The 55,716-nt window shown below is 67.6% G+C and carries 52 protein-coding genes, 1 tRNA gene and 2 pseudogenes (1 of these 55 running past the window's edge); 24 read left to right on the top strand and 31 right to left on the bottom strand.

The annotated features are described in order from the left end of the window. Positions 1-172: 172 nt before the first annotated feature. Positions 173-853, top strand: coding sequence for a sensor histidine kinase (locus K2L43_RS09855; RefSeq protein WP_231403384.1), 681 nt, complete (start codon positions 173-175; stop codon positions 851-853). Between the two features lie 90 nt (positions 854-943). Here K2L43_RS09855 and K2L43_RS09850 read toward each other — a convergent pair whose 3' ends face one another. Beyond that, positions 944-3,229 carry an AsmA family protein gene (locus tag K2L43_RS09850; protein ID WP_220637437.1) on the bottom strand — a complete coding sequence of 762 codons (2,286 nt, stop codon included), beginning with the start codon at positions 3,227-3,229 and terminating at the stop codon, positions 944-946. 241 nt (positions 3,230-3,470) lie between these two features. Between K2L43_RS09850 and K2L43_RS09845 the strand changes: the two genes are divergently transcribed. The 3 genes from K2L43_RS09845 to K2L43_RS09835 all read left to right on the top strand — a co-directional run bounded on the left by K2L43_RS09845 (position 3,471) and on the right by K2L43_RS09835 (position 5,019). Then, positions 3,471-3,701, top strand: coding sequence for a hypothetical protein (locus K2L43_RS09845; protein WP_041839010.1), 231 nt, complete (start codon positions 3,471-3,473; stop codon positions 3,699-3,701). A gap of 17 nt (positions 3,702-3,718) precedes the next feature. Then, positions 3,719-3,982: a hypothetical protein gene (locus K2L43_RS09840; RefSeq protein ID WP_015913306.1), complete on the top strand. Its 264-nt coding sequence runs from the start codon at positions 3,719-3,721 to the stop codon at positions 3,980-3,982. Between the two features lie 122 nt (positions 3,983-4,104). Further along, positions 4,105-5,019, top strand: a complete 915-nt coding sequence (locus K2L43_RS09835; protein ID WP_220637436.1) for a pseudouridine synthase — start codon at positions 4,105-4,107, stop codon at positions 5,017-5,019. Positions 5,020-5,087: 68 nt separating this feature from the next. Here the strand turns inward: K2L43_RS09835 and K2L43_RS09830 are convergent. Further along, positions 5,088-5,161: transfer RNA gene (locus K2L43_RS09830), tRNA-Gly, on the bottom strand. Positions 5,162-5,329: 168 nt separating this feature from the next. After that, positions 5,330-6,820: an NAD-dependent succinate-semialdehyde dehydrogenase gene (locus K2L43_RS09825; protein ID WP_220637435.1), complete on the bottom strand. Its 1,491-nt coding sequence runs from the start codon at positions 6,818-6,820 to the stop codon at positions 5,330-5,332. Between the two features lie 144 nt (positions 6,821-6,964). Here K2L43_RS09825 and alaS point away from each other — a divergent pair, with 144 nt between their 5' ends. Next, the gene (gene alaS, locus K2L43_RS09820) at positions 6,965-9,589 is read left to right on the top strand and encodes an alanine--tRNA ligase (protein WP_011805223.1); all 2,625 of its coding nucleotides are present in this window, start codon (positions 6,965-6,967) and stop codon (positions 9,587-9,589) included. A gap of 148 nt (positions 9,590-9,737) precedes the next feature. Here alaS and K2L43_RS09815 read toward each other — a convergent pair whose 3' ends face one another. The 5 genes from K2L43_RS09815 to K2L43_RS09795 form a co-directional block, all read right to left on the bottom strand. Next, complete coding sequence (locus K2L43_RS09815; protein WP_103738226.1) at positions 9,738-10,742, bottom strand: GGDEF domain-containing protein; 1,005 nt, start codon at positions 10,740-10,742, stop codon at positions 9,738-9,740. A gap of 20 nt (positions 10,743-10,762) precedes the next feature. Beyond that, complete coding sequence (gene trmB / locus K2L43_RS09810; RefSeq protein ID WP_220637434.1) at positions 10,763-11,545, bottom strand: tRNA (guanosine(46)-N7)-methyltransferase TrmB; 783 nt, start codon at positions 11,543-11,545, stop codon at positions 10,763-10,765. After that, positions 11,515-12,486: a tRNA glutamyl-Q(34) synthetase GluQRS gene (gluQRS, locus tag K2L43_RS09805; RefSeq protein ID WP_220637433.1), complete on the bottom strand. Its 972-nt coding sequence runs from the start codon at positions 12,484-12,486 to the stop codon at positions 11,515-11,517. The genes trmB and gluQRS overlap by 31 nt, the downstream gene beginning before the upstream one ends. Next, the gene (locus K2L43_RS09800; RefSeq protein WP_011805227.1) at positions 12,483-13,586 is read right to left on the bottom strand and encodes an NAD(P)/FAD-dependent oxidoreductase; all 1,104 of its coding nucleotides are present in this window, start codon (positions 13,584-13,586) and stop codon (positions 12,483-12,485) included. Before K2L43_RS09800 ends, gluQRS begins: the two co-directional genes overlap by 4 nt. 96 nt (positions 13,587-13,682) lie before the next feature. Further along, entirely contained in the window at positions 13,683-14,621 is a 939-nt protein-coding gene (locus tag K2L43_RS09795; RefSeq protein WP_220637432.1) for a LysR family transcriptional regulator, read from the bottom strand. Between the two features lie 117 nt (positions 14,622-14,738). On the opposite strand from K2L43_RS09795, the gene K2L43_RS09790 reads away from it, so the two are divergent. Next, positions 14,739-15,440, top strand: coding sequence for a pirin family protein (locus K2L43_RS09790; RefSeq protein WP_088886791.1), 702 nt, complete (start codon positions 14,739-14,741; stop codon positions 15,438-15,440). A gap of 36 nt (positions 15,441-15,476) precedes the next feature. After that, entirely contained in the window at positions 15,477-15,890 is a 414-nt protein-coding gene (locus K2L43_RS09785; RefSeq protein ID WP_220637431.1) for a DoxX family protein, read from the top strand. A 71-nt stretch (positions 15,891-15,961) separates the two neighbouring features. Here the strand turns inward: K2L43_RS09785 and K2L43_RS09780 are convergent, their stop codons facing one another. The 3 genes and pseudogenes from K2L43_RS09780 to K2L43_RS09770 all read right to left on the bottom strand — a co-directional run. Continuing rightward, positions 15,962-16,702, bottom strand: a complete 741-nt coding sequence (locus K2L43_RS09780) for an arginyltransferase (protein WP_220637430.1) — start codon at positions 16,700-16,702, stop codon at positions 15,962-15,964. Beyond that, positions 16,699-17,451 carry a leucyl/phenylalanyl-tRNA--protein transferase gene (aat, locus tag K2L43_RS09775; protein WP_041835987.1) on the bottom strand — a complete coding sequence of 251 codons (753 nt, stop codon included), beginning with the start codon at positions 17,449-17,451 and terminating at the stop codon, positions 16,699-16,701. The genes K2L43_RS09780 and aat overlap by 4 nt, the downstream gene beginning before the upstream one ends. Before the next feature lie 50 nt (positions 17,452-17,501). Beyond that, positions 17,502-17,858: pseudogene (locus K2L43_RS09770) on the bottom strand (VOC family protein); the annotation flags it as partial. Here K2L43_RS09770 and K2L43_RS09765 point away from each other — a divergent pair. Beyond that, positions 17,739-18,773 carry a UxaA family hydrolase gene (locus K2L43_RS09765; RefSeq protein WP_370633110.1) on the top strand — a complete coding sequence of 345 codons (1,035 nt, stop codon included), beginning with the start codon at positions 17,739-17,741 and terminating at the stop codon, positions 18,771-18,773. The pseudogene K2L43_RS09770 and the gene K2L43_RS09765 sit on opposite strands and share 120 nt — an antisense overlap. Before the next feature lie 49 nt (positions 18,774-18,822). Then, on the top strand, positions 18,823-19,881 hold the full coding sequence (locus K2L43_RS09760; RefSeq protein ID WP_220637429.1) for an SMP-30/gluconolactonase/LRE family protein: 1,059 nt from the start codon (positions 18,823-18,825) through the stop codon (positions 19,879-19,881). Positions 19,882-20,165: 284 nt separating this feature from the next. On the opposite strand, the gene K2L43_RS09755 is transcribed toward K2L43_RS09760, so the two are convergent. Together K2L43_RS09755 and trpB are read right to left on the bottom strand one after the other, a co-directional pair. After that, positions 20,166-20,504 (bottom strand): YggL family protein, encoded by a 339-nt coding sequence (locus K2L43_RS09755; protein WP_220637428.1) that lies wholly within the window; start codon positions 20,502-20,504, stop codon positions 20,166-20,168. 67 nt (positions 20,505-20,571) lie between these two features. Further along, a complete protein-coding gene (gene trpB / locus K2L43_RS09750; RefSeq protein WP_220637427.1) occupies positions 20,572-21,780 on the bottom strand; it encodes a tryptophan synthase subunit beta in 1,209 nt (402 codons plus the stop codon). 215 nt (positions 21,781-21,995) lie between these two features. Here trpB and K2L43_RS09745 point away from each other — a divergent pair, with 215 nt between their 5' ends. Beyond that, on the top strand, positions 21,996-22,403 hold the full coding sequence (locus K2L43_RS09745; RefSeq protein ID WP_220637426.1) for a hypothetical protein: 408 nt from the start codon (positions 21,996-21,998) through the stop codon (positions 22,401-22,403). Positions 22,404-22,584: 181 nt separating this feature from the next. On the opposite strand, the gene K2L43_RS09740 is transcribed toward K2L43_RS09745, so the two are convergent. The 7 genes from K2L43_RS09740 to K2L43_RS09710 all read right to left on the bottom strand — a co-directional run bounded on the left by K2L43_RS09740 (position 22,585) and on the right by K2L43_RS09710 (position 29,736). Then, a complete protein-coding gene (locus K2L43_RS09740; protein WP_005794635.1) occupies positions 22,585-23,319 on the bottom strand; it encodes a hypothetical protein in 735 nt (244 codons plus the stop codon). Continuing rightward, positions 23,316-24,683, bottom strand: coding sequence for an ATP-binding protein (locus tag K2L43_RS09735; RefSeq protein ID WP_005794633.1), 1,368 nt, complete (start codon positions 24,681-24,683; stop codon positions 23,316-23,318). The genes K2L43_RS09740 and K2L43_RS09735 overlap by 4 nt, the downstream gene beginning before the upstream one ends. A gap of 414 nt (positions 24,684-25,097) precedes the next feature. Continuing rightward, the gene (gene mmsB, locus K2L43_RS09730; protein ID WP_011805248.1) at positions 25,098-25,985 is read right to left on the bottom strand and encodes a 3-hydroxyisobutyrate dehydrogenase; all 888 of its coding nucleotides are present in this window, start codon (positions 25,983-25,985) and stop codon (positions 25,098-25,100) included. Between the two features lie 92 nt (positions 25,986-26,077). Next, positions 26,078-26,482 carry a TfoX/Sxy family protein gene (locus tag K2L43_RS09725; protein ID WP_011805249.1) on the bottom strand — a complete coding sequence of 135 codons (405 nt, stop codon included), beginning with the start codon at positions 26,480-26,482 and terminating at the stop codon, positions 26,078-26,080. Positions 26,483-26,551: 69 nt separating this feature from the next. Continuing rightward, positions 26,552-27,718: an acyl-CoA dehydrogenase family protein gene (locus K2L43_RS09720; protein WP_088886776.1), complete on the bottom strand. Its 1,167-nt coding sequence runs from the start codon at positions 27,716-27,718 to the stop codon at positions 26,552-26,554. A gap of 27 nt (positions 27,719-27,745) precedes the next feature. Then, complete coding sequence (locus K2L43_RS09715) at positions 27,746-28,174, bottom strand: lysozyme inhibitor LprI family protein (RefSeq protein ID WP_220637425.1); 429 nt, start codon at positions 28,172-28,174, stop codon at positions 27,746-27,748. 38 nt (positions 28,175-28,212) lie between these two features. Then, a complete protein-coding gene (locus K2L43_RS09710) occupies positions 28,213-29,736 on the bottom strand; it encodes a CoA-acylating methylmalonate-semialdehyde dehydrogenase (protein WP_220637424.1) in 1,524 nt (507 codons plus the stop codon). A gap of 156 nt (positions 29,737-29,892) precedes the next feature. On the opposite strand from K2L43_RS09710, the gene K2L43_RS09705 reads away from it, so the two are divergent. Then, positions 29,893-30,804: a LysR family transcriptional regulator gene (locus K2L43_RS09705; RefSeq protein WP_088886773.1), complete on the top strand. Its 912-nt coding sequence runs from the start codon at positions 29,893-29,895 to the stop codon at positions 30,802-30,804. A gap of 69 nt (positions 30,805-30,873) precedes the next feature. On the opposite strand, the gene K2L43_RS09700 is transcribed toward K2L43_RS09705, so the two are convergent. Continuing rightward, complete coding sequence (locus K2L43_RS09700; RefSeq protein ID WP_103737657.1) at positions 30,874-31,266, bottom strand: hypothetical protein; 393 nt, start codon at positions 31,264-31,266, stop codon at positions 30,874-30,876. Between the two features lie 14 nt (positions 31,267-31,280). Here K2L43_RS09700 and K2L43_RS09695 point away from each other — a divergent pair, with 14 nt between their 5' ends. After that, entirely contained in the window at positions 31,281-31,754 is a 474-nt protein-coding gene (locus K2L43_RS09695; protein ID WP_220637423.1) for a CBS domain-containing protein, read from the top strand. A gap of 59 nt (positions 31,755-31,813) precedes the next feature. Here the strand turns inward: K2L43_RS09695 and K2L43_RS09690 are convergent, their stop codons facing one another. Continuing rightward, entirely contained in the window at positions 31,814-31,972 is a 159-nt protein-coding gene (locus K2L43_RS09690) for a DUF3309 family protein (protein ID WP_011805256.1), read from the bottom strand. A gap of 349 nt (positions 31,973-32,321) precedes the next feature. Between K2L43_RS09690 and K2L43_RS09685 the strand changes: the two genes are divergently transcribed. From K2L43_RS09685 to K2L43_RS09675, 3 genes are all read left to right on the top strand, one after another. After that, on the top strand, positions 32,322-33,512 hold the full coding sequence (locus tag K2L43_RS09685; protein ID WP_370632946.1) for a PQQ-dependent sugar dehydrogenase: 1,191 nt from the start codon (positions 32,322-32,324) through the stop codon (positions 33,510-33,512). A 163-nt stretch (positions 33,513-33,675) separates the two neighbouring features. Beyond that, positions 33,676-34,281, top strand: coding sequence for an isochorismatase family protein (locus tag K2L43_RS09680; protein WP_041836284.1), 606 nt, complete (start codon positions 33,676-33,678; stop codon positions 34,279-34,281). A gap of 233 nt (positions 34,282-34,514) precedes the next feature. Continuing rightward, entirely contained in the window at positions 34,515-36,410 is a 1,896-nt protein-coding gene (locus tag K2L43_RS09675) for a propionate--CoA ligase (RefSeq protein ID WP_011805259.1), read from the top strand. Between the two features lie 88 nt (positions 36,411-36,498). Here the strand turns inward: K2L43_RS09675 and K2L43_RS09670 are convergent, their stop codons facing one another. From K2L43_RS09670 to K2L43_RS09650, 5 genes are all read right to left on the bottom strand, one after another. After that, entirely contained in the window at positions 36,499-40,008 is a 3,510-nt protein-coding gene (locus tag K2L43_RS09670) for an EAL domain-containing protein (protein ID WP_255580423.1), read from the bottom strand. A 248-nt stretch (positions 40,009-40,256) separates the two neighbouring features. Continuing rightward, positions 40,257-40,547, bottom strand: coding sequence for a hypothetical protein (locus K2L43_RS09665; RefSeq protein ID WP_196995560.1), 291 nt, complete (start codon positions 40,545-40,547; stop codon positions 40,257-40,259). Positions 40,548-40,780: 233 nt separating this feature from the next. Continuing rightward, positions 40,781-41,719, bottom strand: coding sequence for a DMT family transporter (locus tag K2L43_RS09660; RefSeq protein WP_220637422.1), 939 nt, complete (start codon positions 41,717-41,719; stop codon positions 40,781-40,783). Next, positions 41,716-42,264, bottom strand: coding sequence for a methylated-DNA--[protein]-cysteine S-methyltransferase (locus K2L43_RS09655; protein ID WP_220637421.1), 549 nt, complete (start codon positions 42,262-42,264; stop codon positions 41,716-41,718). The genes K2L43_RS09660 and K2L43_RS09655 overlap by 4 nt, the downstream gene beginning before the upstream one ends. Before the next feature lie 60 nt (positions 42,265-42,324). Next, entirely contained in the window at positions 42,325-43,875 is a 1,551-nt protein-coding gene (locus K2L43_RS09650; RefSeq protein ID WP_220637420.1) for a DNA-3-methyladenine glycosylase 2 family protein, read from the bottom strand. Between the two features lie 195 nt (positions 43,876-44,070). Between K2L43_RS09650 and K2L43_RS09645 the strand changes: the two genes are divergently transcribed. The 5 genes from K2L43_RS09645 (at position 44,071) to K2L43_RS09625 (ending at position 50,658) form a co-directional block, all read left to right on the top strand. Next, positions 44,071-45,459, top strand: coding sequence for a phosphomannomutase/phosphoglucomutase (locus K2L43_RS09645; RefSeq protein WP_220637419.1), 1,389 nt, complete (start codon positions 44,071-44,073; stop codon positions 45,457-45,459). A gap of 20 nt (positions 45,460-45,479) precedes the next feature. Continuing rightward, positions 45,480-46,841 carry a 3-deoxy-D-manno-octulosonic acid transferase gene (locus tag K2L43_RS09640; protein ID WP_220637418.1) on the top strand — a complete coding sequence of 454 codons (1,362 nt, stop codon included), beginning with the start codon at positions 45,480-45,482 and terminating at the stop codon, positions 46,839-46,841. Between the two features lie 125 nt (positions 46,842-46,966). Next, a complete protein-coding gene (locus K2L43_RS09635) occupies positions 46,967-49,672 on the top strand; it encodes a bifunctional acetate--CoA ligase family protein/GNAT family N-acetyltransferase (RefSeq protein WP_220638986.1) in 2,706 nt (901 codons plus the stop codon). 6 nt (positions 49,673-49,678) lie between these two features. Beyond that, positions 49,679-50,032: a DUF3147 family protein gene (locus tag K2L43_RS09630; protein WP_011805267.1), complete on the top strand. Its 354-nt coding sequence runs from the start codon at positions 49,679-49,681 to the stop codon at positions 50,030-50,032. A gap of 44 nt (positions 50,033-50,076) precedes the next feature. Continuing rightward, positions 50,077-50,658, top strand: coding sequence for a dihydrofolate reductase family protein (locus K2L43_RS09625; RefSeq protein ID WP_220637417.1), 582 nt, complete (start codon positions 50,077-50,079; stop codon positions 50,656-50,658). An 83-nt stretch (positions 50,659-50,741) separates the two neighbouring features. Here K2L43_RS09625 and K2L43_RS09620 read toward each other — a convergent pair. The 4 genes and pseudogenes from K2L43_RS09620 to K2L43_RS09605 form a co-directional block, all read right to left on the bottom strand. Then, a pseudogene (locus K2L43_RS09620) lies at positions 50,742-52,074 on the bottom strand (TolC family outer membrane protein). A gap of 70 nt (positions 52,075-52,144) precedes the next feature. Next, complete coding sequence (locus tag K2L43_RS09615) at positions 52,145-52,483, bottom strand: rhodanese-like domain-containing protein (protein ID WP_011805270.1); 339 nt, start codon at positions 52,481-52,483, stop codon at positions 52,145-52,147. 31 nt (positions 52,484-52,514) lie between these two features. Then, positions 52,515-53,225: a protein-L-isoaspartate O-methyltransferase gene (locus K2L43_RS09610; RefSeq protein WP_172206831.1), complete on the bottom strand. Its 711-nt coding sequence runs from the start codon at positions 53,223-53,225 to the stop codon at positions 52,515-52,517. 47 nt (positions 53,226-53,272) lie between these two features. Further along, positions 53,273-53,935 carry a TetR/AcrR family transcriptional regulator gene (locus tag K2L43_RS09605; RefSeq protein ID WP_220637415.1) on the bottom strand — a complete coding sequence of 221 codons (663 nt, stop codon included), beginning with the start codon at positions 53,933-53,935 and terminating at the stop codon, positions 53,273-53,275. A gap of 130 nt (positions 53,936-54,065) precedes the next feature. On the opposite strand from K2L43_RS09605, the gene msrA reads away from it, so the two are divergent. The 4 genes from msrA to K2L43_RS09585 all read left to right on the top strand — a co-directional run. Then, a complete protein-coding gene (msrA, locus tag K2L43_RS09600; protein ID WP_135147688.1) occupies positions 54,066-54,611 on the top strand; it encodes a peptide-methionine (S)-S-oxide reductase MsrA in 546 nt (181 codons plus the stop codon). 153 nt (positions 54,612-54,764) lie between these two features. Continuing rightward, the gene (locus tag K2L43_RS09595; RefSeq protein ID WP_135147687.1) at positions 54,765-55,004 is read left to right on the top strand and encodes a hypothetical protein; all 240 of its coding nucleotides are present in this window, start codon (positions 54,765-54,767) and stop codon (positions 55,002-55,004) included. A gap of 25 nt (positions 55,005-55,029) precedes the next feature. After that, a complete protein-coding gene (locus K2L43_RS09590; RefSeq protein ID WP_011805275.1) occupies positions 55,030-55,434 on the top strand; it encodes a hypothetical protein in 405 nt (134 codons plus the stop codon). Positions 55,435-55,610: 176 nt separating this feature from the next. Next, positions 55,611-55,716: the 5' end (the start) of a TonB-dependent receptor domain-containing protein gene (locus K2L43_RS09585; RefSeq protein WP_220637414.1), read on the top strand. It continues 1,976 nt past the right edge of the window; only the first 106 of its 2,082 coding nucleotides appear in the window; its start codon is at positions 55,611-55,613; its stop codon lies off the right edge, out of view.

Here is a 55,716-nt window from a genome sequence, read left to right as displayed (position 1 = left end):
CAGGGATGAGGGAGATTTCCATGTTTCGCACCCGTCCGCCGGCCTTTGCAATCGCCTGCGTTGCTGTCTGGTTGCTTGCCATGTCCGTCGATACCCTGCTGCTGGTCTCTGCGGAGCAACTGAGTCTGCAGGCGCAGTTGCGCTGGAAGCTGCTGGGCCTGGGGCCCTGGTAGTGCTGGGCATCTTGCTGATCGTGCAGTTGCCGCGCGCACTGCAGTGGCGCCCACGGCGCAGCATCCGGCCCAGCCCTGATGTGAAGCGCGAGCGCGAACGCATTGCACGCAACCTGCACGACCAGGTGGGGTCCCAGCTCGTCAACGCCATCGCCCTGGTGGACGAGCGGGACCCCGAACACGGGACGCTGATGCAGTCGCTGGAGTTGTGCCTGCTGGACCTGCGCCTATTGGTGGATTCGATGGACGGCGAGGACGATTCCCTGGCGGACCGGCTCGCGCGGCTGCGCCACCGCATCCAGCCTGCGCTGGACCGGCGCGGCATCGCGCTGCACTGGGAGATTGCGCCACACGATGAACTGGCCCTGCCAGAAGGCAAGGTGGCGCGGGAGATAGCCGCCATCGTCCAGGAAGCCGTGAGCAATGTGCTGCAGCATGCGGACGCCACGGCGCTCGTGATCCGCCTGCACTCCGTGCAAACGCTGCAGGGCAGGGCATGGCAGTTGCAGGTGGCAGACAACGGCGCAGGGCTGCCGAGCGGCGAGCCCGCGTGCCACAGTCTGGGACGCGGCATTGACAGCATGCGCTCGCGTGCGGCGGCGGTGGCGGGCTGGCTGGAGCTGTTGCCGCAGGAAGGCCGCGGTCTGTGTGTGCAACTCACGGTTCCGGCCGTGCAGTGAGCACGACCAGTGCGTGCCCCAGGCCGCACACCCAGAAAACTATTAAAACAATAGCTGTTGACGCTGTATTGGCGAGCCTTGTGGGCTGCTTTAACGTTGAGCGCGCGAGGCGGGCTTGGCCGGCGCAGATGCCGGTGACGCGCCGGCCTTGGCCAAAAGTGCAGCGCAGTGCGCGTCGTCCTCCGCGGCGGGCACGGTAATCGGCAGCAGTGCCAGCGCCGCGGGCGCCGTGAGGGCGGCAGCCACCGCCGCCCCCGCGCGCAGCAGCAGCGGCCCGGGTTCTACCCCCACCTGCGGATCTGCGAAGGTGCCGCGCACATACAACGGCGTGCGCAGTGAGAAGAATTTCCACTTCAGCGAATCGGGCGTGATGCGCAGGTTGAGCAGTTCGTCGCCGAGGTCCACCGTGCCCTTGGCTTCGACGATGGCCTCCTCGGTGTTGAGCTTAACGGTGCGCGTGCTGGCCACCCCACCTTGTACGTCCAGGTTGGCCACGGCGCAGCGCAGCTTGACCTCCTTGTCGTCGCCGAACAGTTTGGAGACGATGACGCTGCCCAGGTTGAGCGCCGCCAGATCCAGTAATTCCTTGCTCAGCGTGCCGTCGCGGATGTACAGCCGCATTTCGCCCCCGCTGGTGCTCAGCATGCGCGCCACCGACTGCCCCTGGCCGGTCAGCGCCAGAGCGCCGTCCAGCCGCCCCAGGCTCTTTTGCATGCGCTCCACCTTGGGAAAGAGAGCCGACAGCTGCAGGCCCTGGACCGAGCCCTGCAACTGCACCTGCAGCGGATCGGTGCGGCTGTCCAGCAGCACATTGGAGTCGATGCGGCCGTGGGCCACGCCAAAGCGCAGCGGTGTCAGGCGCAGCTGGCGGTCTTCCAGCACCGCGCGCACGCTCAGGTTGTCCAGCGGCAGGCTGTCGGGGCGCACCACCTTCTGCCCGGCAAATGCCAGGTCCAGATCCATGGCGCCCCAGCGGTCGGTGGCGAAGCGGGCATCGGGCAGCACCTTGCCGGGGCGGCGCGAGGTGCCTTTCTCCTGCGCGCGCACGCCGCTGGGCGCGCCCAGGACCGGGCCCAGGTCGGCCAGGCGCAGTTGCTTGGACGTCATATGGCCCTGCAGCTTGGGACGGGGCTCGCCGCCTGTGTAGGTCAGGCTGCCGTGCAGGTCGCTGCTGCCCACGGTGCCGTTGAAGTCGCGGTATTCCCACACCGCTTTGGCCGGTGCCAGGTTGCCGAGCAGGCGCCCCTCGACCTGGAACGGCGGCGTGTTGGGCAGCACCAGGCCGGTCAGTTCATACAGGTCCGCCATGCTGGGCGCCTTCACAAACACCTGCAGATCCATGCCCGAAAGCGCGGCGGGATTGTTGAGCACGCCTTCCACCCGCGTCTGCACGCTGCCCGAGCGCGCGGAAAAGCGCAGCGGATACCGCGCGGCCTGCTGGCGCAGCGACAGCACCGGTCCTGCCAGTCCTTCTCCGGTGATGCGCGCCTTGCGGTAGGTGCCCTGCAGCGCGATCTTCATGCCGTACTTGCCTTCGGCCTGCGGTGCACCAGTGGGCAGGGTGTCGATGCGGGCACGCAGCGCCAAATCCTTCACGCCGTCGGCATAGCCCAACCAGCCGCCGCGCACGACGAGCTGGTTCAAGCGCAGATCCCAAGGGTTGTCCTCAGCCGTACTCTGTGGGGCACGGGAGCGCGTGAAGGTCCAGTTGTTGCGCCCGTCCTGCCGGCGCGCCAGCACGATGTCGGGCGCCGTCAGCACGACCGTGTCCAGCAGCAGCGTGCGGGACAGCAGCGGCAGCAGGCGCAATGTGGCGCTGGCGCTGGCGATGGTGCCCATGCCCGTGAGTGGGCGTGCCGGAGCATTCGCTTGGGTATCCCCCACCTCCAGCGCGACGGCGCGCGCGGCGTCGGACGCCGCCGAACCCGCAGACGCAGGCGCTGCTGCCGCCGTGCGCGCGTCGGCATCACCTGCGGGCGCGGCTGGCTCGGGGTGCGGGGGAAGGGCGGGCAGTTGGTCCGTGCCTTTGCCCGGCGCTTCCGGCACCTCAAAGCCCTCCGGGTTGCTCAGGGAGAGCTGCTGGGCACGCACGGTCACACCAGGTACCCAACGGCGCCAGCCTTCTTCCAGCGGTTGGGGCCAGTGCCACTCCGCGGACAGATCGCCATCGATGGAGAAGGTGCGCCCCGTGGCCTCGCTCACCTTGTCGTTCACCCAGGGTTTGGCGCGGTTCCAGTCCCAATTCACCAGTACCACGATGAACAGCGCCAGGGCCGCCACCACTGCGCCTATCGTGCCCAGCGTCCAGCGCAGCACGCGCTGGCGCGTGGAACGGTGGGGGAGGGAGGCGGCGGTGGGCGTGTTCTCAGGGGGCATGGCAAAGGCGCCGCAAGCTGGCCAAACGGGTGTGCCTTGCCGCAGGGCGCGGAGTGGTGTTTGAAGCCATGCTAGTGCGAACATCCTCGCGCTGGGCCGTGCGTACGGCGATTGCCGCGCTTGTCCTACAGCCCACCCATAGGACGCCGCCGGGGCGTGCATGCGCCTTTGGCCTACGTTGAACCACAGCTGTTGCTTCAAGAATGGCGCCATTGCATTCACTTACACCGAGGCGCTCCTCATGCAAACGACCGACGCACTCACCCAGGAAACGATCTTCGGCGTGGCCGACAGCGTGACCTATTCCGGCATGCTGTGCCTGGCGCCGGATGGCCGCCGCTACTTTTACGCCCATGCCCAGGTGGATGGACGCACGCTGCCCCTGCCGCATGACCACTGGACCTCGCGCGATGCCGCGGTGCGCGGCCTGGCGGCCATCGCATCGGGCGAGAGCAAGCCCGCGGTCGCATGACACCGGAGCCCACCGCGATGGATGCAACGCCTGCGCTGCCCCAGGTCCTGGAAGAGGGTTATCGCGGCTTCCTGATCCGCATTCCTATTCCTGAGGCCACGCCTGCCGCTGCGGGCACGCCGGTCCAGGTCAGCGTGGCGGCTATCTCGCAACACGCGATAGCCCATATGGACGCCATACGGTGGGCGCCCGTGGAAGGATCGGAGGGCGATCTGCACACACTCGCACGGATCAAGCAAGCCATCGACGAGGCGTTGGACGGCGTGGATCGCGCGTCGTGAGCGTCGGTTTGCAACCCAAGACAAAATAGCCTCTAGCGCTTTACCATCAAGCGCTGATAGCTATCAAAAAAATAGTATTGTTGCATGGAGCGGGAGCCTGGGGCCCCTACAATCGCGGCCCCATGCACAACAGCCACGATCCCCGGGTCCTGCCCATGCGCGACGGCGTCAACCCCAGTTGCGTGGTTCTGCCCTCGGCGGGGCAGGGGCTTCTGGTGGACTTCCTCGCGCAGCGCTTGCCCGCCGTGTCGCGCGAGGACTGGCTGCGCCGCCTGCGCGCGAACGAAGTGGTGGACGAGTTCGGCGCGGCCGCCACGGAGCGCAGCGCGTTCACGCCGGGCGTACGCTACTACTACTATCGCGAACTGCCGCCCGAGCCCGAGCTGCCGTTCCACGAAACCGTGCTCTACCAGGATGCGCACATCCTTGTGGCCGACAAACCCCACTTTCTGCCCGTGGTGCCCGCGGGCCGCTACCTGCAGCAAACCCTGCTGGTGCGCTTGAAGCGCCGGCTGGGCCTGAGCGAGTTGTCCCCCGTGCACCGCATCGACCGCGACACGGCAGGCCTGGTGCTGTTTTCCGTGCAGCGGGCAACGCGCGGCACCTACCAGGCCCTCTTTCGCGACAGACGGGTGCACAAGGTCTATGAGGCCGTTGCACCGTGGCGTGCCGACCTGCCGCTGCCGTGCATCCATGAAAGCCGGCTGGAGGAAAGCGGCCATTTTTTTCGCATGCACGAGGTGCCCGGCACGCCCAACGCGCGCACGCACATCGACGTGTTGGAGGTTGCGGCACCCTGGGCGCGCTACCGGCTGCAGCCCATCACCGGAAAGCGCCACCAATTGCGCGTACACATGGCCGCGCTGGGCCTGCCGCTGCGCGGCGATGCGTTCTACCCGGAGGTGAACGACCCGCCGGAAGGGGACTATTCCAACCCGCTGCAACTGCTGGCGCGCACGCTTGCCTTTACCGATCCCCTCAGCGGAGAGGCGCGGCGGTTTGACAGCCGGCTGAAACTGCGTCCGCTGACGGATTAGCGTGTGGGAAAGTGGGGGGAGGGGAGAGCAGCCGGAAGGCCGCGTTGCAGCACGCCTTGCCGGAATGCTGGAGCGGGCGATGGGAATCGAACCCACGTCTTGAGCTTGGGAAGCTCAGGTCCTACCATTGAACGACGCCCGCAAAGTCGGTGGATTCTAGCGCACTGCCGCGTGCTTTCCGGGCAACCGTGCGATCTGCGCCGGCCGACGACCAGCCTGTCCTGCCGGTACATAGGTTCGTGGGCATTTCTGGCCATCGGACAATAGGAGCAAGCGCTGGCAGCTACGAAAAAAGAAGCAAAGGTGCTCTCTACTTCTGGATATCGCCCACGCAGAGGTATTTGATCTCCACATAGTCGTCCATGCCGTAGTGGGAGCCCTCGCGCCCCAAGCCCGACTGCTTGACGCCGCCGAAGGGCACATGCTCGGTCGCGAGAATGCCGACGTTCACACCCACCATGCCATATTCCAGCGCCTCGCCCACTCGGAAGATGCGGCCCACGTCGCGGCTGTAGAAGTAGCTGGCCAGGCCGAACTCGGTGGCGTTGGCGGCAGCGATGGCTTCCTGCTCGGTCTCAAACCTGAAGACCGGCGCCAGCGGGCCGAAGGTTTCCTCGCGCGCGCACAGCATTCCAGCGGTGGCGTTGGCCAGCACCGTGGGTTCAAAGAACTGGCCCGCGCCCAGTTCCGCCAGGTGCTTTCCGCCCGTCACGACGCTGGCGCCCTTGGCGACGGCGTCGTCCAGGTGGCGCTGTACCTTGTCCACCGCGGCGGGTTCGATCAACGGGCCCTGGTTCACGCCGTCCTCGAAGCCATTGCCGACCTTCGCGGTTTTTACGCGGGCGGCAAACTTGGCGACGAAGGCGTCGTACACCCCCGCCTGCACGTAGAAGCGGTTGGTGCACACGCAGGTCTGCCCGGCATTGCGGTATTTGCTGGCAAAGGCGCCTTCCACGGCGGAGTCGAGGTCGGCATCGTCGAACACGATGAACGGCGCATTGCCGCCCAGCTCCAGGCTCAGCTTCTTCACCGTGGGCGCGCACTGGGCCATGAGGATGCGCCCGACCTCCGTCGAGCCGGTGAACGACAGGTGGCGCACGACGTCGCTTGCGCACAGCACCTTGCCGATGGCGATGGAGTTCTCCGCATCGGCCGTCAGCACGCTCAGCACGCCTGCGGGAATGCCCGCGCGCAACGCCAGCTCGGCCGCGGCGAGGGCGGTGAGGGGGGTGAGCTCGGCCGGCTTGATGACCACCGGACAGCCCGCCGCGAGCGCCGGCGCCACCTTGCGCGTGATCATCGCCAAGGGGAAGTTCCACGGCGTGATGGCCGCGCACACGCCGATGGGCTGCTTGAGCACCAACAGGCGGCGGTTGTTGTCGAACTGCGGCAGGGTTTCGCCGTTCACGCGCTTGGCCTCCTCGGCAAACCACTCGACGAAGCTGGCGCCATAGGCCACCTCGCCCTTGGCCTCGGGCAGTGGCTTGCCTTGTTCTGCCGTCATGAGCCGGCCCAGGTCGTCCTGGTGCTGCATGAGCAGGTCAAACCACTGGCGCAGGATGGTGCTGCGCTCCTTGGCGGTCTTGGCCTTCCATGCGGGCCATGCTTCGTTGGCGGCGGCGATGGCCAGCTCGGCTTCCTTGGCCCCCAGGTTGGCCACATCGGCCAACTTCAGGCCCGTGGCCGGGTCGTGCACGGCAAAGCGTGCGCCGCCTGCGAACCACTGGCCTCCCAGCAGGGCGTCGGTCTTGAGCAGGCTCGGATCCTTGAGCAGGGAAAGGGGTGATGTCTTCATGTCCATGGGGTGGCTCCTGGAAGGCCGCGGCGGGCAAGGCAAAGGGGCAGGATAGCGCCGTGCGTGCGCAAGGGTGAAATCTATAATGGCAGGTTGGTCACGACGGGATGCCTTGCGCTGCCATACCCGCCCACGAACCCCATACACACCATGAGCACACCCACTTTCTCCGTTGCAGACATTCGCAAGACCTTCCTGGACTTCTTCGCCGCCAAGGGGCATACCGTGGTGGCGTCCAGTCCGCTGGTGCCGGGCAACGACCCCACGCTGATGTTCACCAACTCGGGCATGGTGCAGTTCAAGGATGTGTTCCTGGGTACGGACAAGCGCCCCTATGTGCGCGCCACATCGGTGCAGACCTGCCTGCGCGCCGGCGGCAAGCACAACGACCTGGAGAACGTGGGCTACACCGCGCGCCACCACACGTTCTTCGAGATGCTGGGCAACTGGAGCTTTGGCGACTACTTCAAGCGCGAGTCGCTCAAGTGGGCCTGGGAGCTGCTGACCGAGGTCTACAAGCTGCCTCCCGAGCGCTTGCTGGCCACGGTCTACGCCGAGGACGACGAGGCCTACGACATCTGGACCAAGGAAATCGGCCTGCCGCCCGAGCGGGTGATCCGCATCGGTGACAACAAGGGCGGCCGCTACAAGAGCGACAACTTCTGGATGATGGCCGACACCGGCCCCTGCGGCCCGTGCTCGGAGATCTTCTACGACCACGGCGAGCACATTGCCGGCGGCCCCCCCGGCAGCCCGGATGAGGACGGCGACCGCTTCATCGAAATCTGGAACAACGTGTTCATGCAGTTCGACATGGACGAGCAAGGCAACGTCAAGCCGCTGCCCGCACCCTGCGTGGACACCGGCATGGGCCTGGAGCGCCTGGCCGCCATCCTGCAGCACGTGCACAGCAACTACGAGATCGACTTGTTCGACGCGCTGATCAAGGCCGCGGCGCGCGAAACAGGCACAAGCGACCTGACCAACCCGTCGCTCAAGGTCATCGCCGACCACATCCGCGCCACCGCCTTCCTGGTCGCCGACGGTGTCATCCCCAGCAACGAGGGCCGCGGCTACGTGCAGCGCCGCATCGTGCGCCGCGCCATTCGCCACGGCTACAAGCTGGGTCGCAAGACGCCGTTCTTCCACAAGCTGGTGCAAGACCTGGTGCAGCAGATGGGCGATGCCTACCCCAAGATCCGCGAGCAACAGGCGCGCATCACGGATGTGCTGCGGGTGGAAGAGGAACGCTTCTTCGAGACCCTGGCGCACGGCATGGAGATTCTGGACAGCGCTTTGGCTGGCGGCGCCAAGACGCTGCCGGGCGACGTGGCGTTCAAGCTGCACGACACCTATGGCTTCCCGCTGGACCTGACGAACGACGTGTGCCGCGAACGGGGCGTCAACGTAGACGAAGCGGGCTTTGCCACCGCCATGGAACACCAGAAGAGCACTGCCCGCGCCGCAGGCAAGTTCAAGATGGACCGCGCGCTGGAATACACCGGCGCGGCCAACCAGTTCACGGGCTACGAGCAACTGGCCGAAAGTGCCAAGATCGTCGCGCTGTACGTGGACGGCACCAGCACCGCGGCCCTGCACGCGGGCCAGAGCGGCGTGGTGGTGCTGGACCGCACGCCGTTCTATGCCGAAAGCGGCGGCCAGGTGGGCGACCAAGGCACCATCGGCGCTGGCTCGGCGTGCTTCACCGTGGCCGACACGCAGAAGATCAAGGCCGACGTCTACGGCCACCACGGCACGCTGGAAGCCGGCACGCTGAATGTGGGCGACACAGTGCAGGCGCAAGTGGACCTGCAACTGCGCGCGGCCACCATGCGCAACCACTCGGTCACCCACCTCATGCACAAGGCGCTGCGCGAGGTGCTGGGCGACCATGTGCAGCAAAAGGGCAGCCTGGTGAACGCCGAGCGCACGCGCTTTGACTTCGCGCACAACGCGCCCCTGACGGCCGCGCAGATTCGCGAGATCGAACGCCTGGTGAATGCCGAGGTGCTGGCCAATACCGACACCAACGCGCGCCTGATGGACATCGAAAGCGCGCAGAAAACGGGCGCCATGATGTTGTTCGGCGAGAAGTACGGCGAGACCGTGCGTGTGCTGGACATCGGCACCAGCCGCGAGCTGTGCGGCGGCACGCACGTGCGCCGCACGGGCGACATCGGCCTGTTCAAGGTGGTGGCTGAGGGCGGCGTGGCCGCAGGCGTGCGCCGCATCGAGGCGGTGACCGGCGAGAACGCGCTGGCCTACCTGCAGTCGCTGGAGTCCACGGTGGACCAGGCTGCAGCCGCCCTGAAGGCGCCCCCTGCGGAGCTGACCGCCCGCATTGGCGGTGCGCTCGATCAGATCAAGACGCTCGAGAAGGAACTGGCTGCACTCAAGGGCAAGCTGGCTTCCAGCCAGGGCGACGAGCTGGCCGGCCAGGCCGTGGACGTCAAGGGCATCAAGGTGCTGGCGGCCCGGCTGGAAGGCGCGGACGCCAAGACCCTGCGCGAGACCATGGACAAGCTCAAGGACAAGCTCAAGACGGCGGCCATCGTGCTGGCGGCCGTCGATGGCGACAAGGTGCAGCTGGCGGCTGGCGTGACGGCCGACAGCATCGGCCGTGTCAAGGCCGGGGATCTGGTGAACTTCGTGGCGGCCCAGGTGGGTGGCAAAGGGGGCGGCAAACCCGACATGGCCATGGCCGGCGGCACCAACGCGGCGGCGCTGCCGCAGGCGCTGGCAGCCGTGCAGGGCTGGGTGGGCGAGCGCATCTGACGACGGCCTGGGCCCCCAGACGGGGGCCCGGCGCACTTGCGGACATGTTGCACCCGCGTGGGCGGTGGTGGCCTGCGCCGTGGTCGCACCGGACCCAGGGGGCTAGGCAAAAGACGGCAGGCGCAGCGCCGTCTGCTGGCAAATGGGGCTAGAACAACTCCACTTCGTCGTGCGCCACCTTGATCTGCAAGGCGCCACTGTTGACCAGATCTTCATAGAAGCAGACCTGGTTGCGTCCATGTTCCTTGGCATAGTAGAGCGCCTGGTCCGCACGCCCCAGGATCTCCACCGGCGAGCCCTGTTGCGTGGCCGCGAAGCCGATGCTCACGGTGATGTGGCCGATCTGCGGGAACACATGCGTCTGCACGGCCGCGCGCAACCGCTCCAGCGCCTGGCGCGCCTGCGCCAGCGTGAGGGAACGCAGCAGCACCACGAACTCCTCTCCGCCGAAGCGGAAGATGCTGTCCTGGCTCTGGAACTGCGTGCGCAGGCGGTTGGCCACCAGGATCAGCACCTCATCGCCATAGAGGTGTCCAAAGCGGTCATTGACCGACTTGAAATGGTCGATGTCGATCACCGCCAGCCATTGGCGCACGGTGTCTTCGCCCTCGCCTGGGCTGGCGGGTGCGCCGGTCTGTCGTGAGAACTGCTCCTCGAAGGTCTTGCGGTTCAGCAGCCCGGTGAGCGCGTCCCGCTCGCTGTAATCCAGCAGGCTCTGGTAGTTTTGGTAGACCAGAAACACGCCCATGATCACGTCGCGCTGGTGCCGCGTGAAGCGGCGGGACTGGGTGATTTCCAGGCACGCCGTGGGGCGCCCGCCCAGCCACATGGGCAGCCAGAGCGTGTGGCGCTGCTCGGAGGCACGCGCGGCGCTCTCGCCCTGGGTGGCGATGCAGTGGGCCAGTTCAGGCTCTTGCGCCAGCGGAATGCGCTGGGGATCCGAAGCAGCGTCGTACTCACTGGAGACTAACTGCCCTTCGTGGCTCCAGCTGCGCGGGCGCAGCATCAGGACTTCGTCCTGCGTGAACAGCTCCAGCGCCCGCACCTGCACGATATGGCCCAGCTTGAGCAGCGTGGACAGCACCGAGACCTCCAGGCGCAAGTGGTCCCGGTGGGCGGTCATTTCGGCCAGGTTCTGGAGGATGGGCTTCATCGGGAAACGGGAATAGACGCTCAGCGGCGCGTGAACACCAGGTCCCACACGCCATGGCCGAGCCGCATGCCGCGGTTCTCGAACTTGGTCAGGGGGCGATAGTCCGGCTGCGGAGCATAGCCCTCGGCGGTGTTGGACAGCAAGGGTTCGGCCGACAACACCTCCAGCATCTGCTCCGCATACGGTTGCCAGTCGGTCGCACAGTGGATGTAGCCCCCCGGCTTCAGGCGTGCCGCCAGCTGCGCCACCAGCGGCGGCTGGATCAGGCGGCGCTTGTTGTGGCGCTTCTTGTGCCAGGGGTCGGGAAAGAAGATATGCACGCCGTCGAGCGATCCGGGCGCCAGCATGTGCTCCAGCACCTCGACGGAGTCGTGCTGCAGGATGCGGATGTTGTGGATGTCCTGCTCGCCGATGCGCTTGAGCAGCGCGCCCACACCGGGTTCATGCACCTCGCAGCACAGAAAGTTGTCTTGCGGGCGCACGCGCGCGATGTGTGCCGTGGCCTCGCCCATGCCGAAGCCGATCTCCAGCACCAGCGGCGCGCTGCGGCCGAAGGCCGCAGTGGCGTCCAGCAGGGCGGGCGCATAGTCCAGCACGTAGCGCGGGCCCAGCTCTTCCAGCGCCTTGGCCTGGCCGGTGGTGGTGCGGCCGGCGCGGCGCACATAGCTTTTGATGCCCTTGGGATGGGCGACGTCTGCCGGGGCGCTGCCTGCGGCACCGGGCATGGGGGGGGCCGCGGGGGCCTGCGGGTCTTGCGAAGAAAGCGTTTGAGTCACAGCGGCGAATTGTAGGTTCCAGGCCATGCCTTGACCCAGAATGCGAGTGCATCGGCGATGCCTGCTGTGCCTGTAGGTGACGGCAATCCCAGTACCTGGGCTGCATTTGTCAAAGCCTGCAGCGGCTGGCTGTCGTCGATGGGGGGAGCGCCATGTTGTTTGGAGAGCTTCTCGCCATCCGCCGCACGTACCAGGGGCGTATGCAGGTACTGCGGCGTGGGCACGCCCAGTGCGGACTGCAGCAGGATCTGGCGCGGCGTGTTGTCGGCCAGGTCTTCGCCGCGTACCACATGGGTGACGCCCTGGTCGGCGTCGTCGACCACTACCGCAAGCTGGTAGGCCCACAGGCCATCTGCACGCCGCAGCACGAAGTCGCCCACCTGCCGCGCCACATCCTGAAACTGCGGGCCCAGGCGCCGATCGGTCCAGGAGACCCCGGAACTTGCTATTGAATAAATAGCTGTTTGCGCTTGCTGGATGGGCGCTGGAGGCATTTTTGATTGATACCGCTGGGTATGGAAGCGCCAGGCGCGCGGCGTGCGTCCACCCAGGCCGTGGCGGCAGGTGCCAGGGTAGGGGCGTTCCACATGGCGTTCATGCACCAGGCCCTGCGCCTGCAAGGCGGCTTCGATGTCGCGGCGCGTGCATGCGCATGGGTAGGCCAGGCCGGCGTGGAGCAGCCCATCCAGCGCTTGCTGGTAGCGGGGGCCGCGGGTGGATTGGTACAGCGGCTGCTCGTCGGGCAGCAGGCCGCAGCGGGCCAGCTGCGCCAGAATGCGCTCGTCGGCGCCGGGCACGCAGCGCGGCGGGTCCACGTCTTCGATGCGCACCAGCCAGCGCCCGCCGCGTCCTCCAAGGGCCGCGCGCGCGTCCAGCCAGCTGGCCAAGGCGGCGACGAGCGAGCCCGCGTGCAGCGGGCCGGTCGGAGAGGGGGCAAAGCGGCCGACGTAGCCCGCGGCTGCCGTCATGCAGCGGTGAGCGCGAGCTCCAGGCCCGAGACGAAAGCGTCTTCCAGCCGGTGCCCCAGGCACCAATCCCCGCAAACGCCCAGGCCCAGGGAGGCGTCCCACAGAAAGCTCTGGCCCAAGGGCTTTTGCGTCTGCGCGTGGCGCCAGCGCCGCATCTCGGCATGCGTGGGCGTGGCGCGTATGCCGGTGACTTCGGCAAACGCCTTGATGAGCTTGGCCTGCACGCGGGGGGCCTCGTCGTTCAGGTGCTCCAGCGACCAGGCGGGACTGGCCTGCACCGTCCAGCGCTCGATCTGTGTCCGGCCGGGCTTGCTGGACTCTCGGGCCAGCCAGGCAATGCGGTGGTGCGTACTGCGTGCGGCGTTCCACTGCGGACCGAGCGTGGTCAGCCCGGGGCGCACGGCCTGCGCAAAGGCCAGCATCAAGGTCCAGCAGGGCGCGATGTCCACGCCGGCCAGGGCATCGTCCCACGGCGTGGAAACGCCGGACTGCTGCAGCAGCGCCCGCGACAGCGGTGCGGGCTGGGCCAGTACCACGCCATCGAAACCCGCATACACCTGCGATCCCCCATCCAGCGTCTCGGTGCGCAGCTGCCAGGCCGTGGGCCGCATGGCGTCGCGCTCGATGCGCGTGACGGCCGTGCGCGTGTGCAGGTGGCCTTCGCGCGCCAGTGGTGCCGCCCAGGCCTGGACCAGCGCATCCATGGCGGGGGCCGCCACCCAGTGCGCTTCACCGGGCGGTGGCGCGGCGGTGGCGACGCGCCCGGCGGCGTCCAGCACGCGGATGGTGGTGGCACTCCAGGCGCGGCACAGGCCGGAAACGGTGTCCAGCGCCCGCTGAAAGCGTGCGTCGCGTACCGTGAAGTACTGCGCGCCCGAATCAAAACTGCCAAACGGCGACGCCAGCGCCGCCGTGCGCCCGCCGGGCTGCGGCGCCTTCTCGAAGACGGTGACCATGTGGCCCGCCTGGGCCAGTGTGCGGGCGCAGGCCACGCCGGCCATGCCGGCACCCACCACGGCAAAGCGCCGCGCGGCGCCCAGGGGCGCGACCTGCTGGCCTTGTTTCAGTCGATCGCTGGAGCGGGAGGAAAAGCGGGTCATGGCAGGCCTTCGATGACGTCGGAAATGGGCTGGTGCAGTGCTGGTAATTAGCGCAGCGCTAGTGTTGACTCTACACGCGCCGCGCGGCCCACGCATTCAGAACTGGTGGTGGTTTTCCAGCAGCGCACGGCGTGTGGCGTCACTTTGCAGTTGCGACAGCCACCACTGCAGCGCGCGGCCCGGCGCAGCGTGCCCGGGGCCACCCCATTGGTAGCTCAGACGCACGTTGCGCGCGGGGCGCGCCACCTGCCGCTCGACCAGATGGCCGGCTTCGAGGTACGGACGCACCATGGGCTCGGGCAGAAAGCCCCCGCCCAGGCCGCGCAACTGTGCATGGATCTTGGCGCGCATGTTGTCCACGGTGAGGACGTCCTGCCCCGCGAGGATGCCCATGGTCACGTTGCTGCGCCGTGCCGAGTCGGCCACGGCGATCACGCGGTGTTCGCGCAGCATGGTGTCGCTGATGGGCTCGGGCACCTTGGCCAGTGGGTGATGGGGCGCCACGACGAAGATGAAGCGCACCTCGCCCAGCGGGGCGGATTGCAGCCCGGCGACGTTGGAGGCACCCACGGCCACGCCGATGGCCAGGTCTGCTTGGCCCGACGTCAGCGCTTCGGCCGTGCCGCCGAGGATGCCGTCGCGCCACTTCACGCGCGTGGGTGGACCGAGGGCGTAGAACGCCTCCACCAGCTCCAGCATGGTGGTGGGCGAGATGACGCCGTCCACCGACAGCGTGAGCTGCGGCTCCCAGCCCGTGGCCACGCGGCGCACGCGGTTGGCGATGGCGTCCACGTCTTCCAGCAAGCGCTTGCCTTCGCGCAGCAGCTCCATGCCCGCATCGGTGGGCCGTGCGTGGCGGGCGCTGCGGTCGAACAGCAGCACGTCCAGCGCATCCTCGATCTGGCGCACACGGTAGGTCAGTGCGCTGGGCACCACGCCGAGCTGGCGTGCCGCCGCGGCAAAGCTGCCCGTCTCCGCAATGCTCTGCAGCACGGCCAAGTTTTCGGGGGTCAGGGCATCGCGGGTGTTTTGCATGATCGACGGCTTATTCGTTCAATGAGTTTGAATGATGCCTTCAAGCCCGCTGTCCCTGCAAGGGCGCTGCGCCACCTACAGTTCTCTCCAACGCAACGCATTTCCAGGAGCGACCCCATGCTGACCCTTCGCAAATCGCAAGATCGCGGCCACGCAGACCACGGCTGGCTCCATTCGTACCACAGCTTCTCGTTCGCGGGCTACTACGACCCGCGCCACATGGGCTGGGGCAACCTGCGCGTCATCAACGAGGACCGCATCGCGCCGGGCACGGGCTTCGGCACCCATGGCCACCGCGACATGGAGATCATCAGCTACGTGCTGTCTGGCGAACTGGCGCACCAGGACAGCATGGGCAACGTCAAGGGCATTCCGCCCGGCGACGTGCAGCGCATGAGCGCCGGCACGGGTGTGATGCACAGCGAGTTCAACCACGCCGAGGGCCAGCAGACGCACTTTCTGCAGATCTGGATCGAGCCCAATGTGCGCGGCATCGCGCCGAGCTATGAGCAAAAGCGCTTTCCCGATGCCGACAAGCGCGGCCAGTTGCGTCGCGTGGCCTCGCCCGACGGCGCGCAAGGCTCGGTCACGATCCATGCCGACGCCACGCTGTACGCGGGCCTGTTCGACGGTGCTGAGGCGGCGGAGCTGCCCATTGCCGCAGGGCGCAAAGCCTATGTTCACCTGATCCGCGGTACGCTGCAGGTCAACGGACAGCATCTGAGCGGGGGCGACGCGGCCCTGCTGGATAACGAAAGCAGCGTGACCCTGTCCGGGGGAAGCGATGCCGAAGTTCTGGTTTTTGATCTCGCCGCGTGAAGTCTGCCCATCCACTTCAACCCTAGGAGTTCCGCCATGTTTGCTACCCTGCAAAACCCTCTGGCCCTGGTGGGCCGCATCCTCATCGCCCTGTTGTTCATCCCTGCGGGGTTCGGCAAGATCAGCGGCTTTGCCGGCACCGTGGGCTACGCCACGTCCGTGGGCATGCCCATGCCCACCGTGGCCGTTGCCGTCGGCCTGTTGATTGAACTACTGGGCGGCTTGGCACTGCTCTTCGGATTCGGAACACGCATCGCTGCGATGGCGCTGGCCGTGTTCACGCTGGCGGCCAGTTTCTTCTTCCACGCCTACTGGGCTCTGCCGGCGGACCAGCAGATGATGCAGCAGCTGTTGTTCTTCAAGAACGTTGCCGTGACGGGCGGCCTGCTGGCATTCGCCGCCTTCGGTGCCGGGGCATGGAGCGTGGACGGCGCACGGTCCGGGCGCTGATTGCTATCGAAAAAGAAGCTGCTTGCGCTTGATGGATGGGCCTTGGAGGTCGATATGACCTGCAAGGCCCATCAACTTTTGGAACGCTGCCAACGGCCGTCGATGCGCAGCTCATGCGGCATGAAGCGCGCCTTGTAGTTCATCTTCGGGCTCTGCTCGATCCAGTAACCCAGGTAGACATACGGCAGGCCCAGCGTGCGCGCCTGCTGTACCTGCCACAGCACGTTGTAGGTGCCGTAGCTTGCGCCCGGCTCGGGCTCGTAAAAGGTGTAGACGGCGGAGAGGCCGTCCTCCAGCACGTCCAGGATGGACACCATCTTCAGTGTCCCCGGCTGGCCGTCGGCCCCGGTCTCACGGAACTCCACCAGCCGCGAATTGACCCGGCTTTGCAGCAGGAACTGCGTGTACTGGTCGATGCTGTCCTGGTCCATGCCGCCCCCGGCATGGCGTGCGTTCTGGTAGCGCAGGTATAGCTGGTAATGCTCGGGCAGGTAGCACAGGCGCAGCACCCGCGCCTGCAGGCCGGCGTGGCGCTTCCAGGCGCGGCGCTGGCTGCGGTCGGGCTTGAATGGAGCAACCACCACGCGCAGCGGGGTGCAGGCCTGGCAGCCGTCGCAGTAGGGGCGATAGGTGAACATGCCGCTGCGCCGAAAGCCCCGCGCCACGAGGCCCGAATACACATCGTTCTGAATCAGGTGACTGGGCGTCGCCACCTGCGAGCGCGCCTGCCGCTCGGGCAGGTAGCTGCACGGGTAGGGTGCCGTGGCGTAGAACTGCAGGCTTTGCAGCGGAAGATCGTTGAGTTGGGTCACGCCGCTGAGGGGTTGGGCAAAAGCTCGGTCCAGTATACGGGCTCGAATTTCCAGGTGCAGGCAGGGTCTTGCCGCGCTCGCGCCACGTGATTCAGGAACTGCGAACGTTCCATCTCCCGGGCGCCCAGCGAGGCCAGATGGCCCGTGTTCTGCTGGCAGTCGATCAACCGGACCCCCTCGCGCCGGCACAGGCATACCAGCGCCGCCAGGGCGATCTTGGAAGCATCGGTCGCGTGCGCGAACATCGATTCGCCAAACACGGCCCGTCCTAGCGCCACGCAATAAAGCCCCCCCACCAGTTGCCCGTTCACCCAGGTTTCCACGCTATGGGCATGGCCGGCAGCATGCAGCGCCTCATACGCGGCAACCATGGAGGGCACGATCCAGGTGCCGGACTGCCCGGCCCGCGGCTTGTTGGCGCAGGCGTGGATCACGGCGGAAAAGTCGCTGTCGATGCGCACCTCGCAACCGGGCGTGGCGCGAAAGCGCTGCAGCACGCGGCGCAGCGATCGATGCAGGCGGAATTCCTGCACATGCAGCACCATGCGCGGGTCCGGGCTCCACCACAGGATGGGCTGGCCGGTGCTGAACCACGGAAAGACACCCTGGGCATAGGCCTGCACCAGGCGGGGCACCCCCAGCGTGCCGCCCGCGGCCAGCAGGCCGGGCGCGGGAGAGTCCGTGCCCCAGGCACCGTCGGTGGGTGGAAAAGGATCGTCGGGTTCCAGCCAGGGAAGCGATGTGGTCATGCAGGCAATCAAGGGCGCGCGTGGAGCGCGATTGTCGCCCGCCCGCGTGCTCAGAACGTGATCAGGACGGAGGACGCGCTGCGCTGGTGTGCGCCATGGAATACCGCCTCGATGTTGTTGCCGTCCAGGTCCAGCGCAAAGGCGGCGTAGTAGCCCGGGTGGTAGGACCGCTCGCCCGGGGCGCCGTTGTCGCGCCCGCCATGCGCCAGCGCCGCGCGGTGGAAGGCATCCACCATCTCGCGGTCCTTCGCCTGGAAGGCGAGGTGGTGCCGCCCCGTGAGGTGGCCATTGGCGGCGGGGCGGCGGTACCCATCCGCACGCTGCGCAACATCAGCCTCAACCCCAACTTCGGCGGCGAGGTGATGGTGGTCAGCCTGGGCTGCGAGAAGCTGCAGCCCGAGCGCCTCATGCCGCCTGGCGCCATTGCTCTGGTGGACCAGCGTACCCTGCAGGAGGCACCGCTGGACGTGGTGTGTCTGCAGGACGAAGCCCATGTGGGCTTTATGTCCATGGTCGACTCCATCTTGCGCCAGGCCGACGAGCACCTGAAGCGCCTGAACGCACGTCGGCGCGAGACGGTGCCTGCCAGCGAACTGGTGGTGGGCATGCAGTGCGGCGGCAGCGATGCCTTCAGCGGCGTGACCGCCAACCCGGCCGTGGGCTTTTGCACCGATTTGCTGGTGCGCGCCGGCGCCACGGTGATGTTCAGCGAGGTGACCGAGGTGCGTGACGGCATCGACCAGCTCACCGCACGTGCGGCCACGCCCGAGGTGGCGCAGGCCCTGATCGACCAGATGGCCTGGTACGACGCCTACCTGGCACGCGGCCGCGTGGACCGCAGTGCCAACACCACGCCGGGCAACAAGAAGGGGGGCCTGTCGAACATCGTCGAGAAGGCCATGGGCTCCATCGTCAAGAGCGGTAGCGCGCCCATCGCCGGCGTAGTGGCTCCGGGCGAAAAGGCGGTGCAAAAAGGTTTGCTCTACGCGGCTACCCCCGCCAGCGACTTCATCTGCGGCACGCTGCAACTGGCGGCGGGCATGAACCTGCACGTGTTCACCACGGGGCGCGGCACGCCTTATGGGCTTGCGCAGGTGCCGGTGATCAAGGTGGCCACGCGCAGCGATTTGGCCCGGCGTTGGCACGACCTGATGGATGTGAACGCCGGCCGCATCGCAGACGGGCAGGCCACCATCGAAGACGTGGGCTGGGAGTTGTTCCACCTCATGCTCGACGTGGCCAGCGGCCGCAAAAAGACCTGGGCCGAGCACTGGAAGCTGGCCAACCAGCTCGTGCTGTTCAACCCAGCGCCGGTGACTTGACCTGCTTATTCGACCCACCCCCGGCAAAACCCACAACGGAGATCCCGAAATGCCTCACGAGAAGAATGCGGCGCCCAGCGTTGCCACGCGGCGCCATTTCCTGGCCGGCGCGGTGGCCGCCACGGCCGCAGGTGCTGCCACGGCGCAGAGTTTTGAATTCAAGCCCCAGCAGCGTTACCCCGACCCATCGGTGCAGGTGCTGGACCCGCAGTTCGCCAAGTACCGCATCTACAGCAGCAGCGTGGAGCAGATTGCCACCGGCATGCGTTGGGCCGAAGGGCCCGTGTGGTTCGGAGACGGGCGCTACCTGCTGGTATCCGACATTCCGAACAACCGCATCATGCGCTGGGATGAGGCCAGCGGTGCGTGGGGCGTATTCCGCCAGCCCTCCAACTTTTCCAACGGCCTCGCACGCGACCGCCAGGGCCGGCTGCTGACCTGCGAGCACCTGACGCGCCGTATCACGCGCACCGAGTACGACGGAAGCATCACCGTGCTGGCCGATGGCTACAACGGCAAGCGCTTCAACTCACCCAACGACATCATTTGCAGCAAGGACGGCGCGGTGTGGTTCACCGACCCGCCGTTCGGCATCGCCGGTCATTGGGAGGGCGAAAAGGCCGCGCCAGAGCTGCCGCACGGCGTCTACCGCATCGACCCGGGCGGCGCAAAGGTCAGCCAGGTGCTGGGCGACCTGGCGGGTGCCAATGGCCTGTGCTTTTCGCCCGATGAGAAAGTGCTCTACATCGTCGAGGGCCGCCACCAGCCGCATCGCGTGGTGTGGGCCTACGACGTGGGCCCGGGCGGGCGGCTGTCCGGCAAGCGTCTGCATATCGACGCGGGCGGCCCGGGTGCCCTGGACGGCATCAAGTGCGACGAGTTCGGCAACCTCTGGTGCGGGTGGGGCAGCAACGGCGCCGTGGGCGCCAACCCGGCGGACCTGGATGGCGTGATGGTCTTCAACCCCGAAGGCAAAGCCATTGGCCACATCCGGCTGCCTGAGCGTTGTGCCAACCTGTGTTTTGGGGGTGCCAAGAACAACCGCCTGTTCATGGCCAGCAGCCATTCGATCTACGCGCTTTACGTGGAGGCGCGCGGCGCTGTCTGAGTGCGAAGGTCCCCGTGGCGGGCGCCCGCCACAGGGCAGGGGCCGCCCCGTGCGGCCCAGGTCATCAGGGCCGCAGGGATCACGGAAGGCTGAGCCAACCGCCCCGTTCGCACAAACGCACCGCATCAACGGCAACAGCCGCCACCCCGTGGGGGTTGGCGGCTGTTTCGCTCCTGTTTTGATAGCTGCTGGCGCTTGTTAGTCAAAGGCTAGAGGCCAAAAAGGCTTGAAACCTACTGGCTGACGCCAGCCCAGCGCTGCGCGGCTACCCTGTGGTGCGCGGCTCAGTCTTGCACGTACCAGGCGTCCTTCAGCTCGCTCACCGTGGCCTCGGCCACCTCGGGCTGTGCAGCCAGCCAGGCCTGCGTGGCTTGGCGGTCGTCCTCGGTGGCGGAGCCACGCACGAAGGCCGTCACGAAGCCTTCGCGCACCCAGCCGGCGGCCGCCAGATTGCGGGGCGCCAGCAGATCCCGCACGAAGCGGTCCATCAGCGCCTCCTCTTGCTCGGGCGTCAGCTCCTGCTTGACCTTCAGCTCGTACTCGAAGCCGAATTCCTGAAACTCGGCCACGCGCATCTTCTTGCGAAGGCGGCGGCTGCGTTGCTTGTTGGGTGGCAGTGCCATGGTCAGGTTCTCTCAGTTCAGTGAATCAAGGGCGGCATGATGGCAGAACACGCGCCGCGCCCGCCCGTCAAAGCCCCAGCACCTTGGCGACGTAATCCGCATCCTTGTCGCCGCGGCCCGACAGGTTGACCAGGATGTGCTGGTCCTGGGGCAGCGTGGGCGCCACGCGGATGGCCCAGGCCACGGCATGGGCGCTCTCCAGCGCGGGGATGATCCCTTCCACGCGCGACAGCTGCATGAACGCGTCCAGACATTCCTTGTCGGTCACGGCTTCGTACTGCACGCGGCCAATGTCCTTCAGATAGCTGTGCTGCGGGCCCACGCCGGGGTAGTCCAGGCCCGAGGCAATGCTGTGCACGGCGGCGGGCACGCCCGGCGCATCCTCCAGCACATAGCACTTCATGCCGTGGATCTCACCGGGCTGGCCCATGCTCAGCGTGGCCGCGTGCCGGCCGGGCTTGTCGGTGCCTTTGCCCGAGGGCTCCACGCCCACCAGCTTCACGTCGGTATCGCCCAGGAAGGCGGTGAACATGCCCATGGCATTGCTGCCGCCGCCCACGCAGGCGGTCACGTAGTCGGGCAGGCGGCCGTGTCTGGCCTGGAACTGCTCGCGCGCCTCGCGGCCGATGATGCTCTGGAAGTCGCGCACCATCATCGGGAACGGGTGCGGCCCCACCACCGAGCCGATGGCGTACAGGTAGTCGGTGGGGTTGGTCAGGTACTCCTCGAAGGCGCTGTCCACCGCCTCCTTCAGCGTGGCCGCGCCGCGCGTCACTGCCACCAGCTTGCAGCCCAGGATGCGCATCTTGGTGACGTTGGGGTGCTCCTTCTCGATGTCCACCTGGCCCATGTGGATCTCGCACGGAATGCCCACCAGCGCACAGGCCGTGGCCAGCGCCACGCCGTGCTGGCCGGCGCCCGTCTCGGCGATCACCTTCTTCTTGCCCATGAACTTGGCCAGCAGCGCCTCGCCCAGGCAGTGGTTGATCTTGTGCGCGCCGGTGTGGTTCAGGTCCTCGCGCTTGAGGTGGATCTGCGCGCCGCCCAGCAGGCCCGAAAGCCGCTTGGCATGAAAGATCGGGCTGGGCCGGCCCACGTAATCGGCAAACAGCTGTGCCAGCTCGTCCTGGAAGTCCTTGCGCTGCGTGATCTCGGCATAGGCCGCGGCGATGTCGTCCATGGCGGCTTTCAGGTGCGGCGGCACAAGCTGCCCGCCGTAGGGGCCAAAGAAGCCGGCGGCATCGGGCATGGGGGCGAAGTCGGTGGAGGCTGTCATCGCAGTCAAAGGAGGAGGGTGGTTGAAAGAACTTCGGTTTTGATAGCTGCCCGCGCTTTTCAGACGGGCGCTGGGTGGCATTTTCATGCTGAACCATTGCGGGGTGCTTACGGCCCGCCAACGGCAATACGGGGCAATATACGCGCGCGTTGCGCCTCACGGTTCGATACACGCCCCCGGTTGCCGCGCGCCGCCGCGCCGCCACAGAATCGACCATGCACCTGCAACCCTACGAAAGCGTGAACGGCGTGCCCCTCACCGCCACGCGCGGCGTCATCATCCGCGCCCACGGCCAGCCACGCAGTGAGTCGCGCAACAACGTCGGCCTGACCGCGCTGGACTATGGCGACGTGGTCTACCGCTTTCAGGACAGTGGCCGCCTGGAAGAGGTGACTGCCCGCGCGGAGGCGCTGCACCTGGGCACCGTGGCCGTGCCGTTCCGTGACCTGGCCGCGTTTGTGCAATCGAGCGATGACCGGGCATTCGACCGCGCCGGGTTTCTGGTCAGCCCGCGGTACGGGATTGCCTTCGTACCGGCGGAGCCCTGCTGGGTGACGGCGCTGGCCCGCCATTGCGTGCAAGAGTGGATGGCGATATCTGCCCTGAATGATGCTTTTAAGTAACCAACGACACGCAGGCATTTGTGAGATGCCTTGATGCTGTGTACATGAAGAGACTTAATTTAGCCAAGGACCGGTGGCGGCTATAAGCTGACTTTCGAAGTACCGGGACGGCCGCCCGCTTCAGGCCGGGAGCGGAAGTTCACCAGCGACTGTTCCCATGACCGAGCGGAGCGCCCAACGTCTAGTTTCCACCGCTGGCTTTGGCTGCCTCTCGACGACGTCGAATCACCTTGATGATCGCGTCCTTCACATCATTTGCTCGATGCTGGTCCAGCACAGAGATCGCACCGACGAGCATTGACAAGGCACCACCGCGCGCTTCAAGGCGCTCGGCCAGCGCCCGCCGCTCGATCTGACCAACTTCGTTCAGCTTGAGGCTACGAATTGTCCGTCTGCCTTCCGGAGACTGACCTTCGAAAACCCAACCACGCGCAACCAATATGTGCTGTGAGTAATTGTGGAAGTGGGGATTGACCCAGCTGAAATTAGCCGGAATCGCCGGGAAGGCATCGCAAGAGTTGAGCGCAACGCTGAGCACAGGACAACGAATCAGCACTGGACCGACGAAGTTTCTCGTCATGAACCTGTATCTGCGGTCCCAAGTCGAGAAATATGCATTCTTCCGGATATTGCAGGTCCCACAAGACAGCGCAAGGTTCCTAATCTCGTACGCGAACCGAGGAAACGTCGCCTTGTCCACGAAATGCTCAAGGTGAGTCGCGTAGTCGTCATAGAGATGACGTCGGCAGAAGCAGCAGCGTCCTAGCTGCACCGTCCTGAGCGCAAGCTTCAGCCCGCCACGGAACGCGATCGCGACGTTTGCTCTGGACTCCCATGTAAGGCCTATCAACGCAGCGGCCGTCGTTCCGGCAGGATAGCCGGGGGTCGGAGCGATTTTTTCGAATCCGATGTTCACCGCTGAGGACCTTCGTCCAAGAGTGCATCAATGACATCGACCATTGGGTCGTGCGGAGTGAGCGCGTCACGGATCGACCTAAGCTCCGGCATCAATCCTTGGAACTCTGCATTCTCGAAGTCTCCTCGCTCGATCAACGACACGGCTCGCTGTAGGGTGTCCACGACGACCTTGTTCCGGCTGGAGCCGATGCCAAACTGAGAAAGAAGCAGCTCGTCAGAGGAAGCACCGTAGGACGCCACGCTGGTCTGAGGCGCATCGCTACTCATGTCAACAATAGAACTGCCTTCCGGAGCGGCTCCAACGATGAGCGGCGAGTGCGTGCATACGATGAGATGTCCTTCCGTCTTCATCGCCCCCGCACACACGTCGAAGACCGTCGCCATCAGGTCCCGCTGCCACTGCGGATGGAGGTTGTTCTCGGGCTCGTCTATCAGCAGGACGGCCTTGTCCTCAAGGCCGAAGCCGATTGCCAGGATGGTGGAGAACATGTGGTACTCGCCCGAACTCAACTCCATCGCCGAGAAGTCGGCATCGCCTCCTGCCGATTTCACGGTTACATCCACTAAGCGCACGAGATCGGTGAGCAATCCCAGGCGCAGCACGTTGGGCTCGATGCCTTGGCAGTGAGCCCCCGTCTCGTCGAGCGTGACCGCCACACGACGCTTCCCTTTATTCACGAAGAATTGCAGTGCCAAAAACTCGTCATAGCTGAATTCCTGCAGGAGCCACTGAGCTGTGGCGTAGGAAATATGCGGGCGATCTGCAGCTGGCTTACGATTGCCGTCGGACTCAGGTCGCACACCTTGCACGATGCCAAGCAAGTCACTCATCGGGGCTCGCGCCTTCTTTGCCGATTCACGCTGGGCCTCTAAGGTGTACTTCCCAGATGGTCGAATTCCCGCGTGCCGATGTGCGGCGCCAAAGAAATCCCATCTGCAACGCTCTGCTTTCGTGGGATCGAGCGCAAAAGCGAGCATGGTCTCCAGAGGTGCCTTCTTGCTAAGCAGGTTGCTGATAACTCGTTGCCCAACGTAGGTGTAGTTGGGGACGTCGAATGGACTACGAGTGCCACCAGGCAATTCCTTCTGAGGAAACCGGTCGGCCACAGAACCCGATACACAAAGAACTTGATCACGGCCCGGGTTCTGTACAGACGAAGCTTCGTGACGATCAATGCGTCCGACCACCGCCAATCCTGAGACGATCTCCTTCAGCAGCGTGCTCTTGTGTGAGCCGTTGCGGCCTGTAATAAACGTCGTCGCAAAGGTGTTTGCCCTGGGCGAGTCTGTCTCGAGCAACAAGTCAACTGACCTGAATTGCTTGTCCCAAGTATGAAATCGTGCGGAGTGAATTACCGCCATACTGCCTGCTCCCTGTTTTTCCAAGTATGCCGCGCGCACGTCGGAGGATGCGATCAGACACTCAGCCCTTGGCAGGGAATCTGAGACGCTAACCGGCCTCGCAATATGAGGGCACCGCCGTAGCGAACTGGAGACCAGGTGACAGAGGAGCTCTTGGGCAGCCGGTAGCAAAGCTGAACGGCCGTGTTCGGCCATCAAATTGAGCCATGCATAGAACCGCTCCCGCGGCATCCCGGCCATTCATGGCGCCGGGGCGACTGGCTGCTGAGGGTCGAAAGAGGCCATAGATGGATGAGCACCTGCCTACTACCTGCCTAGTTTGAGATCGCAGCAAGGCACTCTGCTCAAAATAGAAAAGGCGCTGCAACGCTAGTCACAGCGCCTGTTTGCAGAAGGCATGCCGGAAAGCCTGCGTCAGCCCTTCTTCTGCACCATCTTGATCACGCTGGAGAAATCCTCCCCCCCGTGCCCCGCAATGCTGTGCGCCGCGTAGATTGCGCGCGCCATGCCGCCCAGCGGGGTGCTGGCCTTGGTGGCAATGGCGTTTTCCTGGGCCAGGCCCAAATCTTTCAACATTAGGTCGGTGCCAAAGCCGCCCGCGTAGCCCTTGCTGGCGGGGGCGTTCTCGTGCACGCCGGGGAAGGGGTTGTATTTTTCCAGCGCCCAGTTGCCGCCGGAGCTGCGGCGCATGATCTCAGACAGCACCTTGGGGTCCAGGCCGTTGGCGACTCCCAGCGCGATGGCTTCGCTGGTGCCCACCATCAGGATGCCCAGCAGCATGTTATTGCAGATCTTGGCCGTCTGGCCCGCGCCCACGGCGCCGGCGTGGAAGATGTTGGCGCCCATTTTTTCCAGCAGGGGGCGTGCGCGCTGCAGTTGCGCGTCGGTGCCGCCCACCATGAAGGTGAGGGTGCCGGCGATGGCGCCGCCCGTGCCACCCGATACGGGTGCGTCGATGAAGTCGATGCCCAGGGCTTCAGCGGCCTTGGCCACCTTCTGGCTGGTGGCGGCGGCTATTGTTGAGCTGTCGATCACCAGCGTGCCCTTGGCAATGCTGGCCAGCAGGTTGCCGTTGCCCAGGAACAGGCCTTCCACGTGTTGGCTGGCGGGCAGCATGGTGACGACGGCCGCAGCGCCCTGCACGGCGTCTTGCGCGCTGGTGGCGACCTGCAGGCCTTCGGCCCGGACCTTGGCAAGCGCGTCAGCGCTCAGGTCGAAGGCCTTCACGCTGTGGCCGGCCTTGTGCAGGTTGATGGCCATGGGCGCGCCCATGTTGCCCAGCCCGATGAATGCGATTTGCATGGTGGTTGTCTCCTGTGGTGTGTGATGGGAACTATGGTTTTGATAGCTGCTAGCGATTGATGGACGGGCGCTACAGGCCAAAATGCCTTCAATCATGATCGCGTGCCCTTGCTGCGGCTTGTGGCCGCCTTCGCCCGCCGGGGCGAGGCCTTGGCAAGCGGGTTGAAGGCGAGGGCGGTGTCGATCCAGTGCTCCCACTGGGCGCGCGTGGCGTAGGCAGCGGGCTCCAGCCAGAAGTAGCCGGCCATGCCGCCGCGCGGGTCCAGCTCGCGCACGCCGGGGGTTTCGGCGGTTGCGTCGTGCTGCTGCGGCGGCAGGCGCACCAACAGCTCTTCGCCCTTCACGCCCAGGCAGAGCTTGCCGTCCACCATGAAGGCGTGGCAGCCAAAGAGCGTGCGCTCCTCTACCTCCACCTGCGCGCTCAGCCGCTCGCCCAGCGCGTCGCGCACGGCTGCGATCAGGTGCAGCGCTTCGTCGGACAGGGGGCGAGCAGGCATGGTGGTTTTGGAGTCAAATAGGCCTCTAGCGCTTATCCATCCAGCGCGAGCAGCTATGGTTTTTGAATATCAACGGATCACCTCCGGCGCGTCGCCGTCCAGCATGCGCCGGCCGATGATGACGCGCATGATCTCGTTGGTGCCTTCCAGGATCTGGTGCACGCGCGCGTCGCGCAGCAGGCGCTCCAGTGGGTATTCACGGATGTAGCCGTAGCCACCGTGCAGTTGCAGCGCCTCGTTCACCACGTTGAAGCCCACGTCGGTGGCAAAGCGCTTGGCCATGGCGCAGTAGGTGGAGGCGTCGCGTGCGCCGGCGTCAAGTTTGCTGGCGGCCAGCCGCACCATCTGGCGCGCAGCCACCAGCTCGGTGGCCATGTCGGCCAGCTTGAATTGCAGCGCCTGAAAGCTGGCGATCGGCTTGCCGAACTGCTTGCGGTCTTGCATGTAGCGCTGGGCGTGCTGCAGTGCGCCTTGCGCGGCGCCAACCGAGCAGGTGGCGATGTTGATGCGCCCGCCGTCCAGCCCCTTCATGGCGATCTTGAAGCCTTCGCCCTCCTGGCCCAGCAGGTGGTTGGCGGGGATGCGCACGTTGTCAAAGCTGATCTGGCGCGTGGGCTGGCTGTTCCAGCCCATTTTTTCTTCCTTCTTGCCGTAGTGGATGCCGGGCAGGTTCGCGGGTACGGCAAAGGCGCTGATGCCGCCGGCGCCGGATTGCGCGTCGCCCGTGCGTGCCATGAGCACCAGCACGTCGGTGCTGCCCGCACCGCTGATGAAGGCCTTGCTGCCGTTGATGACGTACTCGTTGCCGACCAGCTCCGCGCGCGTCTTGATGGAGGCGGCGTCAGAACCCGCGCCGGGTTCGGTCAGGCAGTAGCTGGCGAGCTTTTGCCCACTGGTGAGTGCCTCGCCCCATTCGGCGCGCACGGCATCCGTGGCCCAGGTGCCCAGCATCCAGGTGGCCATGTTGTGGATGGTGATGAAGGCAGTGGTGCTGGGGTCCACGGCCGCCAGTTCCTCGAACACCAGCGTGGCGTCCAGGCGCGGCAGGGCCAGGCCACCGGCGCTCTCGGGCGCGTACAGGCCGCAAAAACCCAGCTCGCCCGCACGGCAAATAGCCTCTCGGGGGAAGATGCCCTGCGCATCCCACTCGGCGGCGTGGGGCGCCAGCTCCGCCTGGGCGAACTGGCGCGCGGTGTCGGCAAAGGCGCGCTGGTCTTCGCTGAGTTCAAAGTCCATGGCGGGTGTCTCCTTCTCTTATGCGTCTTATGGCTTGCTCGTCGTGGGCTGCGGCGCCTCGCCATGGTGCAGCCAGTGCATCAGGGCGTCGCGCCGCGCCTGGGTATGGACCGTCAGGCAGTCGTGGTACAGCCGCGGCCATTCGGGGCGGGACTCCGCCGCGCGCTGCGCCTGCTTGCACTGCGCGGCGCGCGTGCGCTGCCAGGCGGCCTGGTCCTGGCGCAGGGCAGGGCGCTCGTGGGCCGACAGGGCACGCATCACATCGCCATACAGAATCTGAGTGGCGGTGTCCGCCTCCTGGTAGCGCTGCACGGCGCAGGCGTTGGTCTCATCCACCGTGCCGCCGGGGCGGCAGGCAGCGCCGGCCTGCGCCTGTGCCTGGGTGGCAGCCAACAGGGCGCACGCAGCGGCCAGGGTGCGCAGGCGGGCGGCATGGGGTTTCACGCATCGGGTCATGCCTGTGATTTCACCATGCGCGCACCGCGCGGCGCCGCTTACTTCAGGCTGATGGTGGTGTTCACGCCGTGGCTGGTGGTGCTGTCGTCAAACCAGCGCGCCGTGACGGTCTTGGTCTGCGTGTAGAACAGCACCACCTGCTTGCCGTAGGGGCCCAGGTCGCCCAGCTTGGAAGCGCGGCTGCCGGTGAACGAGAACAGCGGCACGGGCACGGGGATAGGCACGTTGATACCCACCTGGCCCACGTCGATGTCTTCCTGGAACTTGCGCGCGGCAGCGCCGGACTGCGTGAAGATGGCCGTGCCGTTGCCGTTGGGGTTGGCGTTGATGAACTCGATGGCCTCGTCGATGTCCTCGGCGCCGGCCAGGCACAGCACGGGGCCGAAGATTTCCTGGTCATAAATGCTCATGCCGGGCTTCACGCCGCTGAAGATCGTGGGGCCGACGAAGTTGCCCTTCTCGTAGCCCGCCACCTGGGGCTTGCGGCCGTCCAGTTCCAGCGTGGCGCCGTCGGCAATGCCGCGCTCGATCAGGCCCTCGACGCGCGACAGCGCGGCGCAGCTCACCAGCGGGCCCACGTCGGTGCCGGGTTCGGTGCCGGCGGACACCTTCAGCGTCTTGGCCTTCTCGACCAGATCGGGGATCCAGTTGCGCGCCTCGCCCACCAGCACGGCGACCGACAGGGCCATGCAGCGCTGGCCGGCCGCACCGAAGGCGGCGCCGGCCAGGGCGTTCAGCGTCTGCTCCTTGTTGGCGTCAGGCATGACGATGGCGTGGTTCTTCGCACCCATCATGCATTGCACGCGCTTGCCGTTGAGGCTGGCGCGGTTGTACACATGGGTGCCCACCTTGGTGGAGCCCACGAAGCTGATGGCCTTGATGTCCGGGTGGTCGCAGATGGCGTTCACGGCGTCTTCACCGCCATGCACCACGTTCAGCACGCCGGGGGGCACGCCGGCTTCCAGCGCCAGTTCGCACAGGCGCATGGTGACCATGGGGTCCTGCTCGGAGGGCTTGAGCACGAAGGTGTTGCCCGTGGCAATGGCCATGGGGAACATCCACAGCGGGATCATGGCGGGGAAGTTGAACGGCGTGATGCCGGCGCACACGCCCAGCGGCTGCATGAGGGTGTAGGTGTCCACGCCGTTGGCCACGTTGTTGGCCAGCTCGCCCAGCTGCAGCGTGCCGATGTTGGCAGCGTGCTCCACCACTTCCAGGCCGCGGAATACGTCGCCTTCGGCGTCGGGCAGGGTCTTGCCCTGTTCGGCCGTCAGCAGGGCGGCCAGTTCCTTCATGTTCTCGCGAATGAGCTGCTGCAGCTTCAGGAAGATGCGTGCGCGCGTGCCGATGGGGGTCTTCTTCCAGGTCTTGAAGGCTTCCTTGGCGGAGGCCACGGCGGCGTTGATCTCGTCGGGCGTGGCAAAGGGCACGCGCGCCAGCACTTGCTGCGTGGCGGGGTTCACCACGTCGCGCCACTGGGTGGTCTTGGACTCGACGAACTGGCCGCCGATCAGCAGCTTGACGGTGGGGGCCTTCACGGCCTGGGAGGTGGATGCGTCCATGGTTGTCTCCTGGGGTCCTGGGGTGGTCTGCAATGAAGCCGGCACGGCAAGTGCCGACTTGGCATGGGCTGCATCGTAGTTGTGCGAAATTGCGTAGGCAATAGACAATCACGCACCTTGGCTTTGCAAATTTGCACATCACCGCAGAGGAGCCGCATGGATTGGGACAATTTGCGCTACTTCCTTGAGCTGGCGCGCACCGGCACGCTGGCAGGGGCCGCGCGCCGCACCGGTGTGGAACACACGACAGTGGCGCGGCGCATCCAGGCGCTGGAAAAACAGATGGGTGCGCCGCTGTTCGCCCGCGAGGCGGCGGGACACCGGCTGACGGAAACCGGCCGCCACCTGCTGCCCGCCGTCGAGGCCATGGAGGCCGCCGTGCTGGGGGTGGAGCGCGCATCGCCCGCCAACTCCCCGGGCGCGGGCCCCTCCGGACTGGTGCGCGTGGGTGCCACCGAGGGTTTTGGCACGGTGGTGCTGGCGCCGCATCTGGCGCGGCTCACGCAGAAGCACCCGCACTTGTCCATCGACCTGCTGGCCCTGCCGCGCATGCTGCACCTGAGCCGGCGCGAGGCGGACATCGTGATTTCGTTAGAGCGGCCCAAGCGCGGCTCGGTGATCGTCACCAAACTTGCCGACTACACCCTGCGTCTCTACGGCCAGCGCGAGTACCTGGCGCGCAGACCGCTGGTGGCCAAGCGTGAAGACCTGCGCCACCACGCCTTCATCAGCTACGTGGACGACTTGCTGTTCACGAAAGAGCTGCAGTTCATCGACCAGCTCTACCCGCCCGAGCGTTTTGCGCTGCGCAGCACCAGCATCACCGCGCAGTACGAGGCCGTGCGCGCCGGCGCGGGCCTGGCCGTGCTGCCCGCGTTCCTGGCCGACCGTGACCCTGTACTTGCGCGCGTGCTGCCCCACGAGGCCGAGTTCACACGCACCTTCTGGATGAGCATGCCGGCCGAGTCCAAGCACCTGGCGCGCATGCAGGCAGTGTGGGCCTTCCTGAAAGACGTGGGCCAGCGCGAGGTGGCATCGCTGGTCCCAGGTAAACCAGCGGCAGGCTAGGGCACGCTGCGGCATACAGAAAAAGGCCCCCGCATGCGGGGGCCTTACGGACCAGGGGATCAGCGAGGATCAACCCTGCTCTTTGTTCTTGCCCGACGTGCCCTGGCTGGAGGAGATAGCGCTATTGCTGCCGCTGCTCTTTTGCCCGCTGCCGCCGCGCGAGGTGCGCCAGGTGTTGAAGTCATCGGCAAACTTCTCATAGCGCTCCTTGCGCCAGGAGTCGTAGTCGTCATCCAACTGGCGCAATTGGTCCTGGCGCCACTGGTGGTAGTCGGGGTCGTTCTGAAAGCGCCCGCGCTGCTCTCCGCCGGTGCCGGAGTACTGCGAACCAAAGTCCGCGTCGCGATGGCCTTCATAACCTTGGCCTTGGGAGCCGTACCCCTGCGAACCGTACCCCCCATAGCCGCTCTGGCCCACGGGTGTCCAAGTCTTGCGCGATCGCGCCTGACCCTTGTCTTTCATGAATGGAGTGAGCTATGCAGAACGTTTCTGATGTGATGACCCGCGGGATCCGCACCATGGCACCCGACGACACCCTGACCACCGCCGCGCAGGCCATGCGCGAGTTGAATGTGGGAGCCTTGCCGGTGTGCGATGGCGAGCGCCTGGCGGGCATGGTGACGGACCGCGACATGGTGCTGCGCGGCCTGGCCGAAGAGCGCACCCACTCGCGCCTGAACGAGGTCATGTCCCGCGAGGTGTACTACTGCTACGAAGACCAGCCCGTGGACGAAGCCATCGCGTCCATGCGCGCCATGCAGGTGCGGCGGCTGCCCGTGGTGGACCGTGATCAGCGGCTGGTGGGTATCGTGTCGCTGGGCGACGTGGCCACCAACGTGGACGAGCGCCAGTCCGGCACGGCGATCCGCGACATCTCCAGTCCTTCGGAGCCTGACCGGCGCAGCCAATCGGCCGCCAGTGGCGCCGCGGGCGGCGGCCAGACCTCGTGACAACACACGGCTGCACGCACTGCTGCGCCTCGCCACAGCGGGGCGCAGGCCCCGCTTTTTTATATGCGCCCCATCAGCAGCAGGATGAGCACGATCACCACCACCAGCCCGACACCACCGCCCGGACCGTAGCCCCAGGAACGGCTGTACCCCCAGGTCGGCAGCACGCCGATCAGGATCAGCACCAGGATGATGAGCAGCAGGAGGGAAATCGACATGGTTTTTCCTTTCGTTGGCAACGCGGGCATCGCGTGGCCTCATCGTGCGGGCGCTGGGGGCGCGCGCAGCTAGGCAGGCGGCGCATGGCGTGGTCAGGCAGCATGCCGAGCGGGCTGTAGGCCAAGGCCCCGCTCTTGCCTGGACAGTGGCCGGCGCTTTGCCGCCGGCGGCGCGGGCGGCCGCGTGAAGGTTCGCTGAAGGATGGGGTTGCCTGTGCGGCCCGGCCGCGCACAATGCACGTGCCATGGTGTCAACGCGGCGCCCTCCGCGTAGCCCCGCGTGCCGCATGCAGAGCCCGCTGGCGCAGCACCATGACAGCACCCACGGTTGATCCCAGGAATCCTTTCCATGAACTCTGTGCCAAAAGTGCCTGCAAGCCGCACTGGAATAGCGCTAGCAGCTATTATTAACATAGCATTGACCGGCGCCGCCATGCTGGCGGGCGGCGAGGCGCTTTCCCAGGAGGTCGCACCCGTCCCCCCCGTGCCAGCGCGCGGTGAGGCGTCGGCGGAGGTAGTGGCTTCGGGCCTGAGCCATCCGTGGGGCCTGGCCTTCTTGCCGGGCGGGCGCTTCCTCGTCACCGAGCGGCCCGGCCGCCTGCGCGTGGTGGAGGCCGACGGGCGCCTGGGGCCGCCGCTGGCCGGGTTGCCACAAATGGCGGCGGGCGGGCAGGGCGGCCTGCTGGATGTGATCACCGATGCGGACTTCGCGCGCAACCGGCGGATCTTCTTTTGCTATTCCGAACCCGCACCGAAGGGCGGCGGCAACAGCACGGCCCTGGCCAGCGCCACGCTGGCGCCGGACGCGGCGGCGCTGCAGGACGTGAAAGTGCTCTTCAGCCAACGTCCCAAGGTGGCGAGCCAGTTGCACTTTGGCTGCCGCATCGTGCAGGCGCCGGACGGCCATCTGTTTCTCACCCTGGGCGAGCGCTACGGCCGCAAGGAGGACGCCCAGCGCCTGGACAACCACCTGGGCAAGGTCGTGCGCATAGTGCCCACGGGCGGCGCGGCGCCCGGCAACCCGCTGGCGGGCCGCGCGGGCGCGCTGCCGGAGATCTGGAGCTGGGGCCACCGCAACCCCCAGGGAGCGGCCTGGGGGCCAGACGGCCGGCTGTGGATCCATGAGCACGGCGCGCAAGGGGGCGACGAGATCAACCGCCCCGAAGCAGGCCGCAACTACGGCTGGCCGGTGATCACCTATGGCGAAAACTATGGCGGCGGCAAGATCGGCGAGGGCACGGCCAAGGCCGGCATGGAGCAGCCGCTGCATTACTGGGTGCCGTCGATCGCGCCGTCGGGGATGGCCTTTCTCACCAGCGACCGGTACGGCACGGCCTGGAAGGGGAGCCTGTTCGTGGGTTCTCTCAAGTTCGCACGGCTGCACCGGCTGGAGCTGCAGGGCGCGCAGGTGGTGCGCGACGAGTACCTGCTGGACGGCCTGGGCGCGCGCATCCGCGACGTGCGCCAGGGGCCGGACGGTTGGTTGTACTTGCTCACCGACAGCCCGGACGGGCAGTTGCTGCGCCTGAGGCAACCTTGAACACGCCTGCGCGAGGACGCGCCACAGTGCGGGACCGGCTGCGAGGGGGCGTCCCTGTGCCCGAATCGGGACATGCGGCGCACGGGGAACTTGCGCGCCGTTGCCCCGCTGCTACCCGTAGCGCCTGCGACAATGACCGCCCGACTGAACAACGATGACCGCCATGCTGCTTGACGCCTCCGAATCCCAACTCGTTCTCGTGGATTACCAGGAACGCCTGATGCCCGCCATCTTCGAGGCAGAAGCCGTACTGGCCAACGCGCGCAGGCTGGCGCAGATTGCCAGGCTGATGGACGTGCCGGTGTGGGGCACGGAGCAGAACCCTTCGCGCCTGGGACTCAACGACGCCGCGTTGCGCGCGCTGTGCCAGCGCACCTTGTCCAAGATGCACTTCAGCGCCACCGAGGAGGGCCTGGGCGAGTGGCTGCGCCCGCCCGCCAAGGCCCAGGGCGGCAATGCGCGCAGCCTGCCCAAGCATCTGCAAAAGGGCCGCGAGCCCCAGGCGCCGGAGCGCGCCACCATCGTGGTGGCCGGCTGCGAGGCCCATGTCTGCCTGCTGCAGACGGCGCTCGATCTGCTGGAGGATGAGTTCGAGGTGTGGGTGGTGACGGACGCCTGCAGCTCGCGCACGGAGCGCAACCGCGACGCCGCCTTCGACCGACTGGCCGGCGCCGGCGCCGAGCTGGTAACCACCGAGATGGTGGCCTTCGAGTGGCTGCGCAGTTGCGAGCACCCGGCATTCAAGGAGATGCTGGCCTTGGTCAAATAGGCCTCTCGGGCACACCCACCAAGCGCTAACAGCTATGAATAGTGAAGCGCAAAGGTGGGCTGGGCGTAGAGGGGTGCGGCGAGCGCCGCGTCAAGGACCGTGTCTGGGACCGCGTCGGCGACCGCGTCTGCGACCGCGTCAGCTTCCCGCAAGCGCGGCATGAATAATTATGAATTTTGGATAACCACCGACCCGCGCCACGTCGACGCGGAGGATTCCAAGGAGACAGCACCATGGCCGCCGACTATGCCGACTTCTACCGCCGCTCCATCGACGAGCGCGACGCCTTCTGGGCCGAGCAGGCTCGCCTGATCGACTGGCAGCAGCCGCCGCAGCAGATCTGCGACTGGAGCAACCCGCCGTTCGCCAAGTGGTTCGTGGGCGGCACCACCAACCTGTGCCACAACGCGGTGGACCGCCACCTGGCCGAGCGCCCGCTGCAAAACGCGCTGGTGGCCATCTCCACCGAAACCAATACCGAGCGCGCCTACACCTACGCCGAGCTGCACCAGGAAGTGCAGCGCATGGCCGCCAGCCTGCAGACGCTGGGCGTGCGCCAGGGCGACCGCGTGCTGATCTACATGCCCATGATTGCCGAGGCGGCGTTCGCCATGCTGGCGTGCGCACGCATCGGGGCCATCCATTCGGTGGTGTTCGGTGGGTTCGCGTCGTCGTCGCTGGCTTCGCGCATCGAGGACGCCGAGCCCACGGTGATCGTGAGCGCCGATGCGGGCTCGCGCGGCGGCAAGGTGGTGCCCTACAAGCCGCTGCTGGACGAGGCCATCGAACTGTCGGCCCACAAGCCCGCGGCCGTGCTGCTGGTGGACCGGGGCCTCGCGCCCGCCGCCATGCGCGCGGGCCGCGACCACGACTGGGCGGCACTGCGCGCGCGGCACATGGATGCGCAGGTGCCCTGCATCTGGGTGGACGCCACGCAGCCCAGCTACACCCTGTACACCAGCGGCACCACCGGCAAGCCCAAGGGCGTGCAGCGGGACACGGGCGGCTACACCGTGGCGCTGGCGTCCAGCATGCGCCACATCTTCGAGGCACAGCCGGGCGACACCTATTTCTGTACCAGCGACATCGGCTGGGTGGTGGGCCATAGCTACATCATCTACGGCCCGCTGATTGCCGGCATGACCACCATCCTGTACGAAGGCCTGCCGGTGCGGCCCGACGCGGGCATCTGGTGGAGCATCGTCGAGAAATACCGGGTCACGCACATGTTCTCGGCCCCCACGGCGGTGCGCGTGCTCAAGAAGCAGGACCCGGCCTACCTGAAGAAATACGACATCCGCAGCCTGAAGGCGCTGTGGCTGGCGGGCGAGCCCCTGGACGAGCCCACGGCGCAGTGGATCAGCGACGCGCTGCAGGTGCCCATCATCGACAACTACTGGCAGACCGAGACCGGCTGGCCCATCCTCACGCTGTGCAACGGCGTGCAGAAGCAAACCTCGCGCTTCGGCAGCCCGGGCAAGGCCGTGTACGGCTACAACGTCCAGCTGATCGACGAGGCCACGGGCGAGGAGCTGACCCAGCCCAACCAGAAGGGCGTGGTGGCCATCGAGGGGCCGCTGCCCCCTGGCTGCCTGCAGACCGTGTGGCGCAACGATGATCGCTTCGTCAACACCTACTGGAAGAGCATTCCCGGCCGGCTGGTCTACAGCACGTTCGACTGGGGTATCCGCGATGCCGACGGCTACTACTTCATCCTGGGCCGCACCGACGACGTGATCAACGTGGCCGGCCACCGCCTGGGCACGCGCGAGATCGAGGAATGCATCGCCGGCCACCCCAATGTGGCCGAGGTGGCCGTGGTGGGCGTGGCCGACGCGCTGAAAGGGCAGGTCGCGATGGCCTTCGCGGTGCCGCGCGATGCCTCGGGCCTCACCGACGAGGCCGCGCGCCTGAAGCTGGAAGGCGAGGTGATGAAGCAGGTCGATACCCAACTGGGCGCCGTGGCCCGCCCGGCGCGCGTGCTGTTCGTGACGATGCTGCCCAAGACCCGCAGCGGCAAGCTGCTGCGCCGCGCCCTGCAGGCCGTGGCCGAGCGCCGCGACACGGGCGACCTGACCACCATGGAAGACCCCGTGGCACTGCAGCAGATCAAGGAACTGCTGGGCTGACGCGCGGCAATTTGCTCTTGATTTGATAGCTTCTAGCGCTTGATGGACGGGCGCTGGAAGCTTTTTTATTGCTTGATTCGATACGCCATCAGGCGGCTATCGCCGCCGCCGGTGGTACGGGCGCGGCGGCCTGGCTTGTGGCGCGCCATGGTGCGGGGGCCTGCCAGGCCTTCGCCCAGTCCATGAATTGCTCCACGGGCATGGGCATGGCGATGCAGTAGCCCTGCGCGTGGTGGCAGCCCATCTGCAGCAGTGCCAGGCCTTGCTCCACCGTTTCCACCCCTTCGGCCACGATGCCGCAGCCAAATGAATGCGCCAGGCCGATCACGCCCTGCACGATGGCCCGGTCGCCCGCATCGCCCAGCATGCCGGCGACGAAGCTGCGGTCCAGCTTGAGGTGGTCCATGGGCAGGCGGCGCAGGTACGCCAGCGACGAGTAGCCCGTGCCGAAGTCGTCGAACGAGATCTGCATGCCCAGCGCGCGCAGTCTGGTCAGCTCCCGCGCCACGTGGTCGATGTCGTAGAGCGCGGCGCTTTCGGTGAGCTCGATGGCCAGCAGCCGCGCCGCCACTGCGGGGTGCTGCGCCAGGCGCAACGCCATCCAGTCCGCAAAGCCCCGGCGGTGCAGGTGCTCGGGCGTGATGTTGATGTTGACGGGCAGTTCCAGACCCTGCGCCATCAGGCGGGCGATCTGCTGCAGCGCGGTGTCCACCACCCATTCGCCAAAACGCATCTGCAGCTCGGCATGCCCTTCGATGAGGTGCAGGAAATGCACGGGCGACAGCAGGCCGCGCTCGGGGTGCTGCCAGCGGGCCAGGGCCTCGGCCCCCACCACGGTGCCCAGCCGCATGTCCACTTTGGGCTGCAGGAACAGTGTCAGTTCGCCACGCTGCAGCGCGCGCAGCAGTTCGCCGCACTGCTCGCGCCGCAGTTGCCGGGCGCGCTCCTCGGCGGCGTCAAAGCCATGGAAGCGGTTGCGCCCCGCCTGCTTGGCCGCATACATGGCCTGGTCGGCGTGGCGCAACAGGGTGTCGGCGTCGGCCTCATCGTCGGGGTAGAGGGTGTAGCCGATGCTGGCGGTGACCAGCACGCGCTCGCCGTCCAGCGTGTACGGGGCCGCGACGCTCTCCATCACCGTATGCAGGCGCCGCTCGCATTCCTCGGCATGGGCCAAGCCCGACAGCAGGATCACGAACTCGTCCCCGCCCAGCCGCGCCACTGAGTCGGTCAGGCGCAGGGCGCGCTTGAGCCGCTCGGCCACCACCACCAGCAGCCGGTCGCCCGCCGCGTGGCCCAGGCGGTCGTTGACGGGCTTGAAGCCGTCCAGGTCCAGGTAGGCCACGCCCAATTGCTGGCCGCGCGCACGGCTGTGCTCCATGCCTGCGCGCAGCCGCCGCTCCAGCATCACCCGGTTGGGCAGGCCGGTGAGTGCGTCGTAATGGGCCATGCGCTCCAGTTGCCGCTCCTGCTGGCGCTGGCTGCTCACGTCGATGGACATGCCCACCATGCGCGCGGGCTGCCCGGCGGTGTCGTACGCCACCACCTTGCCCACGCTGCAGATCCAGCGGCCGTCGCCCTGGGGGGCAAGCACCTCGCAGGTCACGTCGAACGGCTTGTGCGGCTCTTGCAGGTGGCGCTGCAGCTCCTGGGTGACCACGTCGATGTCTTCCGGCGTGATACCCGACGCCCAGTGCACGGCAGCGCTGGCCCCGGGCTCCACGGGCGCCAGCCCGTACATGGCGCGCCAGCGCGCGTCGCCCGTGACTTCGCCGCTGGGCAGGTTCCAGTCCCACAGGCCCAGCGCCGCCGCCTCGATGGTGAGCGACAGCAGTTCCTCGCGCTCGCGTACGCGCTGTTCGGTCTGCTTGCGCTCGGTGATGTCGTGCAGGCCGAACAGCCAGCAGGCCTCGCCGTTCACTTCGATGGGGCTCATGGACTGCAGCACGGTGCGCTTGTCGCCGCCGCGCGTGGTCAGTTCCAGCTCGTAGCCCACAAGCTGCCCTTCGGCCGTCGCCGCCTCCAGCAGCGTCGCGCGGGTGGGGGCGGAGTAGATGCCCAGTTCCACCACCGTGCGCCCCACGGCTTCCTGGCGGGTGTAGCCCAGGGCCTGCTCCCACGCCGGATTCACGTCGAGGTAGGTGCCGTCCTCGCGGCGCGAGAACCCCAGCGGGTAGGGCAGCAGCTGGAAGATGCGCGCCAGCCGTTCTTCGGAAGAACGCAGCCGCTGCGCCGCGCGGCGCGGCTCGTCGATGTCCTGCAGGATGCCGCGCACGCGCACCACGCGGTCGCCCTCGATGATGGGCTCCCCGCGCACGCGCACCCAGACCAGGCGCCCATCGGCGCGCACGATCTCGATTTCCTGGCTCCACACAGTGCGCTTGCGCAGGCAGTCGCGCAGGGCTGCGTGCATGGCTTCCCGCCAGGCGGGTGCGACGAACTGCTGCACATAGTCGCGCGGCAGCGGCGTGCCCGGGTCCAGCCCGTGGATGTCGAAGCACACGTCGGACCAATAGGTGATGCCTTTGCCCGGCTCTTCCTCCCACACGCCCAGCCGCGCCATCCAGCCCGCCTGGCGCAGCAGGCGGTTGGCGGCGAGCAATTCATCGCGCACACGGCGCTCCTGCGTCATGTCGTGGAACACGAAGACCAGGCAGTCCTCGCCCTCAATGCGCGACACCCGTCCCGACATGAGGCCCGGCACTTCGGCGCCGTCGCGCAGCGCCGTCATCGGCAGGCCGCGGACCTCGCCCTGGTTGCGCAGCGCCTCGGTGAGGCGGGCGCGCTCCTGCGTGTCGCCCCACACGCCCAGTTCCATGGACGAACGTCCCAAAATCTGGTCGCGCGGCTTGCCCAGCAACCGCTCGAACGCAGGGTTCACGTCCAGGTAGCACCCGTCGGACAGGCGGGTGATGCCCGCGGCGTCGGGCAGAGTCTGGTAGACGGTGGTGTATTTGGCTTCGGACACGCGCAGCGCGTCGCGCATCTCGTGGTGCTCGGTGATGTCCAGGTCAATGCCGGCCATGCGCAGCACGCGTCCGGCGGAGTCGCGCTCCACCGCGTGCCCGCGCGAGACCACCCAGCGCCAGTGGCCCTCGTCATCGCGCATGCGCGACTCTGCATGGAAGCTCTCTTCCAGTCCGTCCTGCACGCGCTGCAGGTACGCGCCCAGGCGCTCGCGGTCGTCGGGGTGGCGCCGGGCGTTCCAGCGTTGCCATGACTCGCGCACATCGAAGGCGCGCAGCGGTGTGAAGTCCTCGTCGTCGGGGCTGTTGGCCAGGCCGAAAGCCCGGTAAAAGCGCCCGTGGTAGGTAAAGCGGCTGTTGCGCAGATCCCATTCCCAGCGCCCGCCGCCCGAGGCCTTGAGCACGCGCAGCAGCTCGTCCTCGTGCTGTCCCAGCGTCTGCAGCGACCGGGCCCGCGCACGCAACAGCTCGACGGCGCCGCACAGCGCCACCACGCCGAAGGCGTAGCGCCAGGGAATGCCCTGCCACGGGGCCGATCCCCCCTGCGCGGCGAGGGCGCTGGCCGTCTCGGTCCAGGGCAGCAGCGCGGGCGGCACCAGCACGGTGAGCGCGACCACCAGCGATATCGCCGTCAAGCGTGTCGAGCGCCCCAGCGGCCACGCCACCGCACAACGGCCCGAACAGGAACGCGGCGGAAACGATGATGGGCGGGTGGATGTACGCCACTCCGGGCGCGTCTAGGGCCTGTTCACACTATTTTTGCCAGTGCGAATGGCGTGAAAACCGCGCCAATCTAGGCGCGTGACGACGCCAAGGCCGGGGCCTTGGCTAGGAGGGCAACGACGAATGGCGCGGTTTTCACTCCGTTCCCTCCGGGTTGCGATCAAAAAGGGCCATTCGCGGCGTTGCCAAGCCTCGCTGGGGTAGCACCCCAGCTTCGTTTGGCGCCTTGCGCCTGGCCCTTTTTGATCGCAACGCATCTGGCAAAAATAGTGTGAACAGGCCCTAGCGGCATGCCCTGCAGGGCCACCAGCGTCGACGCAGCCCCGGCCACCAGGCCCAGCGCGATGCGCACGCCGCGCGAGGGTTGCAGCAGGACGGATTGCGGCAGCGCGGTCGCCCCGGCGATCAGCAGCAGGTGCACGATGCCGGAGAGGAACACCTCAGTGGGCATATCCCTCCTGTGCATCCGCGCGCTGGTCGCCCCCGCGGTCCCCGCCATCCTGGCGCAATGGCGCAGCGCCCGCGGGCCGCGGCCCGGGGATGCGTGCAACGGCAGGGAATACGGCAAAGGCGCAAAGCGACATGTTTCAGAGTGTATTGCGCCCGGCGGCCCGGCGGTCCATGTGCGTGCCGCGCGTCGCGCAGCGGACCCGCAGGCGTCGGGTGAAACCCTGCCGCGGCGCGTCAGGGCGCCTTTGTACCCGGCCGCACCGCGCCGCCCACCAACCCCGTGGAGAGCGCCGTGCCGCACGCAATGACCACGCCGCAGCCCAGCATCCACGGCGTCACCGCTTCGCCCAGAAACACCGCGCCGTAGAACACTGCGAACACGGGCGCCAGGAAAGTCACGGCCAGCGCCCGGCTGGGGCCGGCATTCGCAATCAGGCGAAAGTAGAGGATGTACGCAATGCCCGTGCACAGCACGGCAATGGCGGCGATGGCCGCCCAGGCGCGCAGGCTCGGCGTCTGCGCGGGCCAGGCCCACCACATGGGCAGGGCCAGCCCGAGCGCCGCGCCCACCTGGCTGCCCGTGGCCGTGGCCAGTGGCGGAATGCCCACCAGGTAGCGCCGTGCGTAACTGGCGGCCACCGCATAGCAGGTGGAGGCCAGCAGGCACGCCGCAATGGCCCAGCCCGCCTGACTGCCGCTGGCGCCCACGCCAGCCGGTGCGCGCCAGGCCAGCAGCGCCACGCCGACGAAGCCCAGCGCCAGCCCCGCCCAGCGCAGCCGGCTGATGCGGTCGCCCAGCCACAGCCAGGCCACCAGCGCGCCGAACAGCGGCACCGTGGCATTGAGAATCGATGTCAGCCCGGTGGCGATGTGCATCACCGCCCAGGCGAACAGCGCGAACGGGATCGCCGAGTTGATGAGCCCGGCGAACAGGACGGGCCGCCAGTGGCGCCGCAGCGCGGGCCATTCGCCCCGGTGCAGCAGGAAGGGCCAGAGGAACAGGGCGGCCATCAGCACGCGCAGCCCGGCCATGGGCAGCGGGCCGAACTCGGCCGCGCCCAGGCGCATGAAGAGGAACGACGCCCCCCACAAGCTGGACAGCAACACGAACTCGCCCACCCAGGCGGGCGCGTGGGGGGAGAGGGCCTCAGCGCTCGTGTGTGGTGCTGTCATGCGAAATTCAATAGAGGGGTGAAGGGAACGGCGCGGGCTTGCGGGCCCGACTCCAGCGCCAGCAGTGCCTTCTTGCGCGGCAGCCCCCCCGCGTAGCCGGTGAGGGCGCCCGCACTGCCGACGGCGCGGTGGCAGGGCACGACGACGCTGAGGGGGTTGCGCCCCACGGCTGCGCCCACGGCACGCACCGCGGTAGGCCGGCCGATCTGGCGTGCCAGCGCGCCATAGCTGGTGGTGGCGCCGTGCGGAACGGCCAGCAACGCCTGCCACACGGCCTGCTGGAAGGGTGTGCCGCCCGACAGGTCCAGCGGCAGATCGAACCGCGTGCGTTCGCCCCGCAGAAACTGCTGCAGTTGCTGGGCCGCCGCGCGCAGCACGGGATGGGCATGGTCTGTGGGCCACGCGGGCGCGGCATCCAGTTGCGCGGGCTGGTGGCGCTGGCCGTCGAACCAGAGCCCGACCAGGCCTTTCGCGCTGGCGGCCAGACGCACGTCGCCCAGGGCCGTTGCGATGCGGCTTTGCACGGTGTCGCGGGGGTATTGCATGGTGAATCCTTCATTAAACGCGAAATTTGCCTTTTGCGCAGGCGCACCCAGCGCCGGCAGCTATTGGTCTGATAGCGCCAGAGCCAAACCACTCCACGCGCGCAGCACGCCATAGCTGCGCCAGGGGCGCCAGTCGCGCGCTGCCTCGGTGGCGGCGCGCGCGGGTTGCGGCTGGCCCTGCACGCCCAGCGCCTTGTGCAGCGCCACGTCCCCGGCCGGAAAGGCGTCGGGCCAGCGCAGGGCGCGCATGGCGATGTACTGCGCCGTCCAGTCGCCAATACCGGGCAGGGCACGCAGCGCGTCCAGCGTGGCGGGTACGTCGGCGCTGGCATCCAGCAGCAGCGTGCCCGCGTCCATGGCCTGCGCAAGCGCCACGATGGCGGCCTGCCGCTGGCGCACGATGCCCAGGCTGCCCAGTGCGTCCCCTTGCGCCGCGGCCAGAGCGGCCGGTGTGGGAAACAGCCGATGCAGGTCCGGCCATGGCGTGGCGATGGGCTCGCCAAAGCGTTCCACCAGCCGCTGCGCCAGCGTGCGCGCGGCGGCCACCGTGATCTGCTGGCCCAGCACGGCGCGCACCGCCAGCTCGAAGCCGTCGAACGCGCCCGGCACACGCAGGCCGTCGCCCTCCGGGAAGGAGGGGTGCAGCACCGCGTTGATGGCCTGCGGGTCCGCGTCCAGGTCGAACAATGCGCGCACCCGCGCGATGAGCTGCGGCAGCACGGGCTGCAGGCCGTCGCTGACGCGCAGCCACAGCTGGGGGCGCCCGTCATCGAAGCCGGCTTCCAGCCAGCCGGTGAAAACGGTGCCCGCGCTTGCCAGCCGCACCGTTCTGCGCAGAACCTGCGCCCCCGGCCCGGTGCGGATGCTCTCCATGCCGTGGATCTGCCGCGCCGCCAGAAAGCCCATCAGCGCGGCCGTGTCGTAGGGCGGGCGCAGGCCCAGACGCACCGCTCGAGCGCCTGCCTGTACCCCATCGGGTGCGGCGCCTTGCCGGCGCAACTGGGTGGGATTGAGTCCGTAGTGGGTATTGAAAGCCGCGTTGAAGCGGCGCACGCTGGCAAACCCGCTGGCCAGCGCCACCTGGGTGACGGGCAGATCGGTATCGGTCAGCAACTGCTTGGCCGCCAGCAGCCGGCGCGTCTGCAGGTACTGCAGCGGCGAGATGCCCAGCGCGGCCTCGAAGATGCGGCGCAGGTGCCGGTCGCTCACGCCCAGGCGCGCAGCCAGCTGCGCGACCACGGCGCCGCCTTCGCACGCGCCCCAGGACTGCGGCGCATCCAGCATCCGCAGCGCCTGGCGCACGAGGATGCCCGATGCGTCCTGCACCGACCAGGCCAGCGCCTGCGGCGCCAGCTCGGGCCGACAGCGCAGGCAGGGGCGAAAGCCGGCACTCTCGGCCTGCGCCGCCAGCGTAAAAAAACGGCAGTTTTCGCGCCGGGGCGTGCGTACGGCACAGACGGGGCGGCAGTAGATGCCGGTGGAGGTCACGCCGGTGAAGAACCGTCCGTCAAACCGCGCATCCCGGGCCCGCAGGGCCAGGTAGCGGGCCTCGTCGTCGGCCGCAGAGGCGGTGCTGGCGGGTGGAGCAGGGGAATGAAGAACGTCGGGCATGGGGCCATGATAGGCACGCGCAGCCGTTCTACTGGCCGTTTTCGGACATGCGCCTGGCCGGCCTCAGGTGGGTCCCCGGCTGACAGGGCGCGCCTGGACCGGGCCTACAATTCCGGCCTTTCTGCCGGCCTTCCTGCCGGCCTTGCCTGGACGGCGGACCTGCCGGTCCCGCCCCTTATCTCCAAGGAATCCCCTGTGCAGCTTTCTCCCGCGATCTTCAAGGCCTACGACATCCGCGGCATCGTGCCCAGCACGCTCAACGACGACGTGGCCCGTGCCCTCGGCCGGGCCTTTGGCACCGCCGCACTCGCGCAGGGCGAGCGTACGGTGGCTGTGGGACGCGACGGGCGCCTGTCGGGCCCGGCGCTCTCGGCCGCGCTGATCCAGGGCCTGGTGGACGCGGGCGTCGAGGTCATCGACATCGGCATGAGCACCACGCCCCTGCTGTACTTCGCAGCCAGCACGCTATGCGCCAGCGGCATCCAGGTCACGGGCAGCCACAACCCCAAGGACTACAACGGCTTCAAGATGGTGCTGGCCGGTCGCGCGATCTACGGCGAGGAAATCCAGCAGTTACGCCGCACCATGGAGCAGCAGAGCTGGCAGCTGCGCGAAGGCGGCCACGTGCGCCATGAGGACGTGCTGCCCGCCTACGTGCAACGCATCGTGGGCGACGTGAAGCTCGCGCGGCCCATGAAGATCGTGGTGGACAGCGGCAACGGCATCGCCGGCGCGTCGGCACCCGGCATCTTCCGTGCATTGGGCTGCGAGGTGATCGAGCTGTTTTCGGAGGTGGACGGCAACTTCCCCAACCACCACCCCGACCCCAGCAAGCCCGACAACCTGCGCGACGTGATCGAGGCCTTGAAGACCAGCGACGCCGAACTGGGCCTGGCCTTCGACGGCGACGGCGACCGCCTGGGCATCGTGACCAAGGACGGTCAGAACATCTTCCCCGACCGGCAGATGATGCTGTTCGCCCAGGATGTGCTGTCGCGCGTGCCGGGCGCACCCATCCTGTTCGACGTGAAGTGCACGCAGCGCCTGGCGCCCGCCATCGAGGCCGCGGGCGGCCAGCCGCAGATGTACAAGACCGGCCATTCGCTCATCAAGGCACGCATGAAAGAGCTGGACGCGCCCCTGGGCGGCGAGATGAGCGGCCACATCTTCTTCAAGGAACGCTGGTTCGGTTTTGACGACGGCACGTATGCAGGCTGCCGCCTGCTGGAAATCCTGAGCCGCCATGCAGACCCCAGCGCCGTGCTGAACGCCCTGCCCACGAGCCATTCCACGCCCGAACTCAACGTGCATTGCGAGGAGGGCGAGCCCCATCGCCTGACGGCCGAGTTGCAGGCGCTGGCGGCCGACGCGTTTGCGGCGCCGGCCCGCATCAGCACCATCGACGGCCTGCGCGTGGACTGGCCCGATGGCTTTGGCCTGATCCGCGCCAGCAACACCACGCCGGTGCTGGTGCTGCGCTTCGAGGGCCACACCGACGCCGCGCTGCAGCGCATCGAAGCCGCCATGCTGGCGCTGCTGGAACGCGTGAAGCCCGGCGCCCAGGTGGGCGGCGCCGCGCACTGATCGCGGGCAGCGCGGGCGGCATGCACCAGCTCATCCTGTGGCTCTACAGCCTGGCCGTGTGGCTGGCCACGCCGCTGCTGATGCGCAAGCTGCGCCGCCGTGCGCTCACCGAGCCCGGCTACGCCGTGGCCGTGCCCGAGCGCTTCGGCCACTACCCGCCGCCCATGGACAGCCTGTCGCCGTCATCGGAGACCGAAGCCGACGAGCAGTTCATCTGGATCCACGCCGTCTCCCTGGGGGAGACACGCGCGGCGGCCATCCTGCTGAAGGAACTGCGCCCGCTGCTGCCCGGCATGCGCCTGCTGCTCACCCACGGCACGGCCACGGGCCGGGCCGAGGGCGAAAAGCTGCTGCTGCCCGGCGACGTGCAGGTGTGGCAGCCCTGGGACACGCCCGGGGCCGTGCGGCGCTTTCTGCGGCAGTTCCGCCCGTCCATCGGCATCCTCATGGAGACGGAGATCTGGCCCAACCTCGTCGCGGCCTGCCGCCGGCGGCGCATCCCGCTGGTGCTGGCCAACGCGCGGCTCAACGAAAAGTCGCGCGCCGGCGCGCGCCGGCTGGGCTGGCTGTCGCGCCCGGCCTACGCCGGCCTGTCGGCCGTGTGGGCGCAGACCGAGGACGACGCCGCCCGGCTGCGCGACGTGGGCGCGCACGTGGCAGGAGTCTTCGGCAACCTGAAGTTCGACGTGGTGCCGTCACCCGCCCTGCAGGCGCAGGGCCGCGCGTGGCGCGCCGCCAGCGCCCGACCGGTGGTGCTGCTGGCCAGCAGCCGCGAGGGCGAAGAGGCCATGTGGCTGGAGGTTTTGAAGCAAAAAACGCCTCTAGCGCCCGCCAGTCAAGCGCCAGCAGCTATTGATTCAGGAGTAAATCAATCCGTGCAGTGGTTGGTGGTCCCGCGCCACCCCCAGCGTTTTGACGAGGTGCAGCGCCTGTGCGAGGCCGCCGGCCTGCGCGTGTCGCGGCGCAGCCAGTGGACCGCGCAGCCGGACAGCGCCGATGTGTGGCTGGGCGACTCGCTGGGCGAGATGGCGCTGTATTACGGCCTGGCCCACGTGGCGCTGCTGGGAGGCAGCTTTGCGCCGCTGGGCGGGCAGAACCTCATCGAGGCCGCGGCGGGCGGCTGCCCCGTGGTCATGGGCCCGCACACCTTCAACTTTGCCGAGGCGGCGCGCCTGGCCATCGACGCCGGCGCCGCGCTGCGCGTGGCCGACATGGCCGAGGGCGTGGCCGCCGCGGCCGCCCTGGCGCAGGACCCGCAGCGGCGGAGGGCGCTGTCCGAGCGCTGCGTGGCCTTCACCGAGGAGCACCGCGGCGCGGCCCTGGACACCGCCCTGGCCGTCCTGCAGCGCCTGCGCGAGGCCGTGGACGACCGTTCCGACTGAGCGGTCCGCCCGCGTTTCCTGCGATCACGACTGCAACCGCGACTGCGAGGGCGCTGACACAGCGCAAGCCGCTGGCGTTGCCTGTCTCGCCAAGCAATGCCGGGATGGCAGAGAATCGCTCCATCATGATGGACAAGCACTACCTCACGCCCCTGTTCACGCCCAGCTCCATCGTCGTGCTGGCCGGCAACGCCGATGCGCCCGACACGCACACGCCCCAGGCCAAGGTGCTGCGCGAGGCGCTGGCCGCCCAGCGCTTCACGGGCACGCTCACCTACCTGGACATCCATACCAGCGGCACGCTGGCCGACCTGGCGCAGACGCGTGCGGACCTGGCCATCATCGCCCAGCCGCCGCAAGACCTGCCCGCCGCGCTGGAGGTAGCGGGGCGCATCAACTGCCGCTCGGCACTGGTGCTGTCCAACGGCGTGGATGCGCAACTGGCGGAGCAGCTGCGCAAGATCGCGCGTCGCGAGGGCATCCACCTGCTGGGGCCCAATTCGCTGGGCATGCAGCGGCCGTCGCTGCAATTGAACGCCAGCGCCGCGGGGCCGCTGGCGCGCGAGGGGTCGCTGGCCCTGGTGTGTCAGTCGGGCGCGCTCACCTCGTCCATCCTGGATTGGGCCAGCAACAACGCGGTGGGCTTTTCCAGCGTGATTTCGCTGGGCCCGCACACCGACGTGGGGCTGAGCGAGGCGCTGGACTTCCTGGCCAACGATGCGCGCACGCAGAGCATCGTGGTCTACATGGAGGGCATCCAGAATGCGCGCCGCTTCATGAGCGCCCTGCGATCGGCGGCCTATGCCAAGCCGGTGGTGGTGCTCAAGGCGGGGCGCAAGCCTGCAGGCAACGAGGCGGCGCAGACGCACAGCGCCGCCATCGTGGGCAGCGACGATGTGTTCGACGCCGCGCTGCGCCGCGCGGGCGCCGTGCGCGTGCGCTCGTTCGTGGAGCTGTTTTCGGCGGCCAAGTGCCTGGCCTCGCGCTACCGGCCCGTAGGCAAGCGCCTGGCCATCATCACCAACGGCGGCGGCCCCGGCGTGCTGGCGGCCGACTGGGAAAACGAGATCGGCCTGGACCTGGGCCGCTTTTCGCCCGAGACCTGCGCTGCGTTGTCACCCAAGCTGCCGCCGCTGGCCTCGCTGGCGGACCTGATCGATCTGTCGGAAGAAGCGGGGCCGGAGCACTATCGCCTGGCGCTGGAGGCGGCGTTCCGTGACAAGCAGATCGATGGCCTGCTGGCCATCTTCTCGCCCAAGGCCGGCGCCGACGCCGAAGCCGTGGCCACCGTGCTGGCCGATGCCAAGCGCCTGGCCTCCAAGCCCTTGCTGTCGTGCTGGATGGGCGACGCCTCGGTGGTGCCGGCGCGCCGCATCCTGCGGGCCGCGCAGATTCCCACCTTCCGAACGCCCGAGGCCGCGGTGGGCGCCTTCGGCAACATCGCCTCGTTCTACCAGAACCAGCAGCTTTTGCAGCAGACACCGCCGCCGCTCACGACGCTGTCCAAGCCCGACATCGAGGGCGCGCGCCTGGTGATCGAGAGCGTGCTGGCCGAGCGGCGCAACGTGCTGACCGAGATGGAGTCCAAGACGCTGCTGGCGGCCTTCCACATCCCGGTGACCAAGACGCTGCTGGCGCGCAGCAGCCACGAGGCGATGATGATCGCCACGCAGCTCGGCTTCCCCGTGGCGCTCAAGATCGATTCGCCCGACATCGCGCACAAGTCCGACGTGGGCGGCGTGGCGCTGAATGTGCACAACGGATCGGCCGCGCGCGATGCCTACACCGACATGGTGCAGCGTGTGGCGCGGGTACAGCCCGGCGCGCGCATCAACGGCGTAACGGTGCAGAAGATGGCACGCGGGCGCCGCGGGCGCGAAACCTGCATCGGCCTGGTCAGCGACGAGCCCTTCGGCCCGGTGATCACCTTTGGCGCCGGCGGCACGATGATCGAGCTCATCAACGACCGCGCGATGGAGTTGCCGCCGCTCAACCAATTCCTGGCGCGGCGGCTCATCGACCGCTCGCGCGTGGCCGAGACGCTGGGCGAATGGCGCGGCGCCACCGCCGTGGACCTGGAAGGGCTGGAGCAGGTGCTGCTGCGCGTGTCCGAGATGGTCTGCGCGCTGCCCCAGCTGCGCGAGATGGACATCAACCCCCTGATCGTGGACGAGCAGGGCGCCGTGGCCGTGGACGCGCGCATCGTCATCCATGAAACCGCCCAGGGCGGCTCGCGCGGCGAGGTGGCCGGCTACGGGCACTACGGCCACCTCTCCATCCTGCCGTATCCGGCGCGCTATGAAGCAGTCTGGCCGCTGCGCGGCGGGGGTGAGTATCTGGTGCGACCAATCCGCCCGGACGATGCGCAGATGGTGCAGCGCCTGGTCAAGGAACTGTCGCCCGAGAGCCGCTACTTCCGCTTCGTGTCGCAGTTGGCCGAACTGCCGCCTTCGATGCTGGCGCGTTTCACCCTGATCGACTACGACCGCGAGATGGCCCTGGTGGCCGTGCACCGCGAGCGCGTGGTGGACGAGGAGGGCGAGGTGAGCCACAAGGAGCGCATCGTGGGCGTGTCGCGCTACGTGACCAACCCCGACCAGACGAGCTGCGAGTTCGCGTTGCTGGTGGCCGACGACTTCGCCGGCAAAGGGCTGGGCTCGCGCCTGATGCTCAGCATCATGGACGTGGCACGCGATCGCGGCCTGGCCGAGATCCAGGGCCTGGTGCTGGCCAACAACCCGACCATGCTCAAGCTGATGCGGCGCCTGGGCTTCGAGGTGCGCACCTTCGAGGACGACCCAGAATTCCGCCTGGTGGTACACCAACTGTAAAAGCCGATGGGCTGGCTCGTCACCAAATACCTGATCACCGCGGCGGTGGTGGTCGCCGTGTCCGAAGCAGCCAAGCGCAGCGACAAGCTGGGCGCATTGCTGGCGGCGCTGCCGCTGGTGACGTTCCTCGCGCTGGTCTGGCTGTACGTGGAAAAGCAGCCGCAGGAAAAGATCGCCAACCACGCTTGGTACACGTTCTGGTACGTGGTCCCCACGCTGCCCATGTTTCTGGCCTTTCCCTGGCTGCTGCCGCGCATCGGGTTCGGCCTGACCCTGCTGGCCAGCGCAGCCATCACCGTGGTCTGCTTCGGCCTGTTCGCGCTCGCCGTGCGGCCGCTGGGCGTCGAGTTGCTGCCCTGACCCTGCAGAGCTTTGCGGGACGGCCCACGCGCTATAAACCGTCCATGAAAACCCAGTATTTCACCGCCACCAGCCTGGACGGCTTCCTTGCCACGGAAGACGACTCGCTGGACTGGCTTTTCACCCTGGGCAGCCTGGAGGAATCCAGCTATCCCGCCTTCATCGCGCAGGTGGGTGCCCTGGCTATGGGGTCATCCACCTACGAATGGATGCTGCGCAACGCGGACGCCGTGCGCGCCGAAACGGGCTCCGCCTGGCCCTACACGCAGCCCGCCTGGGTTTTCTCCTCGCGCCGCCTGCCGGGCATCGACGGGGCGGACATCCGCTTCGTGCAGGGCGACGTGCGGCCGGTGCATGCGGCCATGCGCTTGGCCGCGGGGACGAAGAACCTCTGGGTGGTTGGCGGCGGGGACCTTGCCGGCCAGTTCTACGACGCTGGCTTGCTGGACGAGCTGATCCTGCAGGTGGGCTCGGTCACGCTGGGACGGGGCAAGCCGCTGTTTCCGCGCCGGCTGCCCAGCACCGCGTTGCGCCTGCTTGACGCACAGCCCCTGGGGACGGGCATGGTGGAGCTGCGTTATGCCGTGGACCGGACGGGTGACGCGGCGGGCCTTGACCGGGAATGATGGTCTTTTAAGCCTCTAGCGCTTATCCATCCAGCGCAAGCAGCTATTGTTTATATAGCAATAGCGGTGGGTATCGCAGAGTGTCAGCGACTCAGCAGGCTGTCCACCGCCACCACGTCGTCCATGGACAAGGTGCCGGCGGCCTGCTTGAGGCGCAGCGTGCCCATAAGCACGTTGTAGCGTGCCACGGCCAGGTCGCGCTTGGTCTGGTAGAGCTGGCTCTGGGCGTTGAGCACGTCGATGTTGATGCGCACGCCCACCTTGTAGCCCAGCTGGTTGGCTTCGAGCGCGCTCTGGGTGGACGCCTCGGCCGCCTGCAGCGCCCGCACCTGGCTCTGGCCCGACTGCACGCCGAAGAACGCGGCGCGCGTGGCCTGGGCCACGCTGCGGCGCGCATGGTCCAAGTCGGCACGCGCCTTGTCTTCCAGCGACAGGGTTTCCTTCACCCGGTTTTGCACCGCGAAGCCCGCGAACAGCGGCAGGTTGAGCGCCACCCCCACGCTGGCGACGTTGGCACGGGAGTGCACGCCCGGCATGGTGACGGTGCCGTTGGGCGTGCGCTGCACGCTGTAGCCCGCCTGCAGATCCACCGTGGGCAGGTGGCCAGTCTCGGCCTTGGCGGTCTCCAGGCGCGCCACGTCCAGCGCGATGGCTGCCTGGCGCACCTGGGGTTGCTGATCTTCCGCGACGTGCACCCAGCTGTTCACATCGGCCGGCTGCACCGCGGGCAGCTGCACCGGCTGGGCCAGGGGCAGCGGGGTCAGGCCCGAGCGGCCCACGGTCTGCTCCAGTGCCAGGCGCTTGACGTGCAGGTCGTTCTCGGCCGCGATCTCCTGGGCCGACACCAGGTCGTGCCGCGCCTGGGCCTCGCGCTCGTCGGTCACCGTGGCGGTGCCGACCTCGAAATTGCGCTTGGCCGCGGCCAGTTGTTCGGCCACGGCAACCTTTTGGGCCTGCACGAAGGTCAGGGTGTCCTGGGCGGCCAGCACATCGAAATACGCCTGGCTCACGCGCACCAGCAGGTCCTGCTCGGCCGCGTCACGCTGCGCGCGGGCAATGTCGATCCCGCGCTGCCCCTGCTCGAAGCCGATGCGGTTGGCCGGCCGGTACAGCGGCTGCGAGGCCACCACGCCCACGGTCTGGGTAGGGGCGTGCAGGTCCAGCGGGGGCAGGGGGCCACGGGTCAGGTCGGTGCGGGCGTAGGTCACGCCCCCATTCAGCGCGGCGCTGGGCAGCAGTCCTGCGCGCGCCTGCTCGGCACGGCTGTCGGCGGCCTGCAACTGCCTGCCACGGGGCGTCATAGCTGCGCGCCCATTCCACCAGCGTGGACAGGCTCTGCGCCTGCGCGGGCAGGGCGCCCAGCGCGCAGGCGCCCACGGCCAGGGAAACGGAGAGCAACCGTTGCAGTGATGTCATGGCGTTCTTCAGGAAGGTCTGCGGTGATCAATGGGAAGGCTGCAGCACGCCGGGCGACGTCCGTGGTGGCTCAATACCGGGGCACCGCCGGGTCGCGCTCATGCGACCAGGCCTCGATGCCGCCCGTGATATTGGCCACCTGGTCGAAGCCCTGGTGCGCCAGGAAGCCCGCCACCCGCAGGCTGCGCATGCCGTGGTGGCACAAGCAGGCCACAGGGCGGGCGGGGTCCAGTTCATCCAGCCGTGCGGCCAGCTCCCCCATGGGGATGGCGACGAGCTCAAACCCCTGGGGCGTCACGCTGGCGGTCTGCAGCTCCCACGGCTCACGCACGTCCAGCACCAGCGGGCGGCTGCCGGCGTTAGCGGTCAGCCAGTCGGCCAGTTGGGCAGGGCGCACGTGGTCGATCATGCAAAGGTTCCTGAAGGACGCTGAAGGGGTGTCAGAACTTGAAGCGGGTCGGCTCCGGGAAGTGGCGCAGGCGCGGCACCACCACATCCCAGGGTTGAGTGGTCTCGTACCGGTCACCTTGGCGGCGCACGAACGTGGCGCGCATCATCGGCATGTGGCCCACGAAGGCGCCCAGGCGGCCGCCGTCGCGCAGCAGGCCCAGCAGGCGCTGGGGAATCTCGGCCACCGAGCCGCTGAGCACGATCACATCGAACGGACCATCGGGGATGGGGTCCAGCGCGCCGTCGGACTGGCGCACCTCGGCGTTGTCCACGCCGGCACTGCGCAGGTTCTCGCGGGCGAACTCGGCCAGCTCCGGGACGATCTCCAGCGACACCACGCGCTCGGCGCGCGCGGCCAGCAGCGCGGCCATGTAGCCCGAGCCCGCGCCGATCTCCAGCACGCGGTCGGAGGATTGCACCTGCAGATCCTGCAGCATGCGCGCATCCACGCGCGGCGCCAGCATCACCTGGCCCAGGCGCTCGGCTTCTTCCACCGAGGGGTTCAGCGGGATCTGCGTGTCGATGAAGGCGGCCCCCTGGTAGGCCGGAGGCACGAACTCCTCGCGGCGCACGGTGAACAGCAACTCCAGCACCGCCTCGTCCAGCACGTTCCACGGGCGGATCTGCTGCTCGACCATGTTGTAGCGGGCCTGCTCGGTAGGATCGCAAATGTCAGCGGACGTGTTCAGAGGCATGTTCATGGGGTACTCCGGAGGCGGGTCACTGTGGTTCAGACAAACCCCTGATTCTAGGTCGGCCGCACGCACAGCCCCTGCAAGACGTTCTCGGCCTGCAGGCGGATGTACTCCTGCGCGGAGAACGTGTCGGGGTTCGGGATGCACAGCGACAGCGAAGGCTGCGAGAACATCAGGAACATCAAGGGCGCCAGCACCAGATAGACGGCATGGTCCAGATCCAGCGGGCGGAACTCGCCACGGTCCATGCCGCGCTGCAGGATGCGGCGGATCAGGCGGTGGCCGGGTTCCACGACCTCCCGGCGGTAGAACTCAGCGATCTCCGGGAAGTTGTTGGCCTCGCTCAGCATGAGCTTGCCCAGGCCCGATGCCTTGGTAGAGCCCACGCGCTCCCACCACGTCTGAAAGCAGTACTGCACCAGTTCGCTGCTCGTGCCCTCGAAGGTTTCCATCTCCAGGTCCCATTCAGGGAAGCGGCCCGCAATGTTCTTGCGCACCACGGCCTTGAAAAGGTCTTCCTTGCTGGGGAAGTAGAGGAACAGCGTGCCCTTGGACACGCCCGCGCGCGCGGCGACCTCGTCCACCCGGGTGGCGGCAAACCCTTTTTCCACGAACAGTTCCAGGGCAGCGTCCAGCAATTCACCGGGCCGGGCTTCCTTGCGGCGGCCACGGCGCGGGGGTTCGGACGATTCGAGGACTGGGGGGAGGGTGGCCATAAATTACTGACTGACTGGTTAGTAATATAGCAACCCGCCTTGCCCCCGTCAACGCAAGGGCAGACGCGGGACGGCGCCTTCGCTTCATTTCTATGATGAGGCTTTCATTCCCTTCACGAGGCGCAATCCCATGTCCGATCTGCAGTCCATCACCCTCGGCGGCGGGTGCTTCTGGTGCACCGAAGCCGTGTTCGACCGCGTACGCGGCGTGACCGACGTGCAAAGCGGCTATGCCAATGGCGACGTAGCCGAGCCCACCTACGAGCAGGTGTGCAGCGGCACGACCGGCCACGCCGAGGTGGTGCGCGTGACGTTCGACCCCGCGCAGATCGGCGTGCGCGAGATTCTGGAGATCTTCTTCGCCACGCACGATCCCACCACCCTCAACCGCCAGGGCAACGACGTGGGCACGCAGTACCGCAGCGCCATCTACTTCACCGACCCCGCGCACCAGGATGTGGCCGAGGACCTATTGCGCCAGATGGGGCAGGACAAGCTCTTTGGCGCGCCCGTGGTGACCGAGGTGGCACCCCTGGTGAACTACTGGCCCGCCGAGGACTACCACCAGGACTACTACCGCAACCACCCCAACCAGGGCTATTGCGCCTTCGTCGTGGGGCCGAAGGTGGAGAAGTTCCGCAAGACCTTTGCACGGCACCTCAAGCCCGGCGCCTGACCGCTGCGAGGCCCAGGTCGCCGCCAGCGGGTCCACCGCCTTCCCAAAGCGGCGCATCCGCGCAGCCTTTTGGGAATCCCCGCGGGTTCCTGCGCTATCCTCCCGGGCCCGCGCCGCAACAGCGGCGCGGTGTTACTTTGGAGGAAGCAACCCATGAAACCCTGGCTCGCCACCCTGCTGCTGGCCTGCGCCGCCGTCGCGCACGCGCAGGAGCACACCGCGCAGCAGACCAAGGTCGACATCGAGCGCCACCGCGCCATGGCCGCGGCGCACGAGGCCGCTGCCAAGTGCCTGGAATCCGGCAAGGGCGAAGAAACCTGCCGCAAGGAACTGCAGGCCGCCTGCAAGAACCTGGCGATCGGCAAGTACTGCGGCATGAAGCACGCCCACTGACGACTGCACCTTTCACCCAGCCCGCATGTCCCTGACACCCGCGCTCTTGCCGCAACTGCGCCGCCGCCTGGCCCTGACCTGGCTGCTGCTGGCGCTGGTGCTCGCGCCCGCACTCGGGCGCATGCACCAGGTGTTGCACCTGCCCGCGGGGCAGGGGCTGGCGCATGCCTTGCACGGCGACGGGCATGCACGGGATGCGGCAAGCGCCGGGCAACAGGCCCTGGACACCCTGCATGCGCTGTTTGCGGGGCACGGGGCCGCCGACTGCCAGGTGCTGGACGAGCAGACGCTGGTGGGCGCCGCGCTGGGCCAGGCCCCCGCGCAGGTCCAGGCACAGCCGCAGCTGCCCCCTGTCAGGTCCCCCGCGCCGGTGCCGCGCGCGGGCCGGGCGGCGCCTTTCCATGCCCGCGCTCCGCCCCTGAGCGCCTGAGGCACCTCGCCTCGCGCCGCCGCCTTTGCGTGCCGGCGTCGCAAAAACTCCTCTTTTTATAGCTGCTCGCGCTTGATACATAAGCGCTAGAGGCATTTTTGAATCAATTTTCAAGCGCGGCCGCGTGCGGCCCTAGCGTTCGCGCGCGCCTGCCGCCTTTTGACGGAAATCGTTGTATGAACTCCTTCACCCCTTTCGCCCGCATGCCGGGCGCAATGCACCCGCTGGCCTGGGCCGCGCTGCTGTGCCTGACCAGCGCAGCACCCGCGTGGGCGCAGGCGG

This window comes from Diaphorobacter sp. MNS-0 (assembly GCF_019602835.1).
Taxonomy (GTDB): Bacteria; Pseudomonadota; Gammaproteobacteria; order Burkholderiales; family Burkholderiaceae_C; genus Diaphorobacter; species Diaphorobacter nitroreducens.
Note: the sequence above shows the minus strand (reverse complement) of the source record. Positions and strands in the feature narration are given on the sequence as shown.

Coding starts and splice junctions, on each gene's coding strand:
- K2L43_RS09850 (WP_220637437.1), bottom strand. CDS start 3,229: ATGCCCCCTGAGAACACGCCCACCGCCGCCTCCCTCCCCCACCGTTCC.
- K2L43_RS09845 (WP_041839010.1), top strand. CDS start 3,471: ATGCAAACGACCGACGCACTCACCCAGGAAACGATCTTCGGCGTGGCC.
- K2L43_RS09840 (WP_015913306.1), top strand. CDS start 3,719: ATGGATGCAACGCCTGCGCTGCCCCAGGTCCTGGAAGAGGGTTATCGC.
- K2L43_RS09835 (WP_220637436.1), top strand. CDS start 4,105: ATGCACAACAGCCACGATCCCCGGGTCCTGCCCATGCGCGACGGCGTC.
- K2L43_RS09825 (WP_220637435.1), bottom strand. CDS start 6,820: ATGGACATGAAGACATCACCCCTTTCCCTGCTCAAGGATCCGAGCCTG.
- alaS (WP_011805223.1), top strand. CDS start 6,965: ATGAGCACACCCACTTTCTCCGTTGCAGACATTCGCAAGACCTTCCTG.
- K2L43_RS09815 (WP_103738226.1), bottom strand. CDS start 10,742: ATGAAGCCCATCCTCCAGAACCTGGCCGAAATGACCGCCCACCGGGAC.
- trmB (WP_220637434.1), bottom strand. CDS start 11,545: ATGGCCTGGAACCTACAATTCGCCGCTGTGACTCAAACGCTTTCTTCG.
- gluQRS (WP_220637433.1), bottom strand. CDS start 12,486: ATGACGGCAGCCGCGGGCTACGTCGGCCGCTTTGCCCCCTCTCCGACC.
- K2L43_RS09800 (WP_011805227.1), bottom strand. CDS start 13,586: ATGACCCGCTTTTCCTCCCGCTCCAGCGATCGACTGAAACAAGGCCAG.
- K2L43_RS09795 (WP_220637432.1), bottom strand. CDS start 14,621: ATGCAAAACACCCGCGATGCCCTGACCCCCGAAAACTTGGCCGTGCTG.
- K2L43_RS09790 (WP_088886791.1), top strand. CDS start 14,739: ATGCTGACCCTTCGCAAATCGCAAGATCGCGGCCACGCAGACCACGGC.
- K2L43_RS09785 (WP_220637431.1), top strand. CDS start 15,477: ATGTTTGCTACCCTGCAAAACCCTCTGGCCCTGGTGGGCCGCATCCTC.
- aat (WP_041835987.1), bottom strand. CDS start 17,451: ATGACCACATCGCTTCCCTGGCTGGAACCCGACGATCCTTTTCCACCC.
- K2L43_RS09760 (WP_220637429.1), top strand. CDS start 18,823: ATGCCTCACGAGAAGAATGCGGCGCCCAGCGTTGCCACGCGGCGCCAT.
- K2L43_RS09755 (WP_220637428.1), bottom strand. CDS start 20,504: ATGGCACTGCCACCCAACAAGCAACGCAGCCGCCGCCTTCGCAAGAAG.
- trpB (WP_220637427.1), bottom strand. CDS start 21,780: ATGACAGCCTCCACCGACTTCGCCCCCATGCCCGATGCCGCCGGCTTC.
- K2L43_RS09745 (WP_220637426.1), top strand. CDS start 21,996: ATGCACCTGCAACCCTACGAAAGCGTGAACGGCGTGCCCCTCACCGCC.
- K2L43_RS09735 (WP_005794633.1), bottom strand. CDS start 24,683: ATGGCGGTAATTCACTCCGCACGATTTCATACTTGGGACAAGCAATTC.
- mmsB (WP_011805248.1), bottom strand. CDS start 25,985: ATGCAAATCGCATTCATCGGGCTGGGCAACATGGGCGCGCCCATGGCC.
- K2L43_RS09725 (WP_011805249.1), bottom strand. CDS start 26,482: ATGCCTGCTCGCCCCCTGTCCGACGAAGCGCTGCACCTGATCGCAGCC.
- K2L43_RS09720 (WP_088886776.1), bottom strand. CDS start 27,718: ATGGACTTTGAACTCAGCGAAGACCAGCGCGCCTTTGCCGACACCGCG.
- K2L43_RS09715 (WP_220637425.1), bottom strand. CDS start 28,174: ATGACCCGATGCGTGAAACCCCATGCCGCCCGCCTGCGCACCCTGGCC.
- K2L43_RS09710 (WP_220637424.1), bottom strand. CDS start 29,736: ATGGACGCATCCACCTCCCAGGCCGTGAAGGCCCCCACCGTCAAGCTG.
- K2L43_RS09705 (WP_088886773.1), top strand. CDS start 29,893: ATGGATTGGGACAATTTGCGCTACTTCCTTGAGCTGGCGCGCACCGGC.
- K2L43_RS09700 (WP_103737657.1), bottom strand. CDS start 31,266: ATGAAAGACAAGGGTCAGGCGCGATCGCGCAAGACTTGGACACCCGTG.
- K2L43_RS09695 (WP_220637423.1), top strand. CDS start 31,281: ATGCAGAACGTTTCTGATGTGATGACCCGCGGGATCCGCACCATGGCA.
- K2L43_RS09690 (WP_011805256.1), bottom strand. CDS start 31,972: ATGTCGATTTCCCTCCTGCTGCTCATCATCCTGGTGCTGATCCTGATC.
- K2L43_RS09685 (WP_370632946.1), top strand. CDS start 32,322: ATGAACTCTGTGCCAAAAGTGCCTGCAAGCCGCACTGGAATAGCGCTA.
- K2L43_RS09680 (WP_041836284.1), top strand. CDS start 33,676: ATGCTGCTTGACGCCTCCGAATCCCAACTCGTTCTCGTGGATTACCAG.
- K2L43_RS09675 (WP_011805259.1), top strand. CDS start 34,515: ATGGCCGCCGACTATGCCGACTTCTACCGCCGCTCCATCGACGAGCGC.
- K2L43_RS09665 (WP_196995560.1), bottom strand. CDS start 40,547: ATGCCCACTGAGGTGTTCCTCTCCGGCATCGTGCACCTGCTGCTGATC.
- K2L43_RS09660 (WP_220637422.1), bottom strand. CDS start 41,719: ATGACAGCACCACACACGAGCGCTGAGGCCCTCTCCCCCCACGCGCCC.
- K2L43_RS09655 (WP_220637421.1), bottom strand. CDS start 42,264: ATGCAATACCCCCGCGACACCGTGCAAAGCCGCATCGCAACGGCCCTG.
- K2L43_RS09650 (WP_220637420.1), bottom strand. CDS start 43,875: ATGCCCGACGTTCTTCATTCCCCTGCTCCACCCGCCAGCACCGCCTCT.
- K2L43_RS09640 (WP_220637418.1), top strand. CDS start 45,480: ATGCACCAGCTCATCCTGTGGCTCTACAGCCTGGCCGTGTGGCTGGCC.
- K2L43_RS09635 (WP_220638986.1), top strand. CDS start 46,967: ATGATGGACAAGCACTACCTCACGCCCCTGTTCACGCCCAGCTCCATC.
- K2L43_RS09630 (WP_011805267.1), top strand. CDS start 49,679: ATGGGCTGGCTCGTCACCAAATACCTGATCACCGCGGCGGTGGTGGTC.
- K2L43_RS09625 (WP_220637417.1), top strand. CDS start 50,077: ATGAAAACCCAGTATTTCACCGCCACCAGCCTGGACGGCTTCCTTGCC.
- K2L43_RS09615 (WP_011805270.1), bottom strand. CDS start 52,483: ATGATCGACCACGTGCGCCCTGCCCAACTGGCCGACTGGCTGACCGCT.
- K2L43_RS09610 (WP_172206831.1), bottom strand. CDS start 53,225: ATGAACATGCCTCTGAACACGTCCGCTGACATTTGCGATCCTACCGAG.
- K2L43_RS09605 (WP_220637415.1), bottom strand. CDS start 53,935: ATGGCCACCCTCCCCCCAGTCCTCGAATCGTCCGAACCCCCGCGCCGT.
- msrA (WP_135147688.1), top strand. CDS start 54,066: ATGTCCGATCTGCAGTCCATCACCCTCGGCGGCGGGTGCTTCTGGTGC.
- K2L43_RS09595 (WP_135147687.1), top strand. CDS start 54,765: ATGAAACCCTGGCTCGCCACCCTGCTGCTGGCCTGCGCCGCCGTCGCG.
- K2L43_RS09590 (WP_011805275.1), top strand. CDS start 55,030: ATGTCCCTGACACCCGCGCTCTTGCCGCAACTGCGCCGCCGCCTGGCC.